Source organism: Bacteroides sp. GM023, assembly GCF_014750685.1.
In the GTDB taxonomy this organism is placed as follows: Bacteria; Bacteroidota; Bacteroidia; order Bacteroidales; family Bacteroidaceae; genus Bacteroides.
Genome location: NZ_JAAXGE010000002.1, coordinates 230,687 through 288,357, shown reverse-complemented (window position 1 = coordinate 288,357; position 57,671 = coordinate 230,687). Strand labels below are relative to the sequence as shown.

Here is a 57,671-nt window from a genome sequence, read left to right as displayed (position 1 = left end):
CACCCTTATGGCAGGGAGGAGACCAAAAAATTGCGTACGACCAAAGTAATCAGAACCAGCCGGCAGACGAACGTTGGACTACTAATTGTAAATATATTGGACAGACCTTACTGTTCCTGCAGGAATTGCCCAAAGCACGTGGTATTACAGAAATGGAGCGGATTGCATGGGAAGCAGAGGCATATTTTATGCTGGCCTATTATCATTCGGAGCTTCTTCGTTTCTATGGTCCTTCACCGATTATTGATAAAATAGCAGGAATTGAGACTACCCAAGAGGAATATGGAGGACGTTGGCATTATGACGCAGCCGTTGACTGGATTGTTGATACCATAGATGAAAAGGTATTGGCAGGACATCCTCTGGAAGACAAACGTAATACAAATGAAACAGGCCGTGCAACGCATGTTGCCGCTATGGCCTTGAAAGCCAGAGTGCTGCTTTACGCTGCTTCTCCTTTATGGAATGGAGAATTCCCTTATCCGACCTGGACAAACAAGGTGGAAACTGAATATAAAGGTAAGAACTACGGAAAGGAATTAGTGAGCAAAAGTTATGATGAAGGAAAATGGCATCGTGCACTTGAAGCTTGCAGAGAGGTACTGGAGTATGCTCAGCAAACCGGATATTGCCTGTATGGCCTTACATCCAACGGTGAAGTGGATGAAACGGTGATGAAACGGTATAAGAGTGATAATATTACCTTAGATAAGGTATATGTTCCGGGTGATGGTATTACCGATGAGTTTAAGGAAAAAATACTAATGCTTCGCTATTTGGTAACAGCACGTGCGAATGATGGCAATACCGAATTTATCTGGGGAGTAAACTTAGATAATGACTCTTTTCTTACTGCTTCTATGCCAAATCGTGTACTTAAGCAGAATAATGGAAACTGGATAAATGGCTATGCAGGTGTAAATCCGACTTTGAATTCCATTGAACGATTCTATATGGCGGACGGAACACGTTTAAAGGAGCCTACAGACTACAGACTCTTTGAAAGAGCAAACGTAGATGCTCAGCGTCCTGATATAATAAAAATGAATGTAGGGCGTGAACCGCGTTTTTATGCATGGATGACTTTCGACGGTGGTGATTGGTCAACGCAGTATGCCAATAATAAGCCGTTGATCGTAGATATAAAAAATAGCGCTGCACAAGGATATGATCCGGATAATTTTAATCGTAATAATTGTGTTACAGGTTATTTTAATCAGAAATTCATTAGTCCGGGACATGTGCGTACAACATCCGGAAGCCAAAGTTGGAAGAAAGGACCGCGCCCGCTTATCCGTATGGCAGAACTTTACCTGAATGTGGCTGAATGTTATGCGGCGCTTAATGATGAAGATAATGCTATTAAATATTTGAATCCTGTACGCAAACGTACCGGAATCCCCGAAGCTACAAAGCAAATGATTACAGAATCCGGCTATGATATTATGGAATGGGTGCGTAACGAACGTTTTTGTGAACTGTGGGGTGAAGGACACCGTTTGCATGATGTACACCGTTGGGCAAAAGGACCTGAGTATTTGGGAGCTGGCAAACGTCGTGGCTTGAATGGCATGGTGAAAAATCCGTCTTTCGAAACTTTCAATACACCGATGGTAATAAATCAGCCTTTCACCTGGAATGATCGTATGTATTTGGCTACTTACGGTTTCGAAGAAAGCTCTAAGAACTTGAACCTGGTTCAGGCTCCGGGATATTAAGAACAAAAATACTTATAGATTTAAGCATTAAAAAACATGAAAAAGATAGTTTTAATTTCATTATTGACTACAGCGCTTGCGTGTAATACCGCCTGTACTGATGACGTTGCGTACGATCAGGAGCAATATGCGTCTGTACTTCACATGAAAACGAGCGGAGTAGTAGACATTGAGTTCTATAATATCGGGCAGGATGTTACTTTTGAGACATATGTGTCTAAAGGAGGAACTACTCCTTCCGTAACTGGTGATGCTTCGTTGGTTGTATTTACGGAAGAAGAATTGGCTGCATATAATGCTGGTTATGGTTCGAATTTTAAGTTGCTTCCTGCCGATTGTTATACTATGCCGGCTAAAATATCATTTGAACCAGGTCAAGAAGCAGTGCCTGTGAAATTTGTGCTAAAAAGTAATATAGGAAATCTGGATTTGACCCAGTCGTACATATTGCCTGTCCGTCTTGAAAGTGACGGTCATAGTGTCTATGAATACAAAAATTCGTTATTACTACATCCTAATGTCATTACTCCTACAGTTTCGCTCGAGCATATGGGGGTACATAAAATAACAATGGGAGTTGGTGATGACCCTGTGAAATTTGAGACAAGTATCTTGTTCGATTACTTCAATGAATGGACTTTTACTGTGAATCTGAATACTAATCGGGCTGAACTGGAAGAGTTGGTTAATAAATACAATAATGATAACTCTGCTACCGGGATAACATATCAGTTGTTGCCTGAAGCAAATTATGAGTTGCCATCATCTGTTGCATTTACTGCCAATGACTTTTCTAAAAGTTTGAGTGTGGAGTTGAACTCTGATAATAATCTGCAAGAGGGTGACTATTTATTACCAATCGTGCTGAAGAATATCACAGGCGCACCACTTCCATTTGAGGTGAGTGATAAAATATGCTATATACATTTAGAATATAAGGATATATTGCCATATTTAAATATTCTGTTGAATGCTCCTAATGATGATATAGTGACTGCTAGCGGCTCCGATTTGGGAGGAAGTAATAATTATCTGCCATTCCGTATATTTGATGGCAGCCCTAGTTGGGTATGGCAAACTCATACCGGTAAAAACGGTACCTCTGGTAATTCTATAGATGAACCTTATAATGACCCGATATATGGGCAATATATAGATATTAATATCAAAAATGCAGGTTTCACCTTGTCTAAAAAACTTGATTTCTTCATGCAAGTAAAATGGAGCGATTTGAAACCACACGTAATCAGGATTTATGGTAAAGAAGAAGGTGGGGTTGATTGGATGCCATTAACGGAAGAAATGATGATAGGAAATAAGTTAAGAACGCCAACGTCAGAAGAGGATAATGCTATTGGAACAGCTACTAATCAGACTATATACAAGTATAGCGAGATGGAGCAGCAATATATCGAACTAAATGGAAAAAAAATAGTTGCTTTACGTTTCGCTGTCTTAAAGTCATATAAAGGTAAAACTTGGGCGGAACAAACTGGTGTATATGATCAGACTGTAAAACCGACAGGTAATTCCGGTTGGCCTGCAGTTGCGATTTCGGAACTTAAACTCTATGGAAAATAATAGATGTAATTAATCAATAGTAATCAGGATTAGGCTGCCTTAAAGTTTATTTTAGGCAGCCTTTTCTGATAGTCAGAATGTGATAACTTACAAAGTCTACAACAATAACTCTTGGTGAAAATAAATCAAAATAAATTGTCTATGGCATTATTCTTAAAAACAATGAAGTATTTAGTTGTTATGTTGGTTCTCATCTGTGTGTGTGTAATGAAGGCGACAGCACAGGAAAAACAAACATTTTCTATTGGCAACGGTTCATTTTTGGTAAACAACGAGCCTGTTGTTATCAAGGCGGCAGAAATTCATTATCCCCGTATTCCAGAACCCTATTGGGAACATCGTATCCAGATGTGCAAGGCATTGGGTATGAATACCATTTGCATCTATATTTTTTGGAATCTACATGAACAACGTCTCGACCAGTTTGACTTTTCCGGAAATAAGGATATTGTCAAATTCTGCCGTTTGGCGCAGAAACATGGTATGTATGTCATAGTCCGTCCCGGTCCTTATGTTTGTGCGGAATGGGAGATGGGCGGTTTACCTTGGTGGCTATTGAAAAAGAAAGATGTGAAAGTGCGCACGATGGATCCCTATTTTATAGAACGTGTGGGTAAATTTATGAATGCGGTGGGCAAGCAGCTTGCCGGTTTGCAGATAAATCGTGGTGGCAATGTGATTATGGTGCAGGTTGAAAATGAGTATGGAGCATATGCGACAGATAAAACATATGTTTCCACTATCCGGGATATGGTACGCAATGCAGGATTTACCGACGTACCTTTGTTTCAATGTGACTGGAACTCGACCTTCAAGAAAAATGGCCTTGATGATCTGCTTTGGACATTGAATTTTGGCACGGGGGCCAACATTGACAATCAGTTTAAGGAACTAAAGAAAGAACGTCCTGATTCACCGTTGATGTGTAGTGAGTTTTGGAGTGGCTGGTTCGATCATTGGGGGCGCAAGCATGAGACACGTGCTGCTAAAACAATGGTACAAGGCATTAAAGATATGCTTGACCGAGATATCTCCTTCAGTCTTTACATGGCGCATGGAGGAACTACATTCGGGCATTGGGGAGGAGCAAATAATCCGGCTTATTCTGCCATGTGTAGTTCTTATGATTATGATGCCCCTATTAGTGAAGCGGGCTGGGTTACTGATAAATTCCATCAGTTGAGAACCTTGCTTTCGAATTACTTGAAACCGGGAGAATCGTTACCTGCAATCCCCGAAAGCTATCCGGTGATAGAGGTACCGGAGATACATTTCACACAAGCAGCACCCTTGTTCACTAATTTACCTAAATCCAGACAATCGGCAGATATTCAGCCAATGGAACAGTTTGACCAGGGCTGGGGGAGTATTCTTTATCGTACTACGCTTCCTGCATCCATTAAAGGTGGAGTAATAAAGATAACAGAAGTGCATGACTGGGCACTGGTTTTTGCTGACGGTAAGCTGCTGGCACGTTTAGATCGCCGACATCGCGAATTTACGACCAAACTTCCCCCTCTGAAAGAAGGTACACGACTGGATATATTGGTAGAAGCGATGGGACGTGTGAACTTCGGCTGGTCTATCCATGACCGAAAGGGTATTACAGAGAAGGTTGAGATTATAGAGAATGGCATTCCTACCGCCTTATCTAATTGGGAGGTTTATAGTTTCCCGGTAGACTATTCATTTGTTTGCAGTATGAAATACCGGAAGAGCGAGGTACAGACGATGCCTGCATATTATAAGGCAACGTTCAATCTGGATAAAGTGGGGGATACTTTCTTTGATATGTCTACATGGGGTAAAGGTATGGTATGGGTAAATGGGCACGCTATCGGTCGTTTTTGGGAGATAGGACCTCAACAAACATTGTATATGCCCGGATGTTGGTTACGAAAAGGGAAGAATGAAATTATTGTGTTGGACTTAAAAGGACCTCGAGAGGCATCTGTTCGTGGATTGGAAAAACCGATACTGGATATGCTGCGGAAAAACACTCCCGAAACACACCGTAAAGAGGGGCAGAACCTGAATCTTACCGGAGAAAAGGTTGTGATGCATGGCCGGTTTACCCAAGGTAACGGGTGGCAGGAAATTAAATTCCCATTTCCGGTAGAGGGGCGCTATTTTTGTTTAGAAGGATTATCTTCCTTCGATGAAAAGACTGTGGCGGCTATTGCCGAATTGGATGTGTTGGGAGCTGACGGATTACCTGTGTCGCGTGATGCATGGAGTGTCGTGTATGCCGATAGTGAAGAAACGGACAAAGGTAACTTTACAGCCGATAAAGTTTTCGACTTGCAAGAGTCCACTTTTTGGCGAACGGTAGAGAAGCCTGATTTTCCTCATCAGATAATCATTGACTTGGGAGAAAAGCAGACTGTCACTGGGTTTAAATGCCTGCCCCGTGCAGAAAGAGGGGTACCCGGACAAATCAAGGAATATAGGGTGTATGTGAAAATTGATAATTTCAAATTCTAGTGTAGATGAGAATAATATCTCTTAATCGTAATAGAAATAAACAAACTTAAAATATACATCAGATTAAAACTGATGGGCAAAGTCATTTACCAATTAAAAATATCACTTTTGGTGTGTGCTTTACCCATTAGTTTTTTTAATTCTTTCACTTTGTTATTATTGGCTTTTATCAGATTTTCTTCTTCTCCTATATCGTCAGGCAAATAATATAATTCTTCGATCGTTATCTCCGGTTTAGAGGTATTTAAACGGACGAGCTTCCAGCCGTCTTTCATGATAGACTGTTTACCGTTACCCTCATAAAATTCGAAGTAAATATATTCGTGCTTTGATTGCCTGTTGTTTTTGCCTAAAAGAGTAGGCAGATAAGAAATACCGTTCACTCCTTCGGGTACTTCCACATCTATAATATCGCATATTGTAGGTAGAAAGTCCCAAAAGGCGGAAATGTGCGGTGTCTTGCGGTGCTCTTTTATGTATTTAGGCCAGGATATGATAAAAGGAGTGCGGACTCCGCCTTCGTACAAATCACGCTTATATCCACGGAATGGACCATTGCTGTCGAAAAACTTCGGATTGTGCCCGCCGACCATGTGCGCTCCGTTGTCTGATGAAAAGATGAAAATAGTATTCTCCCATTCTTCTCTTTCTTTGAGCAGAGAAATGATTCTTTCGACACTGTTGTCTATTTCTGCCACCATTGAGGCATGTGCTGCCTTAGGAGACATCTGTGTTTTGAATCCACCTTTTCCGTTTTTGTTGATATATGGCTTCTCGGGAAACTTTCCGAGATATTGGCTCATATCGGGATAATCCAAATCGGCATGGACCGGAGTAATGGAGAAATAAGCAAAATAGGGTTGTCCTTTTTTTTGCGAACGAATAAAGTCCAGTCCTTTTTCCATTATCATCCAGTGGCTATAAACTCGCCCCTCCAGCATCACTTTTGTTTCATTTTCATATAAGTATTGGGGATAGTACCGATGTGCATCTCCTTATCCTAAATAACCGAAAAAATAATCGAATCCTTTTTTTATAGGGCTTCCACTCGTTTTTGGACCACCCAGCCCCCATTTCCCTACGCACATGGTTGCATACCCTTTTTGTTTTAAGACTTCAGCCACTGTCATTTCTTCAGCAGGAAGGTGCAAGTCGAAAATTCCTTCTTCGCTTCTGATACCCTTATTTCCTCGTACATAAGCGTTTCCTGTGTGTTTACCTGTCAACAGGCAGCAACGTGAAGGAGCGCTTACAGTTGACCCACTATAATGCTGCATGAATTGCAGGCTGTTTGACGCCAATTCATCTATATGTGGCGTTTGAATTTTGGGCTGATTATAATAGCAATTGATATCTCCTATCCCCATGTCGTCCACTAAAACGAAAACGATGTTTGGGAGTTCCTCTGCCATAGCTGAAACGATGGGAACTTGTGCCAGCAAGCCGGTCATAAATAAATAATGTGATTTCATACTTTTTTTTCTGTAAATGTATGGCGGAATTAGATCTACTATTGTGCTATTTGTACGCAATGTTTTGTTTTTCGTTTTTGTTCGAGTATAAATATGGATGTTTAAATAGATGTGGACAAATAGAATAGTATTCAGTACGGATAACATACTACTTTTAGAGCGGTTCACATACTTTTGCGGTGTCTTCCTGGTTAGAGAAATTATTTTAAAATCTTAATATCATGAATATTGAACGCATATTTTTATTGTTTTTATGGATAGTTATCTGTTTACAAATATCAGCAGGTAATGTAGCGACAAAAGAAATTTTGGTTCCTCGTAAAGAGGTAGAAAGTAAGGGATTTGATAAGCCTGATGGAAATTTTAGTCATAAATATAAGGCTGAGACGGAGAATTTGGTGTTGTTCTGGGATAAGTCATTTGGATCTGATCCGACACAGTATGCGGATTCTGACAAACGTTTTTTTCCCGAAAAGATACTGAAAGAAGCAGAACGTTTCTATTGTTATTATGTAGATAAGTTGAAATTTGTCAGGAAAGGACATTCGTATACTGATAAATACAAGATGATTATTTGGATGTATAATGACGATGAGTCTACTGTATATGGCTGGGGGGCTGAAGGTGTAGGCATGATGTGGATGCGTCCATGTAGAGCGAAAGAATATCCTTACTGTGCTTTGGCGCATGAGATGGGGCATTCTTTCCAGTATATGGTGAGTGCTGATGGGATGCGTGGATTTTCAGGATGCCCATTGGTGGAGTATACTTCTCAATGGATGTTGTGGCAGGTTTATCCGGATTGGGTGACTATCGAGAATTACCATTTGAAATCTTTCATGGAGAAAACACATTATGCCGCGTTCCATGAAACAAATATGTATCATGCTCCGCAATTAATGGAATATTGGTCAAATAAGCATGGGATTGATATTGTAGGTAAGGTATGGTGTGGGGCAGTGGAGAAAGAAGATCCAGTTTTAGCCTATCAACGCTTGACAGGTATTAATCAACAACAATTTAATGATGAAGTTTATGATGCGGCTACTCGCTTTGTGACCTGGGATTTACCGCGTATAAAAAAGTACTGTAGTAAATATGCTAACCAGCATCATTGTAAAATGAATAAAGTGAAAGGTGACTGGTATGAAATATCCCCAACTCGTTGTCCACAAAACTATGGTTATAATGCTATTCGTCTGAATATTCCGGATGGCGGCAGAAAGATCTCATTGAACTTTGATGGCCTTGTAGGAGATAAAAGGTTTCAGTCGGCAAGAGTAGGACAGGCAAACTGGCGATATGGTTTTCTGGCTGTGAAACAGAATGGAGAGCGGATATATGGAGCAATGAATATTGCAAAGAATGGGAAAAATAAGAAAGTTTATTTTGAGGTACCTGAAGATACGCAATTCTTGTGGGTGGTAGTTGCTGCTACTCCGTCAGAGCATAATGATTATTTCAAGCAATGGCGGCAACTGGAAGAGGAAAAGGGGAAAGAAGAACAGTGGCCCTATCGGATTCGTTTATCGGGAACCTCTATTCATGAAGATGTTCTTACTGCCAAGAAGTAAAATGGGTACTTGATTTTTTCGATGTAAAATATTATAAACTGAGGGCTTGAGGGTAATGTGTTGATTAATAGAACGATAAATAATGCCGTTCCTTAATATTCACGGCAAACTTCTGAAAGACTTGACAAACGCTTTTTGATGTTGTATATTTGTAGGACGAAACAATGAAAATACAAATTAAAACTTTAAAAACGAAATGAGACGAATCTTATCTTTTGCTGTATTAGCTGCGTTGTACTTCCCGGGATGTGCGACCAGTAAAAATGCAGTGCGTTGTCTAAGCCGATGGATTAAGGACTGTAACCCGTTGGTCAAAGAACTTGTACCGACCGGTTATATGCCGTATAATCATCGCTTCCTGACGATGAAACAGTATAAGATTATAACAAAACATCTAGGAGATCCTTATGAGGATTAGGGTATAGACGACCCGATGAAGAGCTTGAGGCTGCAACCTTTTATGAGGTTTGCAGCCTTTTTTGTTGCATAAATTCAATGCAAACCTCCCTAAAACCCAAATTAGCGTTTTTAATAAACGTTGATACCGTTTTTAATAAACCCCTCAAAAGTTTATTAGAAACTAAAAAGTAGTTTATTGAAAAAAGATAAGTATTTTTCCATATGCTGAAATGTAGAGATTTCAAATTCTCTTTATTTGATTCTTAATGCGTTGAATTATCATGACATTGAATGGGTGCGTTTTATTTGACAGAAATAAGGCGTACAGGTCACTGTACGCCTTATTGAATATCTATTTTAATAATATGCTTAAAATGACGTTGTCTCCTATTATATCAAAGGGACAAAGAAAATGTGATGTTTTGTGGCTTATTATACCGCTTTTTCCCGTTTAAAACTTATGATTCAGTTATCAGTAATTTGTTTTCCAAAAATTCTATGCGTTTATACAACATATCAATGAGACGACTGTTTGCTTTAATGAGTTCACGGAGATCATCTGCTGCTTCATTATTGACATTGTGTCCGTTACTATAGTCTTTTGTTATTCCAATTCCCATCGTACCGGAATTAGTGAAATACACATTTCCCTCTATTTTATTAAATAGTTCCAATGCAGACATATTTAGCACTTCTGCTATTTTGTTCAGCCGCGTCAGCGTAAGATCTGTTTCTCCATACTCAATCTTACAATAAGCACTGGTTGATAAATTCAACTTTTCGCCCATCTGCTCTTGAGTGAGTTTCTTATTCAAACGGAGTGATTGTAATCGTTGTCCTACTATTTTTTTTAAATCTGTTTCCATGTACCTTATTATTGGGAAGCAATCTTTTATTGGACAAATGTAGCAAATTTGGTGGATATAGCAAATGTTATTTTGTACTTATTATCTAGCGATGAGAAAAATGCGAAAACATGGAGAACTTAAGTATAAAAAAAGATATTATTTCATGAGCCATATGGTCATATTTCCTCTGAATTGGTTTTTGTCTCCAATATTTGGTGATAATTCTCCGAATATTGGGTATTTGTAGTAATTATTGTGTATATAATTAATGTCATTATGTGCTTAACTTTGCAACCAAACAAACATATGAGCTAATAACAAATAATACACTGATATGAAAAGATTTTTACTGTTACTATCTATTTGCCTGATTTCAATGTCGGGCTTTGCACAAACAGAAGAGAATGAAAAAGAAAGAGTTTACATTGATTATTTCTCTCGACCTGCAACTATCAATCCTATTTTGGCAGAAGCATTGCGCAATAAAGTGATCGAAGGCATTCAGGAAATAGAACGTGTAGTGCTGATTGATGTTGATTCCAATGAGGCACTGAAAAATGAAGCCAAAAGACGCCAGGCTGCTTCTGCTATGGGAGATGTCATCTCCAGAAGTGAGGAAATGACGACACTGGGTGCCCAATATCTGATTCAGGGAAATATAACTAGCATGGAAGGGCTCAAGAAAACAGATAGTAAGGGAAAAACTTATTATAAAGGCAGTGTCTCTTACACATTAAAGATTGTAAATCCCACTAACGGCACGCTCATAGCTACGAAGGCATTCTCCCACGAAGGGCTGACCGGAAGCATAGGTGATACTCCCGACGAAGCAATCATCAAAACATTGGATTATGCAAAGATTAGTATGGATGACTTTGTCAACGAGTATTTTAAAATTGAAGGGACAATCGTACAAGTGGAAAGTACCAAGAAAGACAAGGCGCAAACTGTATATATTGACCTCGGAACCAAAAGAGGCGTGAAGAAAAGTCAGAAATTTAGAGTTTACATTGAGATGGACATTGCCGGCGAACTGTCACTCAAAGAAGTGGGACGCTTGAATGTAAAGGAAGTATTAAGCGGAACACGTTCTTTGTGCTCTGTGAACAAAGGTGGGGAAGAGATAATGAAAGCAACCAAAGAGGAAAAGAAACTGATTGTTATTTCCCGCCCGGATACTTTCCTGGGATTCTGATTAGGCTTACTTGGTAACTTTACAAACTGGAAGGAGAAATGAAAACACGACTGATTCTTTGGGGACTATTGTCGGTATATACAATTCATCTCACAGCACAGGAATTATACTCTAATGAGGTGACTTGTGTGAAAGCGGATGATAATTTGATTATTGTCACTGCTGCCGGAATATCCGGCAAAAAGAAAGAAGTATATGATATGGCATTGAAATCAATCTTTAATGCTATGTTTCTTAACGGCATTGACGGAGTGGAAAATGGGCAACCGCTGATCGGGAAAGAGGACTCGTACTATCTGAGCCAGTTCTTCGATTCGCGCTATATGCTTTTTGTCAAAAACTATGAGACAGTGGGAGAACCTGTGCGGCAACCGTCCAAACTCTATAAAGGGACGGTGACAGCCCAAATTCTGTTAGGTGCGCTAAAGAAGGACCTGATACGGAATAAGTTGATGGCGAAGCCGCAGGAAGACAAGACAATGAAAGAAACGCAGCAAGAAATAGCTTTGCCAACTATCATGGTCGTTCCTTATAAAAGGAATGACCGGAGTTCGTACGCTGCTATTTTGAAAAATGATTTTGACCTCCGCATAGCGGTCAGTACAGTAAAGGACGGGTTTATCAAGCTCGGCGTGAAGACCATAGCTGCCGAGGGAAAACTGGAAGGAACACTGCGTGCTTCTGAATGGGAAAGTAAAAATGCCGATTCCAATGATAAACAGTTATTGATGAATTCGGGGGCAGACGTGTATGTGATTGTCGACCTACAAAAAGATATATCGGCAACTGCAGGCAGTAGAGTTTCGCTGATTATGACTGCTCGTGAGACCGCCACCGGAATGGATTTGGCCAGTCGGAAAAGTTGGACAAACCGTTTCAGGACAACGGATGTGGATAAATTGTGTGCTTACGCAGCGCAGGATGTATTGGATGGTTTTCTGAAAGATATCTCGAAAGAGTTTGCCCGGAAAGTTGAACATGGTAATACGGTTGTTCTCCGGGTCAGCCTTGCTGACAATGCTGTTAACACGATGAATAGCAGGATAAACGGGAATACCACACTTTCGGCATACATACGCAATTGGGTGCGGAAGAATGCCCAGGGAGGGCGTTATCATATCCAGGGCGCTGTGGATGATAGCCTGATATTTGATTCCGTACAGATTCCGGCAAAAGACAGTGACGGCTTGCCCATGGACTGTATTACGTTTGCCGACAATCTGGTTAATTATCTGAATGATGCCGGAATAGATAGCGAACACAGGGTGGATGGAAGCACCATTTATTTGACTATTCAATAATCAAAGAGTATATGAAACATTGGCTTTTATGTGCCCTTGCGGCTTCTTTGTCCTATCTTCCACTTTCGGGACAACAGGCAAACCGGCCGGATTGGGTACGGCAGCATCCGGTTGATGCCTTGAATTATAGCGGAGTGGGGATGGCTGGAATCTCCGAAAAAGATTATCAGCAGAAAGCAAAGCAGAATGCATTGTCCGACCTTGTATCCGAAATAAAAGTGGAAATAGCTGCCCATTCCTTGTTGAGCACTATTGAAGAGGCTGGCAGTGTGAAACAAACATTTGCCGAGAGCATACGGACGGAAGCCCGGGAGGAGATAGAGAATTTCCGCTTGGTGGATTCTTGGCAGGGTGACAATGAGTATTGGGTATATTATGAACTGAATAAAGACGATTATGCGGACTTTGTGGAGGCTCGCCGTCAAAAGGCAATCCGTAATGGCTTTGATTTTTGGTATAAGGGCAACATTGTTCTCCGGCAAGGTGATTTGATGACTGCCATCGAATTGTTTTCGAAAGGAATGGATGCTATCCGCCCGGTACTTAATCAGGAATTGTTCTGTTCTTATGAGGGAAAAACGATTAATTTGGCCACCGAATTGTACGCAGCTTTGGCGGGGGTATTCGATGGGGTAACGGTTGTTTTGAATCCGGCGACAGTTTCGGGCACACCGTTTCAGGGTATAAAGGAACCGATTGCTGTTGGAGTGTACCGTAATGGAAATCCGTTGAGGAATATCCGGCTGAAAGCAGAATTCATTTCCGGTTCAGGAGATTTGGCTTCCCTGTCTCCCACCAGTGAAACGGGAGTGACTGCTTTGTATGTACGCAATATTACTTCTAAACAAGCCCGGCAACAAATCGGTATTTCACTGGTGGACGACGCGTTCGGCGTATTTCGCAAAGGAACTTACGCTACCTTATTTACACGGATACTTTCTTCTCTTCCCGAAGCTGCCTTGACTATAGAAACGGAGCAAGCGCAGGTCGCTGCTTATGTGAAGAGTATTCAGAACGATGTAGATATGGTGGAGCGAACCGTAAAGAGCTTGTTGAATAATAACTTCTTTAATGTAGTTGCGTCGCCCTCTGAAGCAGACGTCATTGTGGTATTAGACAACAAGTGCCGTAAAGGCAATACTGTTCCGGGCGAACTCTATAATTTTATTGAGTTCTTTTCTACTTTGGGCATTAAAGTAACTAATAATCGAACGGGGCAAATCATGTTGAATTACTCAATCAATGATGAACGGACATTGGTTCCCGAGAACAAGGCAGGTTCTCAAGGTAAGAATATGGCGGCACGGGAAGTGATAAAGCGGTTGAACCGGGAGTTTGTCCGCGAATTGAAGAAGTTGACATTCGACAGGAGTGGAAAAATTCCTGAGAGGCAACGGATGGAGCCGGATATTCCTCTCCCGGTGATTGCCCCTTCCGTATCGACGAAAGAGCCTGTCCCGCTCGTATCCGTTCCTGTGGAGGTTCCCGAAGTTACTCCTTCTCCCATTCCGGTGAAGAAAGCCGGAACGAAACCATCGAAAGCAATTCGGGCTGAGTGGTTCGACGGAGTCTTTGTGGAATTTGAGAAACTTACGATGTTGGGAGATAAATCAAGAATATGTCTTCGGATTATCAATGAGAATGCCGATGATTGCGAGGTGGATCTTTACAGTGGAAATCTCACGATTGTAAACGAAAAAGGGGAAGAAAAGCCGATCGTAAATCTTAAATTGGGTTCTAAGTCCAATAATTTCAGGGTCACTGCGCTCGTTGTGCCTAAAGTGCCGACGGAGATGGTTGTTGAAGTAGGCAAGTTGCAATCGGTGGCATTACTTCAACTGAAAGATTTCAAAGGCAATACTATTAAATTGAGAGACTTAAAATGATTTTTATATTAACATTAAAATGTACAGACATGAAAAAAATTAATTTATTGGGCGCTTCATTACTTACTATTGTTGTCATGACAAGTTGCGGTAGTTCACGACCTGTGGCACAACCCGTGCAACAACCGGTCGTACAGCAGGATGTCGAAATTAATGTTCCTTGCTCAGGACCGGAGTTCCAAACGAATAAGGAATATTTCAGGGCGAGTGCAATGGGGCTTTCTACGGATATGTCCATTGCCAAGAAAAAGGCAATGACGGAAGCTCGCGCTGAAATAGCGACTGCTATCGGTGCAAAGGTGAAATCGGTGACCGATAGTTACGCTTCTTCTTACCAGCAAGGAGAAAACGACGAGAGTAAGAGTCGTTACCAATCATTGACTCGTACGGTAGTGGAACAGGAATTGAGTGGTACGCGTGTCATTTGTGAGAAGACTATGAAAACTCCTGATGGTAAGTATAAGGTATATGTATCTTTGGAATTGGCCGGACAGGAAATCATGGATGCGATGGTAAATCGCATTAAGAACGATGACAAATTACGTATTGACTTTGAGTACGAAAAGTTCAAGAAAGTGTTTGAGGAAGAAATGAGTAAGAATGCTCAGTAAATAACTTTCGGGAATCATAGCAGGTATAAAAAACGACTTCTTTAAATAACTATCCAATCATCTAAAAACTGAATAATGAAATATGATTTATCGGACATAAGGCATAATTGGATAGTTATTTTTATGATTCTGTTATTCTTGTCTCTGACTGATGAGGTGTTCTCGCAGGTTGTCTCTGCCGATACTGTTTATAATCATTCTTATGATTGGGTGGCAGGACATCGGGAAGCCTTGCCCGAATGGGTGTTTGCTCCCCGGCAACAAGGCAGGGTGATAGGGGTTTCCGACCCTTGCATGAACCCCGAAGCAGCCAGGATTCAGGCTTTGCAAAGAGCGGCCTATCTGTATTCGTTGCAGCAGGGTGCTTGTCTGAATCTGCTGTCCGATGTGTTCTCAAGCACGGAAACTGCCACCAACACTTATGAAGAAGAAAGAAACAAAATACTTACTTTAGGAGTCATTGAGCAAACTGTCCGGCAGGAAACTTATAGAATAGAGAAGGAATATACCTCTGCGTACGGTGAGAAGTTTATACAGGTTTCTTTTATTCAGGCGGATAGCTGCGAATTATCTTACCATTCGGTCAGCGAACTGATGTTTCTGTTTACGAAAGAGAGGGTGGAAGAAGAAGAGATAAGATTCAACTTGTTGTTGGAATCCGGCAATTGTCCGGAGGAATCGTTTCAGTCATGGTTTCAGGTGAAAGGGACACTGGTGTCTCCCTGTATATTTTCATGTATGAACGGAGTTCCGATCCGTCCGTCGCAAAAAGGTTATTGGTACGAAGATGCTCCCTGTGCCGGAAGCCGGGAAAGTTTGGATGGGATGGTACTGGAAAGCGGTTTTTGGAGTGCTTATATGACTTCTTTTGTAAAATCTTTGTTATTACATCCCTTTCCCAATGTAGATGTCAAGCGGGTTGGTGATGATTTTAATGACGGCCACAATTCCAGCCGTGCGCTTTGTAGAGAAAAGATTGTCACGGTTTTATCCATATCTCCTTTGGTAAAGGGAATACGGAATAATAAGTTGTGTATGGATTGGCTAATTACAGAACAACAAAAAACAAACGAGAAATGAGGAAAAATTTGAAACGGATATTCTTTATGATTGTATGGTCAATCTGTTTACCGTTCACTCTTGTTGCGCAGATAGACAAGGATATGAAAGAGTTTGATGATTTCGTGAAGCAGCAGAAGAAGGAATTTACAGACTTCGTGAGTGAGCAAAATAGGGAGTTTGCCAAATTCCTGAAAGAAACTTGGAAAGAATATGACTTGCAAAAGCCTGTGGCGCGTCCTCAAAGGCCGGAACCAGTAAAGCCGGTTAACTTTGACCGTAAAAAGCCTGTAGGAAAGCCGCAGGAGGTTAAAGTCGGCGGTATAACCCGGCTACCCATTCCGGAAGTGGCACCCAGTGCCACTTTTCTACCTTCGCAGGGAAAAACACCTGTTCCTGTTCTACCGGGGGGAGATAAGGACTCAGTAGTGAAACCGGAAAAGAAAGCAGAAGATCAGCCAGAACAAAATCCGGATGTGAAACCTGTTGTGACCACTCCGGTAAAACGGTCGCCTTCTGGTGTGGCATTCTCCTTTTACAATAAGGAGTGTATTGTCAATCCATCGCTGAAAAACCGGCTTAGCTTGAAAGGGATTGCCGAAAAAGATATTTCCGCCGGATGGGAAGTTCTTTCGCGTAGCGATTACCAGCCTTTGATAGACGACTGCCTGACTATCAGGAAAGAAAATAATCTGAATGACTACGGATATCTGTTGCTCACTCGGAAAGTTGCCACCGAATTATGTGGAAGTACTCATTCCGATGAAATAGCTTTGTTGCAAATGTTCATCCTCTCCCAATCGGGATATAGGGTAAAAGTGGCGCGCATGGATGGTCGCCTTACCTTATTCTATGCTTCAGACTGCATGATTTATGCCACTTGTTTCATCACTCTGAATGGTGTGACTTATTACAGGTTTGATACTTCTAAAAATAAAAGCAATTCTATCTATACGTATAATCGTGACTTTGCCAATGCGAAGAACAAGGTAAATATGAGTATCGGCGCTTCTCAAATGTTTTTGGGGACTCAGGTTGAAAAGAAGCTGCAAGCTAAGGCTTATCCGTCTGTTAAAGTCAATTCTATGGTTAACTCGGGGCTTATTTCCTTTTACAAGGATTATCCGCAATGTGACTTTTCTGTCTACGTGGGTGCTCCTGTAAGTCAAGAAGTGCAGCAGACGGTACTTCCGCCGTTGCAGGCAGCCATACAGGGGAAGAAACAGTCGGAAGCCGCCAATATACTGATTAATTTTGTGCAGACAGCCTTTGACTATAAGACGGACGGAGAGCAGTTTGGTTACGAAAAACCTTTCTTTGTGGATGAGCTGTTCTATTATCCTTATTCCGACTGTGAGGATCGTGCGGTATTGTATTTCTATTTGATCCGTACGCTGATGGGATTGGATGTTGTGTTGTTAGAGTATCCCAACCATATGGCAACGGCAGTTTGTTTTGATGAAACTGTCGATGGGGATTATGTGACTGTAGGCGGAAAGAAATATATTATTTGTGATCCTACTTATATAGGTGCTTCTATCGGTTTGGCCATGCCGCAATTTAAGAATGTGGCGGCTAAAGTGCTGAAGTACTGACTTTATTAAATACTGACGTTTTGACTGCCTGAGTCTGTTGTGACGATAGCTGTTAACTAACATAATTAATATTATTGTGATATGGGAAAAATTAAGAAGTATTTGTTTGGCATCGTAATGATGCTTGTTTCTATCAATGTGTTTGCTCAGGAAGAACTATTCACCGGTGATTGGCAAGGAGCAAATAAAGAAGGCGATTTATCGGTTGCGTTGACATTAAATTGTGATGGCAACTGGCAGTTGAATCCTTATAATGAGAATGCCAGGTGCAATGGTTTTATGGAGGTGAATATGCTGGAGCCCAGTGGGAGACAGTCCCTATTGTCAACTTATGAATTTTATGTTGAGAATCTGAATGGCAATGAGGTGACTTTGAGTTTTGTGGGCGGGCGTCCGGATGTTGATACGGGTATTTCAGGTCGATGTAAAGTCGTTTGTAAGGATGATAAACTGTATTTCACCGGACTTGACAAAGGCGGAAAGGATGCTGCGTTTAATGGTCTGACATTTGTGAAAGCCGGTAGCGGGGAAGAGGCAATCGCCGACGCAGCCACAGATGACGGAATACCTTTGGGACAGAAGATATTGGCTATCTTTCAAATAATATTGTCTTCCGCTATCGTTTTATTCGTTATAGGACACATGGGGTATGTATGGTATAAAGGAGCCCGTTATAAAGAGAGATTTACGGTAGAAAGCATGGTGAATAAACGTGCGGCGGCCGGAATGTCTGAAAAGATGACGGATGAAGAGATAGAAGAGGCATGGCGACTAATGGATGAGGCATTCGCTACTTGGACTGTGGTTGAAAAAACAGATGATGATGAGTTAAGGAAGCCGACAAAAATGAAGCAAATCAAGCAGTCGGTACTTTTGATAGATCAGGTTATTGCGATGCAACCTACTGACGAGGGAGTGATAGAACGGTTGAATGCATTGACTGATGTGATAAATAGTGGTGAAGAACGTCATTTTGATGGTTCTAAAAAGTTGGTTTGGCTGGGTGTCATTGTTGGTATCCTGATGTATTGGATGATGGGAGTTGGCATGATGGTTTCCACTTTAGTGGCTACCGGACTCTATATAGTGGCAAGCAGAACTCCCCAGTTCCTCATTGATAAGCGTGCGCTTCGTGGCGGAGGGAATATTCACAATGGTATTTTTGCCGGATTATTCGGCTTGTTGGCAGGTGCGCAGACAGTGCGAACAATTTATAAGTTCAATGATGGACACAAAGAATATTCGGATGACCATTCACAACATTGGATCGCTTTGGTAATTGCTGGCGTTGTTATGTTTATATTGGCAATGATGATGACGTTTTGGGTACTTTTGAATTATTTGCGCAATTATGTATTGTACTTTTAGCCTCTGTTTAAGGCAAGTATAGTACTTCTTTTATCTACTAACAAGTTTGTTTCTAACAAATTTGTTAGTAGCTTTTTTATGTATGGGATTCATTTGATATGTATAATGTTGATTTAAAGGAAAGAACTAACGAAATATTTCTTTTTTAAACCAAATACCAAATACTGGATCTGCAAGTATTACTTCTTTCCCGTTTGTTTCGATAAGTTCTTTCTGTAATAATGCATTTTTTAGGCGGACAATATTGGCAGAAGTCCCCAGGTTATATCTTGAAATAACTTCTTTACTGCTGAATTTTGAATGAACTCCGTCAATTATGGCTTTTAGAAAATTCATTTGATAAGCGGAAAGATTTTCTGTTTCACTTTGGAATAGAATATTATTCTGTTCTAATAGGTCTTCTATGGCAAGGGTGAGTTGACGAGAAGTTGCAGTTTCACTGGTACGTATCCAAAGTAGCCAGGAAAGTTGTTGTACATAGGAAGAATGATTATCCACTGTTTGGCAAATTTGTTCGGCCAACTCAGGAGAAATATGTTTGCCTGTATCTTCAAAACGCTTGCAGATGTATTCTATCCAGTATTTAGTTCCTATTTTAGTGAGATAAAGAGCGTCTCCAAATTTATAAAACGGCAGGCTTTTCTTCTCAAATAGTTCATTCATCAAATGTTTTTTGCTTCCGAAAAGGCAATAGGATACGTGCTGCTGAAGTTGCCATACAGAACGCAGTTTCTTTTGAAAAGTTTTGGAATCTTCAAAATCAGAAATCTGTTGGAATTCATCAATGCAAACTACTATTTGGAACCCTTTTTCTTTGGCGATTTTTTCCGGTAATTGGAGAATGTCATTTTCCGTTCCATTCTGTATATTGTATTCAAATGAAATTGAGAAATCGTTCATTGGATCTGCTCCAATAGAAATCTTGGGATTGATGTGCGATAAGAATTGTTTTGTGTTCTCAATCCACTCATCCCATTTGGAAGAAGTCTGTTTCAGTATAGAAGTAGCGAAGAGATGGTAGAATTCACTTTCCGTACGACAGGAAAATATATCCATATAGACTATTTTTCTTTTATTATTCTGTGCCAACTGAGCTACCTTCTTAACAAGAGATGTTTTTCCCCATCTTCTAGGGGATATAAGAATAGTGTTCACACCGTGTGTGAAGTTAAGAAGTAACCTTTCTGTTTCTTTTTCACGGTCGGTAAAGTTGTTCCCAGAAGTCGCAACTCCAAATACGAATGGCTTTTCCATAATTTTCTTTTCTCTGTTTGAGGCAAATATAGTATTTCTTTTATTTACTAACAAGTTTGTTACTAACAAAGTTGTTAGTAACAAACTTGTTAGTGGACTTTTGTGATTATTTCTAGTCTCATTTGAATGTTTAATGTGATATGAACGCATTTACTGAAAAAATAATTCTATTGTTTATACCATTGATTATTAGTGAAATAAATTCAAATTATACGTATTCTCAAACTATGAAAGGAGACACAAAGGAGACAAAAGGGGACTGGGCACTTTGCGGTTGATGTACCTTTGCAAAGTCATTCAAACAAAGCGAATGGCATACAGATAACCTTTATTTTTTTAACCATTTAAACTTTAACAATTATGGCTTTAGAGTATGTAGTAACAAAAAGAGTGTTCGGTTTTGACAAGGACAAAAACGAAAAGTATGTGGCAAGATCGGTTCGTTCCGGTAGAGTAAATTTCACTAAAATGTGCCGTAAGGTGAGTCAGCTTTGTGGCGTTCACCGTAAGGTGGTAGATTTGGTAGTCAGTGGACTGGTGGATATTATGGCAGAGGACATTGACGATGGAAAGAGCGTACAGTTAGGTGAGTTTGGCATCTTTAATCCTACTATCCACACGAAGAGTGCGGATGATGCGAAAGATGTGTCGGCGAAGTCAATCGTCCAAAGGAAGATAAACTTCTATCCGGGAAAAATTTTCAAGAATACGTTGGATGATATGAGTATTACCCGTCGTGCGGAAATTGAAACGGATTATACGGACGGAAGTAGTAACGGTGGCAATAATGGCGGAAAACCTGACGGCGGAGATGATGGCAAAGGTGATAATGGCGAAACACCGGATCCGGCAGCATAATGGAATTTAATTTTGCGTTAGAGTCAGTTTAGTTTAGTTAAATGCACAGAGAATCGATCAATAACCGATAATCTGTGCATTTTTCATTTCTTCATTAATTTTAGTAATGTCCGTATTGATTCGGCTTTTTTGCCAGTCTTCATATATTTCTCGAATATTTCAGCGTTCATCTGCTTTAAATCTTCCAACTCCATCCGAATATCCTCTTCCAAATAAGTTTCAGCATCCTTCAGGTAACGGAGATTTACCTTAGGAGAGTTTGCTATCAAATCGCACAACGCCTTTTCGGGAGTTGCTATCACAAAAGTGTAATCTTCTTTTTTGATATTGGTCAGTCCCACTGAGAATGTCTCTCTTGATATATAAGTATATTCAAACCTCCCCAATGGCGTATCAAAATCTCTGGAATGTTTCAAAGTGATTGATTGTGTGGTGTATACCGCTTCCGGTATCAACCCATAATAACGTAAAGCTGATGCCATAGAAACATACGAAGGCGCATAAAGATGATTGGCAATCAATTCTGTTGAAAGAATCTTGCCTGTTATTTCAGGATTGCACACATAAAGCCCTCGCTTGAGGCGGATGATTTGCTTATCCCTTTCAAGCAACCTGATTTTCTGATTTCCTCCCTTAATATGTGGAAAAAGAGACTCCAAAGCAGAAGCCGTTACAGGTATATTGCCTAACTGTACTAATGGATTGTTCATATCACAAAGATAGCTATTTTTTGAATATAAAAACATGTTGTATATGCTTTTCTGTTCAAATTATATCTATCAATGATGAAAAAAACAGTATTACGATGAAAGTATCCCCAAAGAAAAGTACTTTGTATTTGGGGAATCAAAACTGTTTCTTTATTCTTTTAAAAGATAAATCCCCTGCCGACAGTGTCGACAAGGGATTTTCATTACTAATTAATCATTATGCAAAGATATCACATCTCTGAATGTAAGCTATTACGTCTCCTTTGTGAATAATATCACCTTGCTGCGCACAAACTTCAACTATGCGCCCGGTAAACCCGGTAAATACCTTTTCATATTCTCCCCACGGAGTGGAAAGGTAGCATAATACTGCGTCGTGCTGATATTTGCATCCGATGGACGGTGCAGACGAGGGGCCTTCTACAGAGACTTCCCAAAGCACCTGTCCGTTGGCGGGCGCAATGACCGGATCTGCTTTTGCACGTTTCAGCTTTTTAATTTCTTCTTCGGAATAGCCATTCTTTACCATGGACGCATCTTTGGCGCGTTGTAGTTCTTCCTCAAAACGTTTCTTGGCAACGCCCGATTTGTAGTCGCGGTATTGACGGTCGTGCATAGCCAGTTCAAAAAGTTCTTCATCATCCTCTCCATATTCCCAGCCATTTTCATCCATTTCCTTGCGATAACTATCCAAGGCATCCGGGTAGTTCAACTGCGGATCGGTATCGACAAACTCGTACCCTTTGGATTTGGCTAGTTCCACAATCTCTGGTGCAAGTGTGCCGGGAAGGCGACCACTCCTGCCTAAAATCATATCCCAGGTATGATTATCTATCATACTCCAACGTTCTTCACCTTTTACCAACTGCATAAGGTTCATCAATGCGACATTCTTCACATATTGGCTGAAAGGAGTAACCAAAGGCGGATACCCCAGCTTGGGCCATACATATTCCACTTCATCGAAAAGCATGACAAGCAGGTCGTCAATGCTAAGTTCCGGTTCGTTCTTGCTTCTCAATATCATATTGATGCCGGAATGTACCCCTTTCAAGTCTGCCATCATAGACCCCATCATACCACCCGGTAAACCGCATTTCAATAGAAGTGAGGACATATACTTGTTGGTAGTATCCATGAAATAGCCCAGGAAATCGTCAATGAATTCCTGCGTCATGGCACGGGCTTTCATATATGCCTTCATATTTATATCAGGAACCTGGAAACCGAGGTCTTTCAACATCGCCTGTACGGAAATAACGTCCGGGTGAACTTTACCCCAGGACATGGGTTCCATAGCCACGTCGATAATATCCGCACCATTCTCGCAGACCTCAAGAATAGAGGCCATAGACAATCCCGGGCCACTGTGACCGTGATATTGTATCAATACGTCGGGATGCTTGTCTTTGATAGTCTTAACCAGTCGTCCTAACATACCCGGACGTCCTACACCTGCCATATCTTTCAAGCAGATTTCGGGTGCACCGGCTGCAATCAGTTGATCGGCAATCTGTGCATAATACTCAACGGTATGTACCGGAGAATAAGTAATGCAGAGAGTAGCCTGCGGTATCATGCCTGCTTCCAGGGCATACTTGATGGAAGGAATTATATTTCTTGTCTCATTCAGTCCGCAGAAGATACGTGTAATATCCACGCCTTGCTCATGCTTGACTTTATACATCAGTCTGCGTACGTCTGCTGGCACGGGATACATTCGTAATGCATTCAATCCACGATCAAGCATATGCGTCTGAATACCAGCTTCTCTGAAAGGTTCGGTAAAGGCACGGACAGCTTTATTAGGGTTTTCGCCGTACAACAGGTTTACTTGTTCGAAAGCACCCCCATTGGTTTCCACCCGTGTAAAACAACCCATTTCAATAATTAAAGGAGCTATACATACTAGCTGGTCAACTCGTGGCTGATATTTACCGGATGACTGCCACATGTCCCGATACACAAGACTGAACTTAATTTCCTTTTTCATTGTAATCAGTATTAAAGGTTTTTTCTACGGTTAACTTCACATATACAAAGATAAAGGATTGCTTTGACATATGGTCAATATTATGCGCTGTATTATACGATAAAAAGATATGTTTAATATCATAATGTAAGTAAATGCAGACTTTTATTCTTTTTTGAGTCCTTTTTTATACCAAATTGGTTTGACGCACGGATGTTAGTATGTAAAAGTTATGTTTTTGGTTTATTATCTGCACTTTTTTCCATTTGTTCATTCGTAAATATCTCTCAAACTTGCGAATTCGTTTCAATCGTTTCACAGAACCTTTCATACCCTGTATTTTGTCCTTTAAGTATGATTTTATTTATATTTTAACTTCTATATTTGTTCATAGAAGCGAACAACTATGGAACATCGTATCGGTATATTGGCTATTCTTGTAACGTTATCAGGCCTTTTGGGAAATGTATATGCTGCGATTCCATTTTTAACGGCTACAGATGATACGATTTGTCGGATTGCAATATATTTTGACGTAGACGATACGAGAGTGAATTCCTGTTATGGGAATAATAATCAGGCAATTAATTCGTTGGACTCTTTGTTCGCTAATTTGGATATGAAAGCTGTTGATGGGGTGAATGTTGTCACTTATGTATCTCCTGACGGTGATAAGATCTATAATAAGGGTTTAGCTAATAAAAGAAATAATTCGATAAGAGAGTTTTTAAAGCGTTATAGCGTAGAGATTGATAAAGTTCATTTAGTATCGGAAGGGGAAGATTGGTCAGAGTTTCGTAAACTACTGGTTACTGATACTAATTTGCCGGATCGGGAAGAAGTACTGATGTTGATTGATTATCATAAGGATGATATTGTAAAACGAAAGTACTTATTACGCAAGTTGAATCAAGGGATTGCTTACAAATACCTTGTTCACAATATATTTCCCAGGTTGAGGCGGTCTATAATTACAATTGTCGGGGTAAATTCAGGAATAATTAGGGAAAGTTCTGAACCGGTATCTTCTGTCTCCGTTTTGTCGGTTTCAAAACAGGAAGATGCGCTTCCGAATTGTCGACTTGATAAGTCTGTGAGTGAGAGGGAAAAGACACAGGCCTGTGAGGTGGTCGTATCGGAGACAGAAGAACCGGTAAAAGATAAGACGTTGCTTGCTATAAAGAATAATTTGCTATATGATTTGGCTTTGGCGCCGAATATAGAAGTGGAGATTCCGGTAGGCAAGAGATGGTCTTTGAACGCTGAATATAAATGTCCGTGGTGGTTGAATAGTAAACATGATTTCTGCTATCAACTTCTTTCGGGAGGTGTAGAAGGGCGTTGTTGGTTGGGCAATCGTCGGAAACGCAACCGATTGACCGGACATTTCATCGGACTGTATGCTGAAGGAGGAATCTATGATTTTCAAATGCGGGGAGATGGTTATCAGGGAAAATATTATGGAGCTGCGGGAGTCACTTACGGGTATGCACGGCAACTGGCGCGACATTTTTCTCTTGAATTCAGTTTGGGCATCGGATATTTGGCAACAGAATATAAGAAATATACTCCTTACGAGGGGGATATTGTATGGACAAACAGTGGGCGTTATAACTTTATTGGTCCTACCAAGGCGAAAGTGTCTTTGGTGTGGCTGATAACAACGAGGAGGTAGTGACGTTATGCGAAAGACAAGATATATGCTTCTTGTGCTTCTGTCCTCATTGCTAATGCTGGCGGGATGTAGCCGTCGTGATATATTGGACGATTATCCTGTGAGTGGAGTGGAAATATCGTTGGATTGGGATGGAGTGACGGATAAATTGCCAGAAGGGGTTCGGGTTATATTTTACCCGAAGGATGGTGAAGGGAAGAAGGTGGACAGGTATCTTTCAGTACGAGGTGGAGAAATGAAAGTTCCTCCGGGACGATATTCGGTAGTAGCATACAACTATAATACGGAATATGTAAGAATCAGGGGAGAAGAGTCCTATGGAACGATAGAAGCTTACACGGGACACTGCAATGGTTTAGGTATAGCCGGAACAGAAGAAATGGTTTGGTCGCCGGATTCGTTGTATGTGTTGAACATTGATGAACTGAATATAAAGAAGAGTGAAGAGGTGCTTTACTTGGCATGGAAGTTGAAATCGGTGGTGAAGAAATATTCTTTTGCGGTAGAGGTTAAAGGATTGGAATATGTGGCATCAATTGTGGGGTGTATTAGAGGATTATCAGATTGCTACTGTCTAGGCAAAGGTTACGGAGTGAACTCGTCACAGCCTATTTTTTTTGAGGGAAAGAAGGATGGTGATAAAGTTATAGCGTATTTTACGGCTTTCAAGCAGGCAAAGGAAATGTCGGTGCCGATGAAGATGACAATATCAAAAGGTGTAGCTTCCCGTGGAAAAGGTGATATTATGCTGGTTTTAAGATTTATCAAAACAGACAATACGGTGCAAGAAGCAACTATTGATATTACTGAAATAATAGATACGCTTGAAGATATTGGAACAGGCGAGGATGGAAAGTTGAAACCACCAACAGAAATAGTACTACCGCCTAATGATGAAATAGAGGTAGAAAAGCCAGAAATACCACCAAATCCTGATGGAGGTGGAGGATTTGAAGGGGGCGTTGACGACTGGGAAAATGGAGGCAATGTTGAGTTGCCCGTAGGTTAATATGGTATAAGAAGAATATGACAATATTATAAACTTTAAAAAATATAGTTATGAAAAAGATTTTATTGGCAGTAACAGCTGCTTTGGCAATTACGAGTTGCTCACAGAATGAAGAGTTTGAAAATGCAGGGCAGAAAGCTGAGATAAAGATGGGAACATCTGCTGTGACAAGAGCTACACCTATGGTCACTAATCAATTTGCAGAGTTTAGAGCATTTGGTTATGCGTATACTGCGGATGCATATAGTGCTTCAGTAATAGGACTTAACATTCTTGATGGTTCTTTTACAAGTACTGATCAAACCAATTGGATTGAAAAAGATGCAAAGAAGTTTTATTGGCCTTCTGATGGAAAGGTTGTTTTCTTTGGATATAGTCCATCGGAGTTGCCTGCTTCCAAAAATTATACCTATCCGGCTGATGGAGGATATCCCACAGTTACGTATGCAGTAGATAATACAATTGCTAGTCAAGTTGATTTTCTTATTGCTAAATTAGAAAACCAAGTTAAGAGTGCTAATGCTGTTTCTTTAGCATTTAAACATGCTTTGACTCAGGTTGTGTTTAAATTGAAAGGCGATGATAAAAATGTCGAATATACAGTAACTAATATTACTTTTAAGGATTTAAAAACTTCTGGTTCATATAGTTATGAAGGTGGGGGTTGGACTACTGAAGATACTCCATTAGCTGACTATTCGATAAAACTTACTGATAATAATGTTTTTGTTGGAGGCGATGAAGCTGCTAAAACATTGGAAGCTACAGATCAATTGATGATTCTGATGCCGCAGGTGCTTAATGAAACTATTGTGGAAGTCACATTCTCTGCTACGAAAGATAATGTTGAAATATTTAAGTCTGGTATAAAAACTGCTAAGCTTTCAGGGACATGGGCTGCTGGTGAAAAATACGTTTATACTCTATTACTCAAAGCTGGTGATGAACTTAAGGTCTCTGGAACATTGGAAGATGCTTGGTCTCCTAAGGATGGTGCTACAAATGTTGATACTGATAAGGTTATATAATCTATTAAGAAACTAAAGACTATTAATTATATATTTCTAGTCGTAGGAGGCAATATTTTGTAACATAAATGAATCCTGATTTTTCGGAATAGAAGAATCAGGATTTTCATACAACCTATTTTCATATTTCTTCCTTTTTTTATGGCTATATAAAAGATTTCATATATTTTTGCCGAGAGCATAAACAAATTCAAACAAGGCAAACATATGTCATCTATCTGTCAAGGAACCTGGGACTGTCAAAACTGCCCGAAAGCAGTGGGGAATGCTATAACCCATATCATCCACCAACGAGGATTCCATAGATCTGCTCAAAGGTGTGATGAGAATTTCATCTTTTTTCTGCTAAAGGGAGAAATGCTGGTTAATAGTCAGGAATATGCAGGTACGATGCTTAGAGAAGGGGAGTTTATTCTTCAGGCTATCGGGTCAAAGTTTGAGATGCTTGCTATGACTGAATGTGAATGCATCTATTATCGTTTCATTCAACCGGAGATGTTTTGTGACTTTCGTTTCAACCATATCATGAAAGACGTTTCTCCACCGCTTATTTATTCTCCATTAAAAATAGTACCTGAATTACAATCCTTTTTAGATAGTTCTATTACCTATCTGAAGGAAAACAAGATATGTAGAGACCTGCTTTCTTTAAAGCGGAAAGAATTGGCGTTCGTATTAGGTTACTATTATTCCGATTACGATCTTTCTAGTCTGGTACATTCACTTGCTAAATATACTAACAGTTTTCAGTGCTTCGTAATTCAGAATTATAAGAAAGTGAAGACAGTAGAAGAATTAGCCCAACTGGGTGGATATACTGTCAGTACCTTTCGTCGTATCTTCAATCATGTTTTCCACGAACCCGTATATGAATGGATGCAGGCGCGGCGTAAAGAAGGCATTCTGGACGACATACATCACTCTGACTGCACACTCTCTGAAATATGCTATAAGTACGGCTTTGAATCACTACCACACTTCTCCAATTTCTGTAAAAAATCCTTTGGAGCTTCTCCTCGTAACTTGCGCGGAAAAAAGAGCTCATAATATAATTCGTTGATAAAAGAAATCCCCTGTCGGCAAGCCGGCAGGGGATTCTGTCATTAATCAAATTGTCTCTCGTACCAAAACCTAGCAGTTTCTAATCTTTCAATTTTGCAATAATGAAGTCACGGTTCAGGCGGGCGATGTTGCTGATAGAGATGTTCTTCGGACATTCAGCTTCACAAGCACGAGTGTTTGTACAGTTACCGAAGCCCAGTTCGTCCATCTTGGACAACATAGCTTTTGCACGACGCAAAGCTTCCGGTTTACCTTGCGGAAGCAAGTTCAACTGGCTAACTTTTGCAGAAACGAACAACATAGCAGAACCATTCTTACATGCAGCGGCACAAGCGCCACAACCGATACAAGCGGCAGCATCCATAGCTTCGTCAGCGATAGGTTTTGGAATCAGGATAGCGTTGGCATCCTGAGGAGCACCTGTGCGGACGCTTACGTAACCACCAGCCTGCATAATCTTGTCATAAGCAGTACGGTCTACCATCAAGTCCTTGATAACAGGGAAACCTGCCGAACGCCAAGGCTCAACAGTGATAGTGTCACCATCGTTGAAACGACGCATATAAATCTGGCAAGTAGTAGCACCTGTTGCAGGGCCGTGAGGATGTCCGTTGATGTACAAGGAACACATACCGCAGATACCTTCGCGACAGTCATGGTCGAATACGATAGGTTCTTTTCCGCCACTGATTATCTGTTCGTTCAGGATATCCAGCATTTCGAGGAATGAAGTATCACCTGAGATATCTTTCATTGAATAGGTTTCAAAAGCACCTTTAGCTTTTGGACCGGCTTGACGCCATACCTTCAGTGTAAATGATATATTTTTATCCATTTTCTTCTAATTCTTTTTAATGTTTAACTTCGCCAATTAGCTCTTGTAGTTACGAGTCTGAACCTTGATAGCTTCGTAAACCAACGGTTCTTTGTACAATACCGGAGCCTTTTCATCGTCACCCTGATATTCCCAGCAAGCTACGTAGAAGAAGTTTGCGTCATCGCGTAATGCTTCTCCTTCTTCAGTCTGGTATTCTTCACGGAAGTGACCACCACAACTTTCGTCACGGTTCAATGCGTCGTAAGCAACAAGCTCACCCATAGTGATGAAGTCGTACAAACGGATTGCTTTGTCAAGCTCTACGTTCATACCTTCTTTAGAGCCAGGGATAAACAGGTTAGTTTCGAATTCCTTGCGGATTTCTTTCAGTTTGGCGATACCTTCCTTCAAACCTTCTGCTGTACGTCCCATACCCATGTATTCCCACATGATGTGACCCAGTTTCTTGTGGATGGAATCAACCGATTCTTTACCCTGAATCTTCATGAACTTATCAATCTTAGCTTGAACAGCCTTTTCTGCTTCAGCAAATTCAGGAAGATCTATGGAGAAACGGGGAACAGTAATCTGATCAGCCAGATAGTTTTGGATTGTGTAAGGCAATACGAAATAGCCGTCAGCCAAACCTTGCATTAATGCAGAAGCACCAAGACGGTTGGCACCGTGGTCAGAGAAGTTACACTCACCGATGGCGAACAGACCCTTGATGGTAGTTTGCAGTTCGTAGTCTACCCAGATACCACCCATTGTATAGTGGATAGCCGGATAAATCATCATCGGGTTGTAATATTTCACACCACTGATTTCTTTTGCCAGTTCGCCCGGATTCACGTCAGTGATTTCCTCGTACATATCGAAGAGGTTGCCATAACGTTGAAGAACGACATCAATGCCCAGACGACCGATAGCTTCAGAGAAGTCGAGGAATACGGCCAAGCCTGTGTTGTTCACACCGAAACCTGCGTCGCAACGTTCTTTAGCTGCACGGCTGGCAACGTCACGTGGAACCAGGTTACCGAATGCCGGATAGCGGCGTTCCAGGTAATAGTCGCGGTCTTCTTCCGGAATATCACTTCCTTTGATTTCGCCTTTCTGAAGTTTCACAGCATCTTCTTTCTTCTTCGGAACCCAGATACGACCGTCGTTACGGAGAGATTCGGACATCAACGTCAGTTTTGACTGTTGATCGCCGTGTACCGGGATACAAGTCGGGTGAATCTGAACATATGCAGGGTTAGCAAATACAGCACCCTTGCGGTAGCAAGAGATAGCAGCCGTACAGTTACAGCCCATAGCGTTGGTAGACAGGAAGTAAGCATTACCGTAACCACCGGTAGCGATTACTACGGCGTGAGCGGCGAAACGTTCCAGTTCACCTGTGATTAAGTTTTTTGCGATGATACCGCGGGCACGTCCGTCAACGATGACAACGTCCTGCATTTCATAACGGGTATACAGTTTTACAGTACCTACGTTTACCTGACGGCTCAGTGCGGAGTAAGCACCCAGCAACAACTGCTGACCGGTCTGGCCTCTGGCGTAGAACGTACGGGATACCTGAGCGCCACCGAAAGAACGGTTGTCCAGTGTACCGCCATATTCGCGGGCAAAAGGAACACCTTGAGCTACGCATTGGTCGATGATAGCGTTTGATACTTCAGCCAGACGATATACGTTAGCTTCGCGGGCACGGTAGTCGCCACCCTTTACTGTATCGTAGAACAGACGGTAAACGGAGTCACCGTCATTCTGATAATTCTTTGCAGCATTGATACCACCCTGTGCAGCGATAGAGTGTGCACGGCGCGGAGAGTCCTGGATACAGAAGTTGAATACTCTGAAACCCATTTCACCGAGTGAAGCGGCTGCAGAAGCGCCTGCCAAACCTGTACCCACAACGATGATATCCAAACGACGCTTGTTAGCGGGGTTCACCAATTTCTGGTGAGCTTTATAGTTAGTCCATTTCTCAGCCACTGGGCCTTCCGGAATCTTTGAATCTATCTTGATCATAATATTATTTACAATTTAATCATTTACAATATCCTATTTAGCAAGCACCGCCATACATCAGTGATTTCACGAAGAATACCACTACTACGAGTGCAAAACCGAGTACAACAATTGTAGCGTAGATGTTGGAGATACATTTCCAACGGTCGATCCATACTTTGTTGTTCCATCCCAGTGATTGCATGGAACTCCAGAAACCGTGAGTCAGGTGGAACCACAGAGCGAAGAGCCAAACGAGGTAAAGAACTACGTAAACCGGGCAAGAGAAAGTCTGCTGGATGTGATAAGCACCGTTAGCGGCATAAGCCAGCGTCAGTGTGTCAGCGTGCATACCCATGTTGTGCATCAGTTCAGGCAATTGCATTTTTGCCCAGAAGTTGAAGAGGTGCAAGCCAAGGCCTACGATTACGATAATACCTAACACTAACATGTTCTGCGAAGCCCACTCTACAGTTTTAGGCTTGTCTGTCACTGCATAGCGTTCGCTACCACGCGCTCTGCGATTCTGCATTGTCAGCCAGAACGCATAGATGATGTGAATGATGAAAAGAGCAGCCAATCCTGCGGTAGCCACTAACGCATACCAGTTTGCTCCCAGGAATTCACAAATCATGTTGTAACCATCAGCCGAGATGATTGCAACCAAGTTCATCGCCATGTGAAATGTTAGAAACAGGACAAGGGCGATACCGGTAACGCTCATCACCACTTTCCTTCCTACAGATGAATTACTTAACCACATAAATGATTGAATTTAAATTATTTAATTGTTAGAACTAAAATTTCGACGTTTTACACCTCTTACGGACTGCAAAAATAGGGGAAATAGATTGATTGAGCAAGGAATTAAAGAAATAATTCCTTAATCGGCAATCTTTCCGATTTTTTCACCGCAGGCTGCCTTCTTACGCAGCGCGCGGGGAGTGTCGCCGAAAGAGTCTTTGCAGAAGTGCGCAAAGTGGGACAGGGAATCGAATCCGTATCGGTTGCAGATTTCCGTGATGCGCATTTTAGTGTGCTGAAGGTCTTCGAGGATACCTTCCCGCTTTTTCTCCAGTATCCATTCGTACACGGGCATGCCGTAGAGGTTTTTGAAAAGCCGGCGGAAAGTGGTGGTGGTATAGCCGCCCAAATGTGCAAATTCTTCCACGTTTTTCACGGTGCCGTAGTTTTGCATCACGAAATAGTGGAAACTTTCCGTATAGGTACTAATCGGGTAGAAGAAAGAACTTAATTGCGGCAAAGGGTAGAAGTTGGTAATCAGGAAAACCAGCTCTTTGCATTTCAGCTCAATGTATTTGCTGCAAGGGGACTCCTCATTGAGGAATTCGGGCATACTGGTGATTAGATGAAAGAGCCTTTCGCTCATAACCATCGGAGTATAGGTCAGGGGAACTTCCGCCTGTTCCATCACTTCCTTGTAACGGTCCTCGCAAAGCAGAGGCAATTCGTTGAACCAGTACACAACATATTCGACATCCGTAAGTGCCAGTATTTCTATCTTCGAGCCGATAGCTTGCAGGATGAACTGTTTCTCGCGCAGTATGTTTCCCGGATATTCTTCACTATTGATAAGCAGTTCCCCTTTTATCATAAAAAGCATACAGTTTTGCGTACACTTATCCTTGGGAATATGCTCCCCTTTGGGTAAGTTCCGATGTATAAGGATGTTCTCCGTAGCTCTGGGGCATCCCTCACAGTTTGTATATTGTATGCAAAAAGAATCTCCTGGCATGAGTTTTATTTCATGAATTGTTATCTTTGGGGAACAAAGATAAGGTTTTTTGCGGAAAATGAAACTCTTTCTTACATTTATGTTTTAGTGAAAAGCTTTATATGATTGTCTTTATTATAGTGAAATGTATATTTATAACTAAATGCGCGATTATATTATGAAGAACAAAAACGTTTTATTGGGTATGGCCGGCATGGCTATGTTGTCTGCCGAGGCTGTCGCTCAAAAGCCTGCGAACATTATTCTTATTAACTTGGATGACTCCGGAAATGGAGACTTTTCCTGTCGGGGGGCAATCGGTTATCAGACCCCGCATATCGACTGGATGGCTGCCAACGGAATGTCAATGAACAACTTTTATGCGGTTCAGCCTATCAGCGGTGCGTCGAGGGCGGGATTGATGACGGGATGCTATCCGAACCGTATCGGGTTTGCCTATGCCTTGAATCCGGGTTCACCTTATGGCATCAGTGAGCAGGAAGAGACGGTGGCGGAGTTGTTGCGTGACAAAGGGTATGCGACGGCTATCTTCGGAAAATGGCATTTGGGAGATGAGAAGAAGTTCCTGCCGCTTCAGCATGGTTTTGATGAATACTACGGATTGCCTTATTCGAACGATATGTGGCCTAACCATCCTCAATATAAGTTTCCCGACCTTCCTTTAATTAAAGGGAATGACATCATCGGCTATAATACGGACCAGTCGCGGCTGACGACTGATTACACGAATTATGCGGTCGACTTCATTCACCGGAATGCGAACAGCAAACCGTTCTTCTTGTATCTGGCGCATTCGATGCCTCATGTACCGTTGGCGGTTTCCGACAAGTTTAAAGGAAAGAGCAAGCAAGGCTTGTACGGAGACGTGATGATGGAGTTGGATTGGAGCGTGGGAGAAATCCTGCGGACTATCCGCGAAGAAGGGATTGAGGACAATACGCTGGTGATTCTCACTTCGGATAATGGCCCGTGGGCTAATTACGGCAACCATGCCGGTTCATCCGGCGGATTGAGGGAAGCAAAGGCGAACACATTCAATGGCGGTACGCGCGTACCTTGTTTCTTTTATTGGAAAGGGAAAATACAACCGTCCGGCGTATGCAATAATCTGTATTCCAATATTGACATTCTGCCGACTTTGGTAGAGATTGCGGGGGCGAAAATGCCTGAAAAGAAGATAGACGGGGTGAGTATGGTGCCCACGTTGACGGTAGACCCTACGATTGCGGTACGCAAATATCTTTGTTTCTATTATCATAAAAATTCGTTGGAAGCGATTACCGACGGGAGTTATAAGTTGGTGTTCCCTCATAAATATGTGTCTTATGACAGCCAGGTGCCCGGCAATGACGGACTTCCCGGAGAATTGGGACAGGGTGAAGTCAAGGAGTGCGAACTGTATGACCTGCGACGGGATATGGGCGAGCGTGTGAATGTAATTAGTCAACATTCGGAAGTGGTACAGGATTTGATGAGGGAAGCTGACGTATGGCGCGAAGAACTGGGAGACGACCTGACCGGGCATCAGGGAAAAGCGAGAAGGGAAGCCGGTAAATCGGATAAGACTATGCAATCAGAGAAGGCTGCCAAGTCGAATAAAACCGCCAAGTCGGGCAAGGCTGCCAAATAAACTCGGAAAGTATATGATTAAAGTCAATATCTGTCGGGATACATTATTTTCACCTATATTAATTATCCTGTTAGTTTGGGGAGTTTTCTCTCTTTTCGCTGTGGATTCAATGGCATCGGTTTCCTATCGGAACTTAATTCCCGAACCTGTGTCATTAGTAGAAAAAGAAGGGGCTCCATTCATCGTGAATGAGCGGACAAAGGTGCTTTATTCGGGGAATCATCCCGAATGGAAATCTGTTGCGGACTTGCTGGCTGCCTGTCTTTCGGAAAGTACCGGATATTCGTTGGCTGTTGGAAAGACAAAGAAGTTGCTGCGTTCTAATGAAATTATCTTCAAAAGGAATCCCTTGCTACGAAAAGAGGGGTTCAGATTAGAAGTCACAGAAGATAATATGGTAATTGAGGCAGCAGACCTGGCGGGAGCTTTTTATGCGGTTCAGATGTTGCGGCAGTTGTCGTTTCCGACGGTAGCAGGAGCAGCAGGCGTGCAAAGAAAGGAACTGAGTTTTCCCCCTGTGGCGTTGGAAGATTACCCTTCTCTGTCATACAGGGGAGCCATGCTTGATGTGAGCCGTCATTTTTTCTCGGTCGCGCAGGTGAAACGCTATATCGACCTGTTGGCTTTTCACCGTCTGAATCATTTTCACTGGCATCTGACAGACGACCAGGGATGGCGGATAGAGATAAAAAAATATCCGAAACTGACCGAAGTCGGTGCATGGAGAGGGACGGACAGATATGGTGGTTACTATACACAGAAAGATATAAAAGACGTAGTGGCTTATGCTGCCGAAAGATTTATAACGATTATCCCGGAAATAGATATGCCCGGTCATACACAAGCGGCATTAGCGGCATATCCGCAACTGGGCTGTACGGGGAAGGCTTATGAAGTGGCTACGGAAGTGGGCGGAGTCCACAAAGATGTGATGTGCGTAGGGAATGATTTTACCCTTCCCTTTGTAAAGGATGTTTTGAAAGAAGTTGCCGGTTTATTTCCGGGACAGTTTATCCATATCGGCGGTGACGAAGTGCCTAAAGACCGTTGGAAGCAATGCGACGCTTGCCAGAAGGCAATCACGAAGCATGGATTGAAAGACATCGGTCAGCATACGGCAGAGGAGTTTCTGCAAAATGCTTTCAATGAAGAAATAGCAGGTTATCTGCGTGGACTGGGAAAGCGGATGATTGGCTGGGATGAAGTGCTTTCCGACAGTTTGAGCCGGGATGTTACCATTATGTCCTGGCGTGGGCTGGGGCGTGCCACGGCTGCCCTTCGCAAAGGACACTCTGTGATTGTTTCCGCAGATTCCCATCTGTACCTGAATCATTATCAAACGATAAACTCGGAACAGGAACCCCGTGCGACCGGCGGACTGGTAGAAATGAAGAAAGTATTTGAGACGCCTTTCTTCTCTCCGCAACTGACGGCGGCTGAAAAAGAAAGAGTACTGGGCGCGGAAGCTTGCCTGTGGACTTCGTTTATCAACAGTGATTCGTTACTTGATTATATGCTTCTTCCCCGCCTGTCTGCTTTTGCCGAAGCTGCGTGGTGCGAAGGGAGATGCGGTGCTTTTAGCGGTTTCCTGCATCGCTTGCCTATGCTTTTAGACTGTTATACCCGGCTAGGCTATGGTTATGCCAATCACTTCTTTACAGTTTCCGCTACTTATAAATCTATTCCTACTGATAAAAGCCTTGAAATCTCAATGGAGAGTCTGCCTGATACAGAAATCTATTATACTCTGGACGGCAGCATACCTACGAAATCCGGTTCTTTGTATAAGAATCCTATCCGGGTAGACAAAAGTTGCACGTTGAAAGCTATCTCTTATTTGTCCAACGGACTTTCGAGTGACGAACTGACAAAAGAGGTAGTAGTAAATAAAGCGACATTCCGCCCTGTCCGGTTATTGAATGTTCCTTCCGAGCGTTATCAGGGAGAGAATGGAAAGGTTTTGGTAGACGGGATTCGAAGTATAAACTTTCATAATACAGGTCTGTGGGTAGGGTATCATTCTTCTGATTTGAGTGCAGTGATAGACTTGGAGTCTTTGCAGTCTATCTCTTCGGTGGGAGTTTCCGCTTTGACCGATTTAAGTGCATGGATTATGGGGCCGCAGTCTATTTCCGTATTCGTCTCTCCGGATGGAGAAAAATATGAAATGGTAGCCCGTCAGACATATGACGCGCCGACAGATGCCATGGGAGAGAAACGAAGTGAACTGAACCGCCTCTCTTTTGACACGGTATCCGCACGTTATGTAAAAGTGGTGGCAGAACCTTTTAAGGGGCTTCCCAAAGGACATTCCGGTGAGGGCGAACGGCCTTTCCTGTTTGTAGATGAGATAAGGGTGGATTAGTTTTGAACTTGTTATGTGAATTATCTACTCAAACAATGAAAAAAGTATTACCACGATAACAGAAAAAATAGCAGTAAGTTACTCTTGTTTGTAAGAGTAGCTTGCTGCTTTTTTATAGTGTTTGCATCTTTCTTAGATGAGAATTATATATTAATCAATGTATTGTTTGATTTGCTCCACTGGCATTGATAATTGTTTGGATATCTCTTCAACCGATGTCCCATTTTTACAGAGTATCTTAACCATTGAGCGAATCACCTGCTCTTTCTGTTCAATCACCTGCTCTTTCTGTTCAATCACCTGCTCTTTCTGTTCAATCACCTGCTCTTTCTGTTCAATCACCTGCTCTTTCTGTTCAATCACTTGCTCTTTCTGTTCAATCACCTGCTCTTTCTGCTCAATCACCTGCTCTTTCTGTTCAATTTCCTTATTCTTCATCATAATTGTCGTATCCCTGTCCTCTATTTCAGAAAGAATCTCGTCTTCTATCTCCATGGCACGACGCACGTTGGGTGCGGCGGCAGCCTTCAGCAGACGATGGACAACACACTTCACTTCATCATCAAGATGCTCATCGTTAATTTCCAGATAGTGCTCGCTATCAGCCTGCCGGTATTCCTGATCGAATACACTCAGCAGACGTTCAAGACGGTTACGGGTTCGTCCGGTGAGGAAAGGAATCTGTACGATGATGCTGTCATGAGTCAGACTCTCTATGAAGGGGTCGGGAGCAGGAAGAGGATTGTCGTCATAATCCAGATAGCGGCGGCGCACGTAAACCACCGGCTCGGTAAGGTCACCCAAGGGATGTCCCAGGATGTAGATAGAGATGATGGGCAAACCATATGTACGCCTTTGTCCATGCTCATTCTTTTCTTCGATAATGTTCTCCTTGTTGAGATACTGCGTGCCCAGGTACTGGCGGAAACGCAAGGTTTCAGTGATGAGCCAGGTCTTTTGCAGTTCGATGAGTACAAGGTGTTCTGAACCGTCATCTTCACGAATCTTTGCTGAAAAGTCTATACGAAAGAGTGAGATGCGCGTATGTTCCATGGAAGTATACTCGTGGCGGCGCATTTCAAGGTCTATGATATCCTTTTTGAGCAATGCGGAAAGAAATATCTTGGCGACTTTCTTGTCTTCCATCAAGAATTTGAAGACGGCGTCGTAAATGGGATTGGCGATGATAGTCATATTGCTTATAGTTTAATAATTAAGCAAATATACTTCTTTTATTTGATTAATGAGAGGATGAAAGGGTTAAATTCTTCTATCGGAAAGGTTTTGAATCAAATCACACTATTGGGATTTTTTCTATAAAGTTTAAACGCATAATTATCTTACACCTTACACTTTTGCTATTTATCTATCTGATATAAAATAAATTGCGTGAGTGTAAGATAGGGTTGCAGATAGTGTAAGATGCCTTTATCTTACACTCCTGAAATTTAAAAGGACTGTAGTAAATCTATAGAAAGTACGTAGTAATTGGCGAAATCTATGCAGAGAATGATTTGTTCATGTAGGTAAACAAAGTGTTTCCTATAGCAAAACACTTTGTTTCATATAGGGAAACACTTTGTTTCGAGCCTGCAAACACTTTGTTTCGAGCCTGCAAACACTTTGTTTCAAGCGCTTGAAACAAAATTAAACTGCCGTCGGAAATAATCTGGCAAGTAATTTCAGAAAAGTATAGTGCAAGATAACCGTATCTTACACTATCTGCAACACTATCTTGCACTTACTCAATTCACTTTATATTAGATAGATAAATAGCAAAAGTGTAAGGTGTAAGATAATTGTGCGTTTAAACTTTATAGTAAAAAAGTAAATGTTTGGCTCATTTCCGTACAATTTTGAACTAAATAATCTTCTTAACTCCATACGAAATACGTGTGTGCATTCTTGTTTTGATTTAATTATCCAACCCAAATGTCGAAGAAGTACCCTCATTTGTTAAAAACGAAAATTATGCAAAAAAAGATGTCTAAAATTAAAAATAAAAGGTATATTTGCAGCGTCACAGTAATGTGGCAGACATATTAGAAATTTAGAATACACGAAAGTGTTTAACTGATTCTCGAAACAAAAGTCTGGAAAACTTAGAAGGAGATAGGTTAGCATCTCTCGCGTCATAATATATGGCGTGGGAGACTGTTGCTTATTTTGCTTCGACGGCATTCCAGACGCCTTGTTTCCAAAATAAGTTAATAGTCCCCACGCCTTCGTATTTTAAGGATTCTTCTTCGGGGCTGAGAAGAGAACTTATCATCACACAAATGAAAGAGACACGGTTTATGTCAGTGTTTAGTATTGCTGCACTCCTGATTGCCTGCTTCAGCATCTCGACTCCCTCTTTTGGGCAGGTTTCTTCCTCATCCGGTTGGCACAAAGTGTACAATGACACCTTGCAGGGAGTCAGATCGGACGAAGCGCTCCTTTTCTTACAAGCAAAGAAAATCAAACCCGTAAAGTCATTGGTCGTCGGCATTATTGATTCCGGCATAGACACTACCGTTGTTGACCTTCAACCTGCTCTTTGGAGGAATCCTAAAGAAAAACCAGATGGAAGAGATAACGACAAGAATGGATACATTGACGACTTGCACGGTTGGAACTTCTTGGGAACAAGAGATAAATCTTTCAACATGACCAGTGCCGGCACAGAAGAATTTCGTGAATTCAAGCGGCTTTTTCCTACATATAAAGGTCTAGATTCGACAGCAGTAAAAGACACGGCGGAATATGCTTATTATGAAAAGATGAAAAAGAAGGCGGGCATTGTCAATTATATCAAGTTCTTCGGATATAATGCAATGAAAGATGCAGCCTATCAACTGATAGATTCCGTATTGAAAACGACTTCCGAAGTTGATATGGATACATTGACTGTCAATGGACTTGCGCATTTATCCGTAGAAAGTGAAAAGTGGAACGACGCATGCCAGACACTGTTTGTCGATATGTATAAAGGAGGCAAGGACGCACTTTGGAAAAAGGTGAGAAATACGCACCGGATACAATTTGACTTGATGAAAAAGCGTATTGACGGCATAGAGAATGATGCGGATAAACGTTTGTTGATGGGAGATGACTTGAAGAATCCGAAAGATTGTTTCTACGGAAATCCAGTTTTGCAAGTGGAAGGCTGTGACCATGGCACTTTTGTAGCCGGAGTGATTGCGGGACAGGGAACCGGGGATGCTCGGGTGACGGGGATTTATCCACAGGCCGAGTTGATGATTATCCGTGCTGTGCCGGATGGCGATGAATATGACAAGGATGTAGCCAGTGCCATTCGCTATGCAGTGGACAATGGCGCCAAAGTCATTAATATGAGCTTAGGCAAATATACATCTCCTGACGCCGGCATGGTGAATGACGCTATTGCCTATGCGGCAAGAAAAGATGTCTTATTGGTCCAGGCAGCAGGCAATAATAAGAAGAATATTGATAGGGTAGCCTATTTCCCTTCGGCAAAAGACAAATCGGGAAATACTTTCGCAAATTATATGAGAGTCGGCGCATCGGATAAACAGGGAAAACCTTGTTCTTTTTCCAATTATGGAAAGAATGAGGTGGATGTTTTTGCACCGGGTACGGAAATAATATCGGTCACTGCAGGAAACGAATATACCGAATCGCAGGGAACAAGTATCGCAGCTCCTGTGGTCACGGCTGTAGCAGCAATGATACGCGCTTACTTTCCTAAGTTGAAAGCTTCGCAGGTGAAAGAGATATTAATAAAAAGCGTGCGTCCGATGCAGGTAAAAGGACTCTGTGTAAGCGGAGGCATTATAGACGCATTGCAGGCGGTCAAACTGGCTATGGAGTATAAGAAATGAAAAGGCTGGCTATTGCATTCCTGTCAGGCCTTTTCTTTATATCCGCTCTGGCGCAGGATGCTAATTGGACAAAAGCGGAAAGATTCTCCGCTGATTCGCTGGAGCAATATATAAAAGGGAAGTCCCTTTATCCTGATTGGATAAAAGACAGTCATTACTTTACTTATGATGTAAGCCGCGAAAGTGGGCACCAATATTATCTGGTGAATGCAAAAAACGGTAAGAAGCGGAACTTGATAAAAGACAATGAACGGTTTGTCCTTCAATATGCCCGGATTACCGGAGATACATTGGATGCAAAAAATATCAGGTTATACGGATTCCGGTTTGAAAACAATGATTTCAACCGTTTCTATCTGGACAAGAAAGGCAAATCAATGGTTTATAATATGAATGACGGTCAATTGTCCGAGGTGCCTTTGATAAAGAAGAGGATTGAAAGGCCGGATTACAAACAGTCCTGCCATTCTGCCGATTCACTGTATTCTATGCTTGGATGCGGTTATGACTTGTTTGTCCGTGATAACCAGTCCGGAAGAGTAAAAAGAATCACTTTCGACGGGAAAGAGGATGCCGCTTATACATATCGTAATTCGAAAGATACGCTATCTGCCAATTCCAGAGGATTCTGGTTGGGACACCGGTATATTTATATGATGCAGGATATGAGCGAAGTGAAGGAAGTAAGCCTGATTCATTCACTCGGTCATTCGCGACCTGTCACAAATACATTCAAGATGCCTATGCCGGGAGATGCCGGAGTACGCCAATACCGTTTATATTGGTATGATGCCGATCATGGAAAAGGGAAGTTATTACCTATTGAAAAATATCCTGACCAAGTGGTGGCGATGGACTATTTCCGTTCATCTACCGCTCTGTATATTACACGGAGAAGCCGGAAAGCTGATAAAGTAGACCTTTGCCGGATTAATGTGGAAGATGGAACAGTGACCGAACTGATTTCGGAAGAATGTATCCCTCATATCAATTTAACTTTGTTCAATTACAAAATACTGGAACAGGGTAAGTATTTCATTTGGTGGTCGGAACGTACAGGGAAAGGGAATTACTATCTCTACAATGGTAACGGAGAATTGTTGAACCGGATTACAACCGGTGAAAATCTTGTAGCAGGCAGTATCGCCAGTGTCGATACGCTGGGAAAAGAAATTATTTTTGCCGGATATGGAAATGAGGAAAATACAAATCCTTATTATACATTCTTTTATAAGGCACGCCTGGATGGTAAAAAGCAGGTTTTGTTGACGCCCGGTGATGGCAATCATGAATTATCTCTGTCAGAAGACAAGAAATATGCAATAGACAAATATTCCCGTATGGACTTGCTTCCGGTGACGAGTGTGTTGTCCATAGAAAACCCGGAAAAGAATTATAAGGTAGAGCAAATGGATGGCAGCGACTTGCAGCAAGCCGGATGGCAACCGCCCACTTTGCTGAAAGTGAAAGCCGCTGACGGGAAAACGGATTTATACGGATTGATGTATCTTCCTTCCAATTTGGACGAAAGCAGGAAATATCCGATAATCAGCAATGTATATCCGGGGCCGCAAGACGATCAGATTCCGCAATCTTTTGCACTTGATGATAATGGGAACCAGTCTTTGGCGGAACTGGGTTTTATTGTGATTAACGTAGCATCCAGAGGCAGTTCTCCACTGCGTGGGCATGATTTTTATTGTTTCGGTTATGGTAATCTACGCGACTATCCGCTGGCAGATGATAAATATGTAATAGAACAGTTGGCTCGGAAATATCCGTATATAGATTTGGACAGGGTAGGCATTTACGGACATTCCGGAGGAGCTTTTCAAACGGTAGCAGCAATGTTGACTTACTCTGATTTTTATAAAGTGGCAGTAGCTGCTTCCGGCAATCACGATAACAATATTTATATTCAATGGTGGGGAGAGACATTTCATGGATTGGATGAAAAAGCAGACCCGAAGACGGGAAAAACCGCTTTCTCCGTGAACATCCCGACCAATATGGAATTGGCAAACAACTTGAAAGGAAAGCTGATGCTAATCACGGGGGATGTAGACAAGAATGTCCCGCCTTCTTCCACTTACCGGTTGGCGGATGCCTTGATTAAGGCAAATAAGCGGTTTGACATGTTTATCCTTCCGGGGAAGGACCATGGAGTGGTGTGCCCTTATTATCAGAATCTGATCCGTTATTATTTTGTAGAAAATCTTCTTCATGAATCGCATAGACATATAGATATTATTAATCATAAATAGAAACAAACTTATGAAGCATCTGGAAATTTTCAAAGCATGTCTATTTAGTTGCTTCTGTTGTATTGCTGTAGGTCTGTTTGCCCAGTCGCCGAAAGGCGCTGCCACTATCTTGGTCAAGGTGATAGTAGTGGATGCGGACAGGAACCCGTTGCCGGGAGCTACGGTAATAGTTTCAGGGAAAGCACAGGGAGTTGTCGCCGATGATCGCGGCGAAGTTTCTTTATGGGTGGACAGGAATACTCAAATTGAGTTCAGGTATGTGGGGATGAAATCCTTGTTTATGAAAGTGACAAAGCCTGTTTCGGGGTATATCACTTTGGAGGATGAAATGTCGGAATTGGATCAGGTGGTGGTCACCGGTTACCAGCGTACGACAAAACGCCGTACTACAGGTTCATTGGCGACATTGACGGCAAAAGACCTGAAAGGTGCCCCTACCGCCAATCTGGATATGTTGATGCAGGGAAAGGTTGCCGGTATGGATGTGAAAGCCGTCTCCGGGCGTCCGGGAGAATCGGCAAAGATTCGTATTCGTGGCACGAATACGATTACAGGTAATGCCGAACCCTTGTGGGTAGTAGACGGAGTACCTTTGCAACGGGATATACCGAGTATTGAGACTAGTCAAATTAAGGCGGGAGATTTTAATGACATTTTCACGAATGGTATTGCTGGAATTAACCCCAATGATATAGAATCGATTACAATACTAAAAGATGCGTCCGCAGCAGCGATTTATGGTTCCCGTGCAGCAGGCGGCGTTATTGTAGTAACAACGAAACGTGGAAAGACAGGTAAAATGCAAATCAACTATTCTACAAATGTGTCTGTTGTAACAAGCCCGCCCCGTGACGCAAATCTGATGAACGCAAAGGAAAAATTGGCTTGGGAGCAGGATTTATGGGATGAATTTTCCGCTAAGAAATTTACTGAAGGCGATAATTATCCGGTGATTGGTGCCGTAGGTATGATTCGATCGGGATACGGACAATATGCTGATATGAATAGAGAACAGCAGGATGCGGAAATTGCTGCTTTAGGAGGACATTCGACAGACTGGTTTCAAGAATTGTTCCAAAATTCTGTATCACAAAGTCATTATTTGTCTCTATCCGGAGGTTCGGAAAAGAATTCATATTACGTTTCTTTAGGTTATTCAAAGAATAACGGATTAGTGAAGAAAACGGATTATGATCGTTACAATGTTAGTGCGAAGATAGATATGAAACCTAATAAACGCGTAAAGTTGGCTTTTACTGCCGACATGGCGATACAGCATTCCAATTCTCCTTCGTTGAGTGTGGATCCGTTTAAGTATGCTTATTTCGCCAATCCCTATGAAAAGGTTTATAATGAGGATGGTTCTTATGCGGCTGATAATACTTACTATAATTTGACACATGCAAATGGAAGTTATGACGTGAAATTACCAAAAGATGGATACAATATATTTAGAGAAATAAATGAAACATCCAGTGAAACAAAAAATATTTCGGCTTCGTTAATTGCGAATTTAAGTGTGAATATTTTAGATAATTTCATATTCGAAGGATTAGCATCCTATGGTTATGTATCAAATATGTCCGACAATATTAATAGTAAGAATACTTATACCGCATGGATAGATCGCCCTTTTAAAGATGATAATACGGAACGTGTATATGGGTCGATTACGCAAACATCCGCATATAATACAAATTACAATCTGCGAGGTCAGTTGCATTATTTCAATACATTCGCTGAAGATCATTACATTAGTGCTTTATTGGGAACCGAAATACGGGGGCAGTATGCAAAGAGCATTTATGAGAAGAGGTATGGCTATGATCCTGTTACCGGTAATTCTGCTATGCCTACTTATCCATCGGATATTAAACTGGAGTATGCCGATATTTTATCTTATGCTGCAATCATGGATGGGTTGTCAGGACAAAGTATTACGGAAGATGCATTTGCTTCTTTCTATTTTTCATTAGACTATGTATTTAAACAGCGTTATATTCTTAGCCTTACCGGACGTACTGATGGGTCTAACAATTTTGGTAGCAAAGAGCAGTTCAACCCCACAGGTTCACTCGGCTTGTCATGGAACGTGGATCAGGAGTCCTTCATGCAAGCATTGAAACCCGTAGTCAGTAGTCTTTCTCTCCGTGCGGCATTTGGATATACCGGCAATATCAACAAGAGTGTCTATCCGCAGTTAGTGATGGATTATAATACTTCATTTCGCCGGACTGATACGGATTATTACCGCATGGGGTATTTAAGGAATGCACCTAATCCACATTTGCGTTGGGAAAAAACAAGAGATATGAAACTGTCGGTTGATATAGGTTTCTTAAATGACCGTTTCCGTCTGCAAGGAGAACTTTACGACCGCCGTACACGTGATGCGGTGACATCCGTATATATCCCTTATACGACGGGCTTTGGTACGCAATCATATAATACATCGGAACTTTTGAATCAAGGAGTTGAAATCACTTTGAATGCAAATGTCTTAAAAACGAGGAGTTGGAGTGTCTCTGTTTCAGCAAATATGGCATATAACCGGAATAAGCTGTTAAAATATGATGTACATTCAGGATTCAATGCTTGGGGAACTAACCATGTGGGGTATCCTTTGGGATCTATCATTAGTGGAAAAGTACAAGGTATTGATAAGAAGTTAGGCATTTATACATATGAAGCCCGTCCGGATGCGATATTTACAACGGCAGCAGATCGCCGTGATGAGTTTAATTATTCCTTTTATTTAGGAACCAGTAATGCACCGATCAATGGTGGATATTCTATTTCAGTTTCATATAAGAATATCAATCTAAGCCTTGGAGGAAGCTATTCATTAGGAGGAAAGATCCTAAATAATATAGATTGTCCTGTCAGTTATTCAACATTGTATGCTAATGTTTTGGAGCATGTGCCTACACAAGAAAATGACTTATATGTTAATCACTTGAATGTGAGAAAAGATGCTATAAATCGTTGGACACCGGATAATCCAATTACTAATGGTCATCCGCGAATTATTGATGCGTATGGTGAAGATTTGGGAGTGGATGATTTTGTGCCTTCTCTCAAATTTATAACAAAAGCTTCGATGTTGGAAGATGTATCTTATTTTAAACTTGGCTCGTTGATGATTGGATACAATTTTACCGGAAGTTGGATGCAAAAGGTGTGTATCAATTCGTTGGCACTATCATTCAGTGTGAGCAATTTATTTTCTATTACAAACTATTCCGGCATCGATCCAGAAACTCCAGGAGCAGTGTATCCTACTCCACGAACATTCTCAATGGGTTTATCTGTCGGATTTTGAATGAAAGAAAATCATGAAGAAGAAGATTATTATATGTATATATGGACTCATAATATTGTCTTGTATATCATGCAGCAATTATCTGGATATTAAGCCTTATGGCAGAACAATCCCTAAAACGGCAGAAGAATTTTCAGCTTTATTACATACTTGGCTGAATAAAATTGATGGAGGTTCAGATGACATACTAGTTGGTAATTCGTCTAATCTTATGAATATGGATGGTGCGTATGGAGACGATTTTGAAGTTTGCCTGACAGCACAGAGCGGACGTTTTATGGATGTTTATTTGGGAGATTTAGCTAGTTCTACGAAAGTTTCTGAGAATTATAGTAATTTGTATGAAATAATACGTGACTGCAATATTGTCCTCAATGAAATGGAAGAGAGCGTAACTACAGAAGCCAATGAAGTACGTGCGACTGCCTATACGATGCGTGCGGTGGCATATTATCAACTATTACGATTTTATTGTGAAACACCGCAAACCGGAAATTTTGAAAATCAGCTCGGTGTGCCTTTAGTAGTAACATTTGATATGGAGGAAAAACCAATCCGTAGCACGATGCAGGAAACGATTGATTTGATTGAATCAGACTTGAATCATTCAATATCATATCATATATCGAATGAGCTCTACCGCTTCACAGAAGATGTGACCAAAGGCTATCTTGCCCGTCTTTATTTCTGGACCAGGCAATGGGGAAAGGCTTTGCCATTAACACAAGAACTACTAATAAAGTATGCATTATTGGAAGGAGATGCCTATAAGAGTATGATGACAACTTCTTATGATCTTGCAGGAAATCAATTATTGAAAGCATATCGGGCTGTAACGGATATGACTGAAATGACAGGCTCGAGAACGATGCTTCAGTACCGTCCGGTAAGTAAAAGATTCTTGAATACATTTACCGAAGAAGAAAAAGTTAAAGACATGCGTTACGCACTTTGGGTAAACAATAAAAGGGTAGTAACAAAAACTTTCTTTTGCGGTATGCGGGCGGCAGAATTTAAATTGATGGAAGCCGAGTGTTATTACCATTTGGATAAGCTGGAACTGGCGTTGAATTCAATCAATGAACTTCGTGCACATCGCATAAATGATTATAAGAATCTGACAATGAACAACCTGCCTTCTCTTCAAGAAACAGAGATTATCACAATCGATGCAGAAGGAAATGCATTGACACTCTTGATGGGGCTGATTCTGCGTGAACGCCGGAAAGAGCTGTTTCTGGAGGGAGACCGTTTTTTCGAGCAAAAAAGAAATGGAATGCCGGAATATTGGACAGCATATAATGGTAGGAAATATGTAACTCGAAAATATATGTACACACTTCCGATTCCGCCACATGAGCTAAACTTAGTAAATGGATTAGTACAGAATCCGGGATATACTGAACTGAAATAAAAGGAGGAATAAATATATGAATGCAAAGTTGATTTATAGATATGTGCTGGTTGGTTGTCTATTGTTTACAAACTGCACATACTTTGCTTGTGAGAATATTGAAGAATTGCCACCAAAGGAACAAAGTGGAAGTAGTAATGTATATAAGATAGCTGATCCGGTTGTCTTGAATGCCACTGAAACTGCAATAATAGATGCCATTAAGCAAGAATATAATGAGAAGGTAACTCAATAATTAACAATCTAAAATTACGAGAATGATGAAAAATGTTTTGTTTTATTTATTAGTGATGTGCTCTTTTGTAGTTGCGTCCTGTTCGTCGGATGATGATGGTAATTCGGTAGAGATAGTAGAATTGAATTTTAGCCAGGCGCGCTATTCTTTGGCTAAGGGTGAAGTGGAGTTGAAACTTATATCAGACCAGCCTGCTACTACCACAGTTTCAATACCTGTTTCTTTCTCCGGAACGGCAGTAGAAAGCACTGATTTTACGGCTGATAAAGTAATAACACTGAAAGCAGGTGAATCAGAAGCTGTACTTAAAGTAAAACGTATTGATGAAAATATCGGTGAGGAAGATAAAGAACTGGTTGTAAATTTGGGAATAGCTCCCACTGGTTTTAAAATTGGGGTGGGAAATTATACTGCTGTAGAATTACTTGGTAATACGGGAGTTGTTATGTCATTTGATAACACGACGGATATATTGTCATTATCCGGTATTTACTATGTTTCTCTGCAAAAAATAGCTGGTGGAAACTATAAAGTGCCATCTGCAATGAATCTGAATGTAGAAGTAGATCCCTCTTCTACAGCAGTGGAAGGAACTCACTTTGAATTTAATGAAGGGAAATATGCTAAATTTGCAGCAAATAAATATCAGGGGAGTGTTGCTGTCAAGTTCCTAAAAAAAGAAGCAGGTAAGGATAAGTTGGTGTTACGTTTATCACAAAAAGACGGATTTGCTTATGGCAATAATGCTACGATTACTATTACTATTAATGGAGCTAACCAGTTGGAAGGTACGTGGGTGTTTGATATGTTTGCAAACAAAGACTGGTTAAAAAGTAGCTATCCGTCAGAATATGGTACCGGCTATTTTGATGAAACTACCTTTCCAAAGGCTTCTAGCAATGACAAGATTACTTTCAGCGGTGATTCTTATAAAGAATACACCTTTACGCCTCATCTTGTTGGTGATTTAAAAAACTACTTTAACAAGGAATGTAAAGTTACTTTTGAAAAAGAAGAAAATAAAGTTTTTCAAGAATTAGGTTATCCAAAAGTTGAAAAAAGAGTGGCTGTTTACGAATTTGCATCTGTCAATGTGAATTTCTCAGCTCTAAATAATAAAGAGCGTTCCGCTAAGGTAAGTTTCCGTGTGACTACTATAGATGAACAGGAAGTTTTGGAATGTACACTTGATGACTATGAACCTACTGATTTTTTCACCGGTATATATGAATTCGAACAGAATATGGCAGGATATGCCCCACTTCGGATTTATTTTAAAACTGCTAATAATTAGGTGTTTATAATAAAAGAGGGAATCAAGTGAAATGATGCCCTCTTTTATTATTCTAAATCTTATTAATTTCCAACGATCTTTGCTAGTAATATCTCTTTATCATTTCATTTAATTTATTTTTATTGGCACCTACTAGTACGTCTATTTTTTTACCATTTTTGTAAAATATAAAAGTAGGAATTAAGCTAACATTACAATCTTGTGCAATATCATTAGCATCATCAATATTTACTTTCAGAAATTCTATATCTTTATGTTTTTCATTTAAAGCTTCGAAATAAGGGGACATCATCTTACATGGTCCACACCAAGGTGCCCAAAAAAAGACAACAGCATTAACATTCCAACGAATGAATTGACGGTACTCACTAAGATCCGTTACCGGCATCGACCGAGTCGCCATTTTAGAACAAGCATCATAACTTGTTAATGAGTCAGAAACATATCCATTTTTATATCGATTCCAATCTACCACAGAATACTCTCCACATATTCCCTCATAAATATTTGAGCTTGATAGCTCAAAATTAGTATTCATTGGTGGATTTTCTAACTCTTCATCATTACTACAACTGTAAATAGACAGGAGAAAGAATGCACTAAGCAAACTAAAAAATAATTTTGTTTTCATAACATTATTCTTTTGGGTTAATAATGCCATACAAAAATATGGAAATATCGGATAAAAACAAGTTTTACTTTGTTTTATTTTCTAATAAGATAACTTATTTGACTCAACAGTTAATCGGGTGAGTCACTTACTCAATTGATGACAGTTGGTTATATATTTATTCCATATCATTATATCTTAGACATGATAAGATTATCATTGAAATATATTTCAACATATACATTCCTGCGATAGAAGCGTCAAAAATAAAAGAGACGAACAATTACCTTTATTTAAGTTTAGGATTTTACCAGTCGATTCGTTTCTCACCGAGAAACACTTTGTTTCTCGGTGTCGAACAGGTTGTTTCTCGGTGAGAAACGGGTCGTTGGTTTTAAAGGAAAAAAGCCGAATGGTAATCGTCTGGATAACAGCGTTTTACGAAAAAGTGTTATCTGTCAGGAATATATAGGAGTTTTATTGACAACTTTTGGCAACACCTTCTATTTCTATTACGACTATTACTGTAATAATATTTACATTATAACTAAAATACGGCATTTGTAAAAGAATCCGTATCATTCATTTCTGCGCAGTTATGAATGAGTCTTTATTGATAGTACTTCTCAAGCACTTCCTGCATTTCCGGATACTTTTCGTCAGTATCACCTGCTTCCTTGCGAAGATTTAATAAATCCTTCTTCATCTGTTTGATGATAGAAGCGTATTTCGGGTCATTATACAGGTTATGATTCTCGTGCGGGTCATTCTGTAAGTCATAGAAATCCCATGCCGGAGTGAAATCAAAGTTTTCCGTATCGGTCATATCCAAATTTCTGGCGTAGTAGAAAATAAGTTTGTACCGGTCGGAACGGATGGCGAAATGTGCCGGGCGGACAGCATGGTTCGTCCAATAGCGGTAATAGATTTCTTTCCGCCAGTCTGCCGGAGTTTTTCCTTCGAGGTTGGCGGTGAAGCTGTGTCCTTGTACATTCTCCATTTTTACTCCGGCAAACTCGGCTAATGTCGGTGCAAAGTCGACGTTGAGTACCAAGTCTTTCAGACGTTGCCCTGCGGGAACCTTTTTGGGATAGCGGATGACGAAAGGCATGCGGGCTGATTCTTCATAAAACATCCGTTTGTCGAAGAAGCCGTGTTCGCCGAGGAAATAACCCTGGTCGGAGACATAGACAACGATGGTGTTGTCGGCAATGCCCATTTCATCGAGAGTTTTCAGAAGTTTGCCGATGTTGTCGTCTATGGTAGCTCCGCAACGCATATAGTCGCGGATAAATTTCTGATAAGCTGCGCGTCGGGCGGCAGTCCGTTGCATCCCTTCGGTGCTGAATGGCAGTCCGGGGTAGCGGCACCACCATTTGTCCGGGTCTTTCGAGGCGGTTCTCCAGCGACGCTCCAGTTCTTCGATGGTTTGTCCGACGAAAGAACGGCCGTTGGTTTCCGGCCCCCAGTCGAGAAGGTTCTCCGGTTCGGGGAAGGTGACGCCGTCATAAAGATGCTCCATGCGCGTCGGGTAGTCGTATGGTTCGTGGGTGGCTTTGAAGTGGCAGCACATCAGGAAAGGCTCGTTGCCGTCCTGCTGCTTTATCCAGTTGATGGCTTTTTCGGTGACAAGGTCGGTGGAAAAGCCGAGTACACGCTCGCCGAACCGGCGGTTGCCCGGCCACGGGTCGGTACTTTCGATGAAAGTAGGGTCGCGGTATTCTCCCTGGTCGTAGAAGATAGAGTAATAATCGAATCCTTGCGGTTGCGACTGTATGTGCCATTTGCCGACAAGTCCTGTGTTGTAGCCGTTGGCTTGCAGGGCGGTTGCCAGTGTGGGGATGGAAGTGTCCAGTGAGTCGGCTAGCGTGTAAAGCCCGTTCCGGTGACTGTATAGCCCGGTGAGGATACTGGCGCGGCTGGGGGCGGAGATGGAATTGGTGCAGAAACAGTTGTCGAGCACTACGCCTTCGTTTGCCAGCCGGCGGATGTTGTCGTTGTGGGCGTAATCAGCCAGGACTCCGCCATAGATACCCCATGCTTGTGAGGTGTGGTCGTCACTCAGGATAAAAAGGATATTGGGGCGCTGGCTTTTATCGCTCCCGCTCTTTTGTTGGTTCTCCTGTCGGCTTTTTTGTAGGCTTCCCTGTTGGCTTCCTTGTAGGTTCTCTTGTCCGGCAGATTGTTGTCCGGCAGATTGGACGCCTTGCATGTGCGTCATTGCTCCGGCTGCCAGCAGACCGGTAAGTATCAGTTTATTCATAAATATATAAGTGTTGCATTTCTTCAAATGTTAGCTTGTGCCCGTCCTGCCACCAGTCCGGGTTGTCCAAGTCGCAGAAGTCATCTTCCTCTTCCATGCGGAAAGCCAGTTGCTCTTTCAGTTTTCCGGCTTCTTCCTTATTCTCGGAGAATAAGTCGTGCATTTCCAACGAGTCTTTTCGAAGGTCGAATAATTGTTCCGTCGTTTTTCCGTTTACGTGGTAGATGATGTATTTATACTTTTCGTTGACGAATGCCCGTTGTAGATTGGAGTAAGCCAGGAACAAATCTTTGCGGTGAGTTGCCGTAGAATCTTCCAGTACGGGGTAGAATGACTGCGCATTCATGCTTTCCGGCAAGGGGATGCCCGCCAGTTCGCAGAGGGTCGGGGCAATGTCGTGCAGATAGCAGAGCGACCTGTTTTGTTCTCCTTTCCGGTTCTTGTAAGCCGGAGCTATGATGACAAGCGGCACTTTTACACTGTGGTCGTAGAGGTTCTGCTTGCCTAGCAGCCCGTGCCGGCCGACTGCCAGTCCGTTGTCCGAAGCAAAGACGACAATGGTGTTGTCTGCCTGCCCTGTTGCTTGCAGTGCCTGCATGACGCGCCTTATCTGTACATCTACTTCGCTAATCATACCATAATAATCGGCCAACTCCTTTTGTACCTGTTCTCCTGTCCGTGGGGCGGGTACCAGTAATTCATCGCGTACGTCCATCTCGCCATTGTCGAACGGGTGCTGGGGAAGAACGTTTTGAGGAAGATTCAGCGTGTCGGGAGCATATTTCTGACCGTAGTGCGGAAGCTGGTTGCGCGGGTCGTGGGGAGAGGTGAAAGCGACATAAGCGAGGAAGGGGCATTTCTCGCCTTTCTGCTTTTGAAGGAAGCGGATAGCAGCGTCGGCATACATCTTTGAAGAAAACTCTTCTCCTGTGAATGCCGTTTCCGGTCCGTACACGCCCGTAGAATCGAAATGATGCAAATGTGGCGAGCAGTGCCCGTTCAGTTCGTAAGGATGCATCCCGCCGAAGTAAATATTATCGCCTTCCCGAAAAGAACGGTTGAAGGATGCATAGTCCGAATGCCATTTTCCGGTGGCGAAAGTCCGGTATCCATGCCGTTTGAACTGTTGCGGGAAAGTGGTGTGTGCCTGCGGGATTTTCATGCCGTCCGCCTGGATACTGAACAGTCCGCGCCCGGTCATAAGCATGGCACGGCTGGGCATTGACAAGGCTCCGCACAAAGCCCCGTTGGTATAAGTATTTGTAAAAGTGACACCTTCGGCGATAAGACTGTCGATAGCCGGTGTGTGCACGTCATTGTTTCCCAAAGCATGAATGGAAGAAGCCTGCAGGTCGTCCGTCAATATAAAGAGTATATTCGGCTGTGGCTGTGGCGCTTCCTTTGTTTTCGGCTGGCATCCGGCAACTAATGGTATTACTGCCAGTGAGAGCGACCGAAGAACGGTGGTGTATTGAATGGTTCGTTTCATAAATGTAATAATTGTATTTTAAGGTACAATATATGAATTAGGCGTGAATCAAGTAAGCATACATGCGAATTTCTGGTGAATCCGTGCATCTACTTTATTCACGCCTAAAGATAGAGAATGTTTTTACTACCTTCTGTCTTTTAGCAGATTCTTTTTACAGTTCCGGATATTTTTATTCCGGTCAATGGTTCTTTTACGGATTGAGGAAACATTGGTCGTGTCTCCAAGAGAAACTGCTTCCGGTTGCCTTTACTGCATGTTTCTCGTTGCCGGAACTGTCGTTGATAGTAGTACCTTCACCTTCATCCATTTTCCAATAGCCGATGAGGCTTGGACTGACAGTGACCGGACCACCCATGTTTTCCTTAATCTCCGCTGTTGTAAGCACTCTGTTCCAGAGTCTTGCCTGTCCCATCATATGATTGTTCGTAGTGTTACCGTTAAAGAACGTAATCGTTTTGAGAGGAGCAGGTACACCGGCTACATCTACTTCCTGCGCCAATTCGCCATTAATGATAAGACAGCACTTAGCTTGGTCGTACGTAATGGCTACATGCGTCCATGTTGATTGCTGGAAACTGTATTTGGCGAAGAATACCTTGTTGTTCTCGCCACCGGCTCCGAAGGCGTTAATCTGCATTTGTTCCTTCGATACCTGACCGTTGGAGTTACCCAGGCGGATGTAGAAAGTAGCACAGTCGATTACACACTGGTTGTAAGCGCTGAAACCATCCATCCACAGCCAGAATTCAATGGTGTAACTGTCCATTGGAATCGGTGTTTCATTATCGGACTTGAATCCGGCTCCCCTACCTAAGTATGGAGTCGATTGTGCCCAAGGTTTGTCAAGTAACAGCAGGTATTGTGCTCCTAGCTTTTCGGGCGCGACGCTTCCGTCACTCACTACCCTGACAGGCAGCGCATATTTCACACCTTCTTCTGCGGTGTACGATTCGATGGTGACCACAGTCGGCGCGGCCATTGCTTTTCCGCTCTCAATCACTACGTCTTTTTCGAACGAAACCTTGTCGAGCGGCAGTAATGAATAACCTGCCAGTGTCTCTGCATTATAGGCTTCCAGTATGGATTCGTCGATTTCCAGAGTGGCATGTACGTCGCTAGCCATTGCTTTAGACATACGGACAGTGAAGTTCGTCAGCGTTTTCTCTCCTACATTGACGGAGACTTTAGCTACATTTTTCGAAAGAGCTTCACTGATATAAATCCGGTTCTCAATCGGTTCATAGTCTTCCTTGCATCCTGCCAGAGCTACCAGTGCCAGTATTCCGGCAAATAATGTATATATCTTATTCTTTTTCATAATAGATTGATTTATTGTTTAGCTGGATTCATAATCTGAATACCTTGGCGCAGCCATTTATATTCCGGTAGATTATTGTACTCGTACTCCATGTGATAGGCGCCGATACCACCTTTCCGCATCGTTTTTCCGTCGATGAGCGGCTGCCAGCGTGCCATACCGATGAGTGCAGGCATAACGTTTCCTTCAAGGTCTTCAAAATTAGTTGCGCCGCCGTTCGTAGCGTATCCGGCTCTCTCGAAGTCTTCAGCAACAATGTATTTGCTTGCCACTTCTTCAGCCGTCATGACGCTTGCGAAGTTCTTTACAGTGCTGTTTAGACGTTTGTTCAAGTCTTTATCACCCGGAGGGTAAGCAAAGTATGAATAAGCCTGTACGATGAAGTAATCAAAATATTTTCCTACACTTGAGGGCATCTTTTGTGGTTCTCCGTCTACAACCAACAGTTTACCTGTGCCGGACATCGGGCCTAAGCGTTTGCCGAGTTCCTCTACGAAGATGGCTACCCTGTCGTTTTCAAGCACCAAGTTGCCGGAACTGATATAGCCCGGCTCGAAGTCTATGTCGAAGCCGTCGTATCCATATTTATAAACTGTATCACAAATAGCGTTGGCATATCTTCTGATAGCTTGTTCCACGTCAGCATCAATGCCTTTGTCCAAGCTATATCCCCAGTAGTCTTTCAAGCAATCTATTTCTGTTTCATAACCAAGTTCTTTCCAGTTGTTGTTTATTTCAGGAGGAGTATATCCTTTACCGATAGAGCCGAGGATAAGACAAGTCATTACTCTGGTTCCTTTCACTTCCTGAACATACTTCAAGTCTTTCTTCCGTTCGTTGTCCAGAGGGAAAGCCTGTCCCCAAATGGAAACAAGGTCGGTGCTGTCGGGGAGTCCTTCCAGACTAAGATAAAGAGAAGCTCCCTTACCTGTCCAGCCGCCAAACCATCCGAAGCTAACCTCATGGTCGGATTTTTTGTAGGCTCTTAGTTGCTCATAATATTCATCCGAACGTACGGTGACGTCGTAGTTTTTATTCTCCATGTCGGTCCAGTCGCTGCAACTATATGCGGCAACCAGTAGAATCATGCATGCTATATATAATAAATTTTTCATATAATTATCTGTTTGAGTCATTATACATTAGTTTTTCTTAGCCCACCAAAGGTCGGTAGCTTCCGTATCTTGTCCGCTGGACAGGAATGTACAAGCTTCTGCTATACTGGTGCCATTGCTCTTATACTCATCCTCGGAGAAACGAAGGCGGCGTTGCTGGCGCTCTTTGGTTACCCCTTGTGTGGAAAGGTTGTCGTATGCCGGGAATACGGCAGGATATCCCGTACGTCGGAAGTCGGCCCATGTTTCGTTGCCAATCGGGAAGTTGGCAATCATTTTTTGCGTCAGGATACGTTCGAGGTTCTTCTCTTTAACATCGGCACCGCTACCGTCATCCCAAGCTACGGTCAGTTTGCACGGATTCGTGTAATTGTACTTGGAGTCCAACGGGCAGTCATAATCCTCCGGTACATTGGTGTTGTTGGTAATATACGAATCAGCCCCCGATATTCCATGTTCGCTGAATGACAGACGGATTCCTTCGTTGTAGAAATCTTTGGCGGTCCCGCCCATATTCCAACCTTTCAAAGCTCCTTCGGCACGCAGGAAAGCTACCTCGGCAGAGTTGAATATCAACATGGGGGATTTGGCATCTACATTCACAGTGGAGTAGTTGACAAACATATCCGTGGTGATACCTTGTATCCCGGAGCGTACACCATAGTATCCGGTTTTGCCGGGTATGCTGGCCTGGGTGAAATAAGAACTCCGTCTCGGGTCTTGATATCCATTCATGAAAGAGACAATGCAGGCGTTGGCACGAACCTCTTTCCAGTCGTTTACACTAGCCAGACCGTTTTTGTAGTTCGTGTTGGTTATTATGTCATACGCGTCACTGGCGTTGCTGTCCATCACTCCGTAAGGATGTGAAACCGCTTCTTCTGCTATTCTTTGGGCATAAGTATCTGCCACTCCGCTGATGCGGATAGCAATACGCAGCTTCAGGGAGTTGGCGAATTTGATCCATAACTTATAGTCACCCCCGTACACACGGTCTTCCGTAGTCAGTTCGTTAAAGCCGGGGTCGGTATTCATCAAGGATGTGAGTACGCCGATGCTATAATCCAAATCGTCTACCATGGCTTTCCAGGCTGTCTCTTCGTTGTCATATCCTACCGAGTATTCTCCATTGGATACTTTGGTGTAAGGGAGTGGCCCCTGCATGGTGGCTACCATTTGCATGATATGCACTCTCATGATTTTGGCGAGCGCATAATAGTGCCCCGAAGCGTTGGAGAATTTCTCGATAGAGAAATAGT

General features: G+C 42.0%; 40 protein-coding genes and 2 pseudogenes (2 of these 42 running past the window's edge). 25 read left to right on the top strand and 17 right to left on the bottom strand.

The features are described from left to right. The 3 genes from HC965_RS03890 to HC965_RS03880 form a co-directional block, all read left to right on the top strand. A protein-coding gene (locus tag HC965_RS03890; protein ID WP_191030218.1) for a RagB/SusD family nutrient uptake outer membrane protein crosses the window boundary here: on the top strand, positions 1-1,718 show its 3' portion. 232 nt of this gene lie to the left of the window's left edge; only the last 1,718 of its 1,950 coding nucleotides appear in the window; its start codon lies beyond the left edge, outside the window; the stop codon is at positions 1,716-1,718. A 36-nt stretch (positions 1,719-1,754) separates the two neighbouring features. Beyond that, on the top strand, positions 1,755-3,299 hold the full coding sequence (locus tag HC965_RS03885) for a DUF1735 domain-containing protein (protein WP_191030217.1): 1,545 nt from the start codon (positions 1,755-1,757) through the stop codon (positions 3,297-3,299). A gap of 162 nt (positions 3,300-3,461) precedes the next feature. Next, positions 3,462-5,783, top strand: coding sequence for a beta-galactosidase (locus HC965_RS03880; protein ID WP_191030216.1), 2,322 nt, complete (start codon positions 3,462-3,464; stop codon positions 5,781-5,783). A gap of 86 nt (positions 5,784-5,869) precedes the next feature. Here HC965_RS03880 and HC965_RS03875 read toward each other — a convergent pair. Next, positions 5,870-7,255, bottom strand: a pseudogene (locus tag HC965_RS03875) (arylsulfatase). 221 nt (positions 7,256-7,476) lie between these two features. Here HC965_RS03875 and HC965_RS03870 point away from each other — a divergent pair. Both HC965_RS03870 and HC965_RS03865 read left to right on the top strand, forming a co-directional pair. Beyond that, a complete protein-coding gene (locus tag HC965_RS03870; RefSeq protein ID WP_223854693.1) occupies positions 7,477-8,829 on the top strand; it encodes a DUF6055 domain-containing protein in 1,353 nt (450 codons plus the stop codon). Positions 8,830-9,025: 196 nt separating this feature from the next. Continuing rightward, positions 9,026-9,247, top strand: coding sequence for a DUF4248 domain-containing protein (locus tag HC965_RS03865; RefSeq protein WP_191030215.1), 222 nt, complete (start codon positions 9,026-9,028; stop codon positions 9,245-9,247). Positions 9,248-9,686: 439 nt separating this feature from the next. Here HC965_RS03865 and HC965_RS03860 read toward each other — a convergent pair whose 3' ends face one another. Further along, a complete protein-coding gene (locus HC965_RS03860; protein WP_191030214.1) occupies positions 9,687-10,094 on the bottom strand; it encodes a helix-turn-helix domain-containing protein in 408 nt (135 codons plus the stop codon). A gap of 316 nt (positions 10,095-10,410) precedes the next feature. Between HC965_RS03860 and HC965_RS03855 the strand changes: the two genes are divergently transcribed. The 7 genes from HC965_RS03855 to HC965_RS03825 all read left to right on the top strand — a co-directional run bounded on the left by HC965_RS03855 (position 10,411) and on the right by HC965_RS03825 (position 19,091). Next, a complete protein-coding gene (locus tag HC965_RS03855) occupies positions 10,411-11,271 on the top strand; it encodes a penicillin-binding protein activator LpoB (protein ID WP_191030213.1) in 861 nt (286 codons plus the stop codon). Between the two features lie 38 nt (positions 11,272-11,309). Next, positions 11,310-12,572, top strand: coding sequence for a DUF6175 family protein (locus HC965_RS03850; protein WP_191030212.1), 1,263 nt, complete (start codon positions 11,310-11,312; stop codon positions 12,570-12,572). Between the two features lie 11 nt (positions 12,573-12,583). Continuing rightward, complete coding sequence (locus HC965_RS03845; RefSeq protein WP_191030211.1) at positions 12,584-14,458, top strand: LPP20 family lipoprotein; 1,875 nt, start codon at positions 12,584-12,586, stop codon at positions 14,456-14,458. Positions 14,459-14,487: 29 nt separating this feature from the next. Then, on the top strand, positions 14,488-15,069 hold the full coding sequence (locus HC965_RS03840) for an LPP20 family lipoprotein (protein ID WP_191030210.1): 582 nt from the start codon (positions 14,488-14,490) through the stop codon (positions 15,067-15,069). Between the two features lie 123 nt (positions 15,070-15,192). Continuing rightward, positions 15,193-16,149: a hypothetical protein gene (locus HC965_RS03835; RefSeq protein ID WP_223854691.1), complete on the top strand. Its 957-nt coding sequence runs from the start codon at positions 15,193-15,195 to the stop codon at positions 16,147-16,149. Further along, positions 16,146-17,723 carry a hypothetical protein gene (locus tag HC965_RS03830; protein ID WP_191030209.1) on the top strand — a complete coding sequence of 526 codons (1,578 nt, stop codon included), beginning with the start codon at positions 16,146-16,148 and terminating at the stop codon, positions 17,721-17,723. Before HC965_RS03835 ends, HC965_RS03830 begins: the two co-directional genes overlap by 4 nt. A gap of 81 nt (positions 17,724-17,804) precedes the next feature. Continuing rightward, a complete protein-coding gene (locus HC965_RS03825; protein WP_191030208.1) occupies positions 17,805-19,091 on the top strand; it encodes a hypothetical protein in 1,287 nt (428 codons plus the stop codon). Positions 19,092-19,217: 126 nt separating this feature from the next. Here the strand turns inward: HC965_RS03825 and HC965_RS03820 are convergent, their stop codons facing one another. Then, positions 19,218-20,345, bottom strand: coding sequence for an ATP-binding protein (locus HC965_RS03820; protein ID WP_191030716.1), 1,128 nt, complete (start codon positions 20,343-20,345; stop codon positions 19,218-19,220). Positions 20,346-20,705: 360 nt separating this feature from the next. Here HC965_RS03820 and HC965_RS03815 point away from each other — a divergent pair, with 360 nt between their 5' ends. Next, on the top strand, positions 20,706-21,203 hold the full coding sequence (locus HC965_RS03815; RefSeq protein WP_191030207.1) for an HU family DNA-binding protein: 498 nt from the start codon (positions 20,706-20,708) through the stop codon (positions 21,201-21,203). Between the two features lie 83 nt (positions 21,204-21,286). Here HC965_RS03815 and HC965_RS03810 read toward each other — a convergent pair whose 3' ends face one another. Together HC965_RS03810 and HC965_RS03805 are read right to left on the bottom strand one after the other, a co-directional pair. Beyond that, the gene (locus HC965_RS03810; protein ID WP_191030206.1) at positions 21,287-21,913 is read right to left on the bottom strand and encodes a hypothetical protein; all 627 of its coding nucleotides are present in this window, start codon (positions 21,911-21,913) and stop codon (positions 21,287-21,289) included. A gap of 217 nt (positions 21,914-22,130) precedes the next feature. Then, a complete protein-coding gene (locus HC965_RS03805) occupies positions 22,131-23,906 on the bottom strand; it encodes an oxaloacetate decarboxylase (protein ID WP_191030205.1) in 1,776 nt (591 codons plus the stop codon). A 385-nt stretch (positions 23,907-24,291) separates the two neighbouring features. Here HC965_RS03805 and HC965_RS03800 point away from each other — a divergent pair, with 385 nt between their 5' ends. The 4 genes from HC965_RS03800 to HC965_RS03785 all read left to right on the top strand — a co-directional run bounded on the left by HC965_RS03800 (position 24,292) and on the right by HC965_RS03785 (position 28,644). Further along, positions 24,292-25,560 carry a DUF3575 domain-containing protein gene (locus HC965_RS03800; protein ID WP_191030204.1) on the top strand — a complete coding sequence of 423 codons (1,269 nt, stop codon included), beginning with the start codon at positions 24,292-24,294 and terminating at the stop codon, positions 25,558-25,560. Positions 25,561-25,567: 7 nt separating this feature from the next. After that, positions 25,568-26,569, top strand: coding sequence for a DUF5119 domain-containing protein (locus HC965_RS03795; RefSeq protein WP_223854689.1), 1,002 nt, complete (start codon positions 25,568-25,570; stop codon positions 26,567-26,569). Positions 26,570-26,619: 50 nt separating this feature from the next. Continuing rightward, positions 26,620-27,597 carry a fimbrillin family protein gene (locus tag HC965_RS03790; protein WP_191030203.1) on the top strand — a complete coding sequence of 326 codons (978 nt, stop codon included), beginning with the start codon at positions 26,620-26,622 and terminating at the stop codon, positions 27,595-27,597. Between the two features lie 207 nt (positions 27,598-27,804). Then, the gene (locus tag HC965_RS03785) at positions 27,805-28,644 is read left to right on the top strand and encodes a helix-turn-helix domain-containing protein (protein ID WP_191030202.1); all 840 of its coding nucleotides are present in this window, start codon (positions 27,805-27,807) and stop codon (positions 28,642-28,644) included. 94 nt (positions 28,645-28,738) lie between these two features. Here the strand turns inward: HC965_RS03785 and HC965_RS03780 are convergent, their stop codons facing one another. From HC965_RS03780 to HC965_RS03765, 4 genes are all read right to left on the bottom strand, one after another. Beyond that, positions 28,739-29,494 (bottom strand): succinate dehydrogenase/fumarate reductase iron-sulfur subunit, encoded by a 756-nt coding sequence (locus HC965_RS03780; RefSeq protein WP_191030201.1) that lies wholly within the window; start codon positions 29,492-29,494, stop codon positions 28,739-28,741. A gap of 36 nt (positions 29,495-29,530) precedes the next feature. Next, positions 29,531-31,510 (bottom strand): fumarate reductase/succinate dehydrogenase flavoprotein subunit, encoded by a 1,980-nt coding sequence (locus tag HC965_RS03775; protein ID WP_191030200.1) that lies wholly within the window; start codon positions 31,508-31,510, stop codon positions 29,531-29,533. Positions 31,511-31,547: 37 nt separating this feature from the next. After that, positions 31,548-32,252 (bottom strand): succinate dehydrogenase/fumarate reductase cytochrome b subunit, encoded by a 705-nt coding sequence (locus HC965_RS03770; protein ID WP_191030199.1) that lies wholly within the window; start codon positions 32,250-32,252, stop codon positions 31,548-31,550. 120 nt (positions 32,253-32,372) lie between these two features. Further along, positions 32,373-33,245 carry an AraC family transcriptional regulator gene (locus HC965_RS03765; protein ID WP_191030198.1) on the bottom strand — a complete coding sequence of 291 codons (873 nt, stop codon included), beginning with the start codon at positions 33,243-33,245 and terminating at the stop codon, positions 32,373-32,375. Between the two features lie 157 nt (positions 33,246-33,402). On the opposite strand from HC965_RS03765, the gene HC965_RS03760 reads away from it, so the two are divergent. Together HC965_RS03760 and HC965_RS03755 are read left to right on the top strand one after the other, a co-directional pair. Then, the gene (locus tag HC965_RS03760; protein ID WP_191030197.1) at positions 33,403-34,875 is read left to right on the top strand and encodes a sulfatase; all 1,473 of its coding nucleotides are present in this window, start codon (positions 33,403-33,405) and stop codon (positions 34,873-34,875) included. 13 nt (positions 34,876-34,888) lie between these two features. Beyond that, a complete protein-coding gene (locus tag HC965_RS03755) occupies positions 34,889-37,240 on the top strand; it encodes a family 20 glycosylhydrolase (RefSeq protein WP_191030196.1) in 2,352 nt (783 codons plus the stop codon). Between the two features lie 150 nt (positions 37,241-37,390). On the opposite strand, the gene HC965_RS03750 is transcribed toward HC965_RS03755, so the two are convergent. Then, positions 37,391-38,434: a hypothetical protein gene (locus HC965_RS03750; protein ID WP_191030195.1), complete on the bottom strand. Its 1,044-nt coding sequence runs from the start codon at positions 38,432-38,434 to the stop codon at positions 37,391-37,393. A 947-nt stretch (positions 38,435-39,381) separates the two neighbouring features. Between HC965_RS03750 and HC965_RS03745 the strand changes: the two genes are divergently transcribed. The 6 genes from HC965_RS03745 to HC965_RS03720 are packed head-to-tail and all read left to right on the top strand — an operon-like array spanning position 39,382 to position 49,614. Next, entirely contained in the window at positions 39,382-41,085 is a 1,704-nt protein-coding gene (locus HC965_RS03745) for a S8 family serine peptidase (protein WP_223854687.1), read from the top strand. Beyond that, a complete protein-coding gene (locus tag HC965_RS03740; RefSeq protein ID WP_191030194.1) occupies positions 41,082-43,349 on the top strand; it encodes a prolyl oligopeptidase family serine peptidase in 2,268 nt (755 codons plus the stop codon). Before HC965_RS03745 ends, HC965_RS03740 begins: the two co-directional genes overlap by 4 nt. A 10-nt stretch (positions 43,350-43,359) precedes the next feature. After that, positions 43,360-46,671: a SusC/RagA family TonB-linked outer membrane protein gene (locus tag HC965_RS03735; RefSeq protein WP_191030193.1), complete on the top strand. Its 3,312-nt coding sequence runs from the start codon at positions 43,360-43,362 to the stop codon at positions 46,669-46,671. Between the two features lie 13 nt (positions 46,672-46,684). Then, positions 46,685-48,085: a RagB/SusD family nutrient uptake outer membrane protein gene (locus HC965_RS03730; protein WP_191030192.1), complete on the top strand. Its 1,401-nt coding sequence runs from the start codon at positions 46,685-46,687 to the stop codon at positions 48,083-48,085. Between the two features lie 16 nt (positions 48,086-48,101). Continuing rightward, complete coding sequence (locus HC965_RS03725; protein WP_191030191.1) at positions 48,102-48,320, top strand: hypothetical protein; 219 nt, start codon at positions 48,102-48,104, stop codon at positions 48,318-48,320. Positions 48,321-48,342: 22 nt separating this feature from the next. After that, positions 48,343-49,614 carry a hypothetical protein gene (locus tag HC965_RS03720; RefSeq protein ID WP_191030190.1) on the top strand — a complete coding sequence of 424 codons (1,272 nt, stop codon included), beginning with the start codon at positions 48,343-48,345 and terminating at the stop codon, positions 49,612-49,614. An 82-nt stretch (positions 49,615-49,696) separates the two neighbouring features. Here HC965_RS03720 and HC965_RS26605 read toward each other — a convergent pair whose 3' ends face one another. From HC965_RS26605 to HC965_RS03690, 7 genes and pseudogenes are all read right to left on the bottom strand, one after another. Further along, positions 49,697-50,245, bottom strand: coding sequence for a thioredoxin family protein (locus HC965_RS26605; RefSeq protein WP_223854685.1), 549 nt, complete (start codon positions 50,243-50,245; stop codon positions 49,697-49,699). A gap of 589 nt (positions 50,246-50,834) precedes the next feature. After that, positions 50,835-52,319 (bottom strand): annotated as a pseudogene (locus HC965_RS03710) (sulfatase); the annotation flags it as partial. Continuing rightward, positions 52,318-52,407 carry a PT domain-containing protein gene (locus tag HC965_RS26835; RefSeq protein ID WP_370539963.1) on the bottom strand — a complete coding sequence of 30 codons (90 nt, stop codon included), beginning with the start codon at positions 52,405-52,407 and terminating at the stop codon, positions 52,318-52,320. The gene HC965_RS26835 and the pseudogene HC965_RS03710, both read right to left, overlap by 2 nt. A 72-nt stretch (positions 52,408-52,479) precedes the next feature. After that, a complete protein-coding gene (locus HC965_RS03705; RefSeq protein ID WP_191030188.1) occupies positions 52,480-53,976 on the bottom strand; it encodes a sulfatase-like hydrolase/transferase in 1,497 nt (498 codons plus the stop codon). Between the two features lie 193 nt (positions 53,977-54,169). Next, positions 54,170-55,297 carry a DUF1735 and LamG domain-containing protein gene (locus HC965_RS03700; protein ID WP_191030187.1) on the bottom strand — a complete coding sequence of 376 codons (1,128 nt, stop codon included), beginning with the start codon at positions 55,295-55,297 and terminating at the stop codon, positions 54,170-54,172. 11 nt (positions 55,298-55,308) lie between these two features. Beyond that, complete coding sequence (locus HC965_RS03695) at positions 55,309-56,412, bottom strand: glycoside hydrolase family 18 (RefSeq protein WP_191030186.1); 1,104 nt, start codon at positions 56,410-56,412, stop codon at positions 55,309-55,311. Between the two features lie 27 nt (positions 56,413-56,439). Continuing rightward, a protein-coding gene (locus HC965_RS03690) for a SusD/RagB family nutrient-binding outer membrane lipoprotein (protein ID WP_191030185.1) crosses the window boundary here: on the bottom strand, positions 56,440-57,671 show its 3' portion. Its footprint extends 328 nt past the window's final position; only the last 1,232 of its 1,560 coding nucleotides appear in the window; its start codon lies off the right edge, out of view; it ends in the stop codon at positions 56,440-56,442.

What these genes read in the sequence shown, in the direction of transcription:
- HC965_RS03830 (WP_191030209.1), top strand. Translation starts at nt 16,146, where the DNA reads ATGAGGAAAAATTTGAAACGGATATTCTTTATGATTGTATGGTCAATC.
- HC965_RS03860 (WP_191030214.1), bottom strand. Translation starts at nt 10,094, where the DNA reads ATGGAAACAGATTTAAAAAAAATAGTAGGACAACGATTACAATCACTC.
- HC965_RS03795 (WP_223854689.1), top strand. Translation starts at nt 25,568, where the DNA reads ATGCGAAAGACAAGATATATGCTTCTTGTGCTTCTGTCCTCATTGCTA.
- HC965_RS03870 (WP_223854693.1), top strand. Translation starts at nt 7,477, where the DNA reads ATGAATATTGAACGCATATTTTTATTGTTTTTATGGATAGTTATCTGT.
- HC965_RS03725 (WP_191030191.1), top strand. Translation starts at nt 48,102, where the DNA reads ATGAATGCAAAGTTGATTTATAGATATGTGCTGGTTGGTTGTCTATTG.
- HC965_RS03865 (WP_191030215.1), top strand. Translation starts at nt 9,026, where the DNA reads ATGAGACGAATCTTATCTTTTGCTGTATTAGCTGCGTTGTACTTCCCG.
- HC965_RS03885 (WP_191030217.1), top strand. Translation starts at nt 1,755, where the DNA reads ATGAAAAAGATAGTTTTAATTTCATTATTGACTACAGCGCTTGCGTGT.
- HC965_RS03800 (WP_191030204.1), top strand. Translation starts at nt 24,292, where the DNA reads ATGGAACATCGTATCGGTATATTGGCTATTCTTGTAACGTTATCAGGC.
- HC965_RS03705 (WP_191030188.1), bottom strand. Translation starts at nt 53,976, where the DNA reads ATGAAACGAACCATTCAATACACCACCGTTCTTCGGTCGCTCTCACTG.
- HC965_RS03825 (WP_191030208.1), top strand. Translation starts at nt 17,805, where the DNA reads ATGGGAAAAATTAAGAAGTATTTGTTTGGCATCGTAATGATGCTTGTT.
- HC965_RS03835 (WP_223854691.1), top strand. Translation starts at nt 15,193, where the DNA reads ATGATTCTGTTATTCTTGTCTCTGACTGATGAGGTGTTCTCGCAGGTT.
- HC965_RS03810 (WP_191030206.1), bottom strand. Translation starts at nt 21,913, where the DNA reads ATGAACAATCCATTAGTACAGTTAGGCAATATACCTGTAACGGCTTCT.
- HC965_RS03730 (WP_191030192.1), top strand. Translation starts at nt 46,685, where the DNA reads ATGAAGAAGAAGATTATTATATGTATATATGGACTCATAATATTGTCT.
- HC965_RS03740 (WP_191030194.1), top strand. Translation starts at nt 41,082, where the DNA reads ATGAAAAGGCTGGCTATTGCATTCCTGTCAGGCCTTTTCTTTATATCC.
- HC965_RS03735 (WP_191030193.1), top strand. Translation starts at nt 43,360, where the DNA reads ATGAAGCATCTGGAAATTTTCAAAGCATGTCTATTTAGTTGCTTCTGT.
- HC965_RS03790 (WP_191030203.1), top strand. Translation starts at nt 26,620, where the DNA reads ATGAAAAAGATTTTATTGGCAGTAACAGCTGCTTTGGCAATTACGAGT.
- HC965_RS03775 (WP_191030200.1), bottom strand. Translation starts at nt 31,510, where the DNA reads ATGATCAAGATAGATTCAAAGATTCCGGAAGGCCCAGTGGCTGAGAAA.
- HC965_RS03770 (WP_191030199.1), bottom strand. Translation starts at nt 32,252, where the DNA reads ATGTGGTTAAGTAATTCATCTGTAGGAAGGAAAGTGGTGATGAGCGTT.
- HC965_RS03850 (WP_191030212.1), top strand. Translation starts at nt 11,310, where the DNA reads ATGAAAACACGACTGATTCTTTGGGGACTATTGTCGGTATATACAATT.
- HC965_RS03720 (WP_191030190.1), top strand. Translation starts at nt 48,343, where the DNA reads ATGATGAAAAATGTTTTGTTTTATTTATTAGTGATGTGCTCTTTTGTA.
- HC965_RS03780 (WP_191030201.1), bottom strand. Translation starts at nt 29,494, where the DNA reads ATGGATAAAAATATATCATTTACACTGAAGGTATGGCGTCAAGCCGGT.
- HC965_RS03755 (WP_191030196.1), top strand. Translation starts at nt 34,889, where the DNA reads ATGATTAAAGTCAATATCTGTCGGGATACATTATTTTCACCTATATTA.
- HC965_RS03765 (WP_191030198.1), bottom strand. Translation starts at nt 33,245, where the DNA reads ATGCCAGGAGATTCTTTTTGCATACAATATACAAACTGTGAGGGATGC.
- HC965_RS03845 (WP_191030211.1), top strand. Translation starts at nt 12,584, where the DNA reads ATGAAACATTGGCTTTTATGTGCCCTTGCGGCTTCTTTGTCCTATCTT.
- HC965_RS03700 (WP_191030187.1), bottom strand. Translation starts at nt 55,297, where the DNA reads ATGAAAAAGAATAAGATATATACATTATTTGCCGGAATACTGGCACTG.
- HC965_RS03855 (WP_191030213.1), top strand. Translation starts at nt 10,411, where the DNA reads ATGAAAAGATTTTTACTGTTACTATCTATTTGCCTGATTTCAATGTCG.
- HC965_RS03760 (WP_191030197.1), top strand. Translation starts at nt 33,403, where the DNA reads ATGAAGAACAAAAACGTTTTATTGGGTATGGCCGGCATGGCTATGTTG.
- HC965_RS26605 (WP_223854685.1), bottom strand. Translation starts at nt 50,245, where the DNA reads ATGAAAACAAAATTATTTTTTAGTTTGCTTAGTGCATTCTTTCTCCTG.
- HC965_RS03745 (WP_223854687.1), top strand. Translation starts at nt 39,382, where the DNA reads ATGGCGTGGGAGACTGTTGCTTATTTTGCTTCGACGGCATTCCAGACG.
- HC965_RS03880 (WP_191030216.1), top strand. Translation starts at nt 3,462, where the DNA reads ATGAAGTATTTAGTTGTTATGTTGGTTCTCATCTGTGTGTGTGTAATG.
- HC965_RS03815 (WP_191030207.1), top strand. Translation starts at nt 20,706, where the DNA reads ATGGCTTTAGAGTATGTAGTAACAAAAAGAGTGTTCGGTTTTGACAAG.
- HC965_RS03785 (WP_191030202.1), top strand. Translation starts at nt 27,805, where the DNA reads ATGTCATCTATCTGTCAAGGAACCTGGGACTGTCAAAACTGCCCGAAA.
- HC965_RS03840 (WP_191030210.1), top strand. Translation starts at nt 14,488, where the DNA reads ATGAAAAAAATTAATTTATTGGGCGCTTCATTACTTACTATTGTTGTC.
- HC965_RS03750 (WP_191030195.1), bottom strand. Translation starts at nt 38,434, where the DNA reads ATGACTATCATCGCCAATCCCATTTACGACGCCGTCTTCAAATTCTTG.
- HC965_RS03695 (WP_191030186.1), bottom strand. Translation starts at nt 56,412, where the DNA reads ATGAAAAATTTATTATATATAGCATGCATGATTCTACTGGTTGCCGCA.
- HC965_RS03820 (WP_191030716.1), bottom strand. Translation starts at nt 20,345, where the DNA reads ATGGAAAAGCCATTCGTATTTGGAGTTGCGACTTCTGGGAACAACTTT.
- HC965_RS03805 (WP_191030205.1), bottom strand. Translation starts at nt 23,906, where the DNA reads ATGAAAAAGGAAATTAAGTTCAGTCTTGTGTATCGGGACATGTGGCAG.